Source organism: Nocardia sp. NPDC041819, assembly GCF_055590505.1.
The window spans coordinates 1-57,671 of the sequence record NZ_JBVJAP010000018.1; the positions used below are offsets into that span (position 1 = coordinate 1).

A 57,671-nucleotide genomic window follows, 5' to 3' on the forward strand; every position below is an offset into this window, starting at 1 on the left:
GAGCGGTAGCAAGCAGGCGCCGGAGCCTCGAATTCTCACCCAACCGGCCGTGTCCGGTGAGAGCTTCGAGACCATCACCGAGTTTGAATGTCGGTGAGTACCCGCCGGACAGTGATTCCGTGGGCGTGGAAGTAGTCGCGTGCGCGTCGCCAGAACGCGGCAGCGGTTTCCTTGCGCTCGTCGCTCAGAATCTCTGAGTAGGCCAGGCGGGAATGGTCATCGACAGCGTTGTGCAAATAGCTGTTGCCGACATGGCTGCTTCCGTTGCGAAGCAACACTTTTCCAGGTGTGCGGGCGCGGTTGCGTCCGCCGGCGCGGCGGCCCACGGCACGGTGTCCGCCACCGTTGGGAATGTTGCCCAGTTTCTTTGATGTCGACATGCACCAGGTCGCCGGGTTCAGGGTGTTCGTAGCGGCGGATCACCCGGCCGGTGGCGCGGTCGAGCCACCGCAGCCGTGCCAGCCGGTAGCGGGCCAGGACTCGATGCACCGTGGCCGGGTACAGGCCGAGCAGGTAGGCGATCCGGGCCGGTCCCCACCGGCGCAGGAGGCGGAGTTTGATGATGCGCCGCTCGGTGCGCAGCGGGGTTCGTCGCGGACTGCGGTGCGGGCGGCTGGACCGATCGGCCATACCGGCAGCGCCGCCGGTCCGGTAGCGGTCGGCCCACCGTTTCGCCGTGGTCGCTGAGACCTGGAACCGTTCGGCGGCTCGCCGCAAAGGCCAACCGTCTTCAACGACACAACGAGCAAGCCGCAGTCGTCCCAGTTCTGACAACGGGGCATTACGGTGGGACACGAAGACCTCCGATTGGTGAATGCGTTCCTAGACAGCTCGCACTTCACCCGGAGGTCTTCGCCATGTCAGCCCGACACGCCGCTACCAACGTCCGTGGTCAGTACACCTAGTGTTCCGCGCCTGAAATGCGTTGAATATATCGGGCGAGGGAGTCGAGGATCTCCTCTGCGGTCTTCTTCCAGACGAATGGCCGGGGGTTTTCGTTCCAGTGCTCGATCCAGGTTGTGACGTCTTTCTCCAGTGCCGTGACGCTTTTGTGGACACCGCGGCGGGTGAGCTGGTCGGTGAGGTATCCGAACCAGCGTTCGACCTGGTTCAGCCAAGAGGAGCCGGTCGGGGTGAAATGGACGTGGAAGCGAGGATGCCGGGCGAGCCACTCGTTGACGATCGGGGTCTTGTGGGTGGCGAGGTTGTCGCAGACCAGGTGGACATCCAGTTCGGCGGGCACGGTCTTGTCAATTGTGACCAGGAACTTCTTGAACTCGGACGCGCGGTGGCGGCGGTGCAGCTCGCCGATGACGGTGCCGTCGGCGATGTTGAACGCGGCGAACAGGCTCGTGGTGCCGTGGCGGGCGTAGTCGTGGGTGCGGCGCTCGGGCATCCCCGGCATCATCGGCAGCACCGGCTGTGAACGATCCAGAGCCTGCATCTGCGATTTCTCGTCCACACACAGGACGACAGCCCGTTCCGGCGGATTGTGGTACAGGCCCACGACATCCACCACTTTCTCCACGAACAACGGGTCTGTCGACAGTTTGAACCCGTCGACAAGATGTGGTTTCAGTTCGAACCGCCGCCAGATCCGCCCGATCGTCGATTTCGACAGCCCGGTCCGCTCGGCCATCGACGACCGCGACCAATGCGTGGCATCACGCGGTGTCTGCTCCAGGGTCAACGCCAGTACCTGTTCCACGCGGTCCAACAGTATCGAGGGCGGCCGTTCCGGCCGGGGTTCGTCGACAAGGCCGGCCAGGCCGTGTTCGATGAAGCGTTTTCGCCACTTCGCCACGGTCATCGGCGTGACGCCTACCGCTGCCGCCACATGCGCGTTTGCTACGCCCGGCTCCGCGCACGCCAGCACGATCCGGCACCGCAACGCATACGCCTGCGTCGATGTCGCCGCCCGAGCACCCCGCACCAACTCCTGCCGCTGCGCCTCGGTCACCACCAACTCTGGACCCGATCTCGGCCTCCCCGTCCTCGCCACCGCCGAATCCTACAATTAACCAACGCATTTCAGGCGCGGAACACTAGTCATAGACCGTCGGCACGAACTACAGATCTGTGCGCCGCCCGTGCTGGACTAGGAGCTCCACTACAACGATTATCCGCGCACTTCCCGCCGGGAAGCCTCCCTCCAGCCAGCGGCCCTCCACCCACTAAATTCAGCTTTTCCACCGGTGATTCGTCTCTTGGACGCCTCGGGCAAATGCACCAGATGGTCCCAGCCTCACCGGCCGCAACGATCAGGGCTTCGAAGGCGCACTCTCGCACAATGCCTGGGAGACGGCGGAGCGGACGTCCGCCTTCTGCGCGTCAGTTCCGGGACCGAGGTTGGCCATAACCGTGGCGCTGCGGCCATCCGTCGTGGCGCCTCCCATCGTCTGGAAGCCAAAGATCTCTCCGCCGTGTCCCCAGTACATCCCACCGCATGGCAGTGGCGTGCTCCACAGACCCAGCCCGTATTCGTCGCCGTATCGATTGCCCGTCGGCCGCGTTGTCATCATCGCCTGCAGTTCGGCCGGAGGTAGCAGCCGTCCATGCACAAGGGCGCCGAGAAACTCGTTCAAGTCGGCTGCGCTGGAGATTATTCCGCCAGCAGCACCCGCAATTGTGGGATTAAATTCGGTGACGTCGATCGGTCCGGAGTTTCCCGGCGCGGCGTACCCTCGAGGATGGGTATCGTCGATAGTCGGTTCGTCCCCGGGAACAGCGGTGGCGCGCAGTCCAAGCGGCCGAATAATCCGCTGATGGATCTCCTCCCTGTATGGCCGGCCGGTGACCGTTTCGATGACCATTCCCGCCAGCACATAGTTGGTGTTCGAGTATTTCCAGTTGGTTCCGGGAGCGAATAGTTGCCGATGAGCGAGTGCGAGTCGCAGTAGTTCCTGCGGATCGTGGTGTGCGAGAGGCTCCTTCAGAAGGTGCTGTTTCGGATCGAGATATTGGATGTAATCGGGCAGGCCACTGGTGTGCTGGAGCAACTGTCGCACCGTGATGTCGTGCCCGTTATTGGCATTCCCCCAGATCACCTCGGGCAGGTACTGTTCGACCGGCGTGTCCAGCGCGACCCGATGCTCCTGAACGAGCTGCAGCATCACGGTGGCGACGAACATCTTGGTCATACTGCCGATGCGGAACCGGCTATCACCCGCCATTGGCGTGCGGGCTCCGAGGTCCGCAACGCCGCTCGTCAGCACGGTCTCCCCGCGCGCGTCGCTCACTTCGAGTAGAACGCCTGGCGCGCGGTTCTCATTTGTCAGGCGAAGCAATATATTTCGAGTATTATCGTAGCTCGACGGCATTGTCGTGTACACTGGACTTTCTGTCCCGCACGCGCCTACCGCGAGTGTCACGGTGGCGCACATCGCGCCGAATATGCGGGCGTAGCGTGACATTTCATTCTCCCTCGGCTCGGTGCAAACCCATGTTAGAAAGCGCTTGCCGGACGCGCCTCACCTGCGAGAGCCATCCGTTCTGCGGTGTCTGATACCCGAGGGCTAGTACTCCAGCATCACTTCGTGATGCTCCGCCAGCGAGACCCCCGTATCGCAACGTCTTTCTAGGAGCCAACCTCTAAGCCCGAGACCACAGCCCCTCATCCGAACCTGCATCCCCCCACTCCGCGCGGGTCTGGAACTGACTGGCCCCGTGAGGTCGGACGTCGGTGTGTGAATCTTGCGGCCCACACTTTTGGCGGGAAGGCTCGGTAGCGATGACCTCGGGAAAGAGGCATACCCCTGAGCAGGTCGGGCGCAAGTTGACCGAAGCCGATCGGCTGCTCGGCGAGGGCAAGGGGCGTCGCGGACCTGTGCCGGGCAGATCGCCGAAGCCACCTCCTACTGGTGGCGTAACCAGCGGACTGAAAGCGACGACGCGAAGCGGTTGAAGGACCTCGAAGGCGAAATACGAAGCTCAAGCGGCTTTGGGTCCCTCGGCGGTACGACACCATGCGTGGTCCAATACGATATGATCCGGTGTGGTGTCCGGAAGGTGTAGACGAAGCCTTCGACGTAGGTCGGCCTTGGTGATCTGCCCATTCATTGGCAGCTTGAAAGCACCGCCCTATTCGTCGAGGATGGGGGCAATCGATGGCCACCGATCGGGGTGAAGAATGTCCCGTGCGCGGCAAGCAAGTCGCCGAAACCTCCATAAGTCCACGATGGGTTCCGAGATCACCGGGCAACCGGGATGCCTGATCATGCGAACCTACTTGCCTCCGGTGGTCCCGGCGCGGTGGAACTATCGGAGGTCACCGTGGCGGCCGACGGTGCGACTCGCACGCCGCCGACCTGCCCGCAGCCCGCGCGGATGCCTGCGCTGGACGCCGCTATGCGCGCGGTCGCCGCGGCGGGCCTGCCGCGGCCGGGCCCCGACAGCACGGGATTCGCGCGCGTCGACACCAGCGGCCCGGTCTCGGCGTTCCCGAACCTCGACAACACCTATCTGCGCTGCGCGCTCACCCCGCCGGGCGACGACCGCGTGCTCGTCGTCCGCGGCAAGGCGCCGCGCACCGCGCGCGGCGAGCACCCGGCGCCGTGGCGAGCCCGGCGCAGCGGTCCGCTATTTCTCGATGCGCGTCTACCCCTCGCTTCTGCCGGGCCCGGTGGGCCGCAACCCATTGCCCGATGGCAGCGTCGATGAAGGATGCCGCACGGGCGACCAGACCGTGGTGGACGCCGAGGGCTATTACACCTACGTCGTCGGCACGGAGCAGCAGCGAGGACGGATCGAGCAGATCCCCGGCGCGATCTTCGTGCCTTTCGCCGCCGCCTACGCCGTGGACTTCGCCGCTGCATTGTCGCTCTCCTCCTGATCTCCGCGTCCTGCAGGGTTCCAGGGGATGGGGAGGGCGGCGTTGTCGAGACTGCGGCGGTGCCGGATAGTAGGCGTCAAGTCGATTAGGTATAGGTCGGACAGGAATTGACACATCGTGAATCAACGAGCGGGCACGGCTATCGGGATTGCCGCAGTGGGGATCGTGGCAGTCGGGCTGCTGGCGCCGCAGGCCGTCGCCGACATGGATCAGCAGCGACATACGCTCGCGCCCGGTGTCTGGTGCGTGGGGACGCTTTGCCGTAATGACACCGATCAGACCCACCGTATTGATTGGGAGGCAATCTGCTGGAATCTCGGAGCGCAGCAGGAGTGGGTCACGGTTCCGGGACAGCATACGTGGGTAGGACCACATACCTGGGTGAGCATGCGCACGGAATGCCCCACCGAGCGGGAACCGGACAGATGGGTGCAGCCCGATCCTCTCTACCACTCCCACAAGGACTGGCACTACCTCGAATACCAGCCGCCGTACTGGGAGAAGGGAAGAACCCACAAGGGTATTGTCTGGGATGCACAGCCCGCTGGTGCGGCTCAGGATGACTCGCAGCCTCCCGCCCCGGCGGTCCCCTCTCTCATGGATCTGCCCAGCGGGTCGGCCGGTTGAGCGAGTCGCCTCGGCGAATCCGCAGACCTTCCTCTCCGCGAGCGGGTCGAGTCGTATCGTCGCGGAGAAATACCCGGTCGAGTTGCGTGTGCGAGCCGTGTGGATTTCGCCGATGAGTTTATCGCTGGAGTTCGCCTATGCGCACCTGGGATCCTGGCGCCTATCGTGACATTCCTCGCTCGGGCCATCCTCAGGCATCGGTCCCGGTTTGGGCCTGCCCTGGCCCCGCGATGGGCCGCGAACTGGAACTGATCGCCGGGACGCATCCCAATGAGACCGTCGTAGTGGTCTGCCATCAAACCAGCATCCTCGCCGCAGCCGATCATCCTGGAAGCGACCTACTCCCGGGCGCATGCCCGATCGAGGTCGACGACACCGCGAGTCACCGAATGGCAGCTTCGCCACCTCGACCGCGGGGCGAGCGGGGCGGTGGGTGTTGCGGCGGGCGAACGACGCGGAACGCCTGAGGCCACCACTGCGCCGCATCACGCGGCGCGGACGACATTTATGAACATCTAATCGCCGCACCAGTCGGTAAGGGCATCCGGTCAGAGACCGCGATGGCCTGTCCGGTCAATCCTGACCGGTCAGTTCCGCGGCGCCGTTGACATTGGCGTCGTAGAGATCGGTGCGCTGGATCTCGCACAGCGACTTGAGAGGGTTGGGGGGCGGGGCTCGCGAGCGTGCTCAGGCGTCGGAGTCGAGCTCGTCGGCGTCGTCGGCTGTGGCGTAGGCGAGGTGGTCGATCTGCTGGATGGGTTCTTCGACGGCGTCGAGCTGGTCGCTGGTGAGCGCGGGGATCGCCACGATCGCGGTGGTGCTGATCGACACCCCGCACGCCATCTCGGAAAGACGAGGTCACCCGCCCTTTCGGTACACTTGCCTGGGTGCCGCGTCACCACCGCGGTCACCAATCGCTTCTCGAGGCCACAACGCGTCGACCGACGTCGACCACCGAGGAGCTTCTCCGATGCCCACACCTCGCCCCCCGGCCGCGCAAGGACGGCACGGTCAACTGGCAGGTTCCCTTCCACTACTACGAGCCCGACGGCACACGCCGTCAGTCCTCGCAATCCTTCGATGACTACGCCAAGGCCCAGTGGTGGGCCGGCCTGATCGACCGCGTCGGGATCGACGAGGCAGTGAAGGTTCTCGACACCGAACACGACGTCGAGTCCGGCACCGTGCTGCTGGTCGAGTGGCTGACCAAGTACGTCAACCGGCTGACCGGTGTCCAGGACGACGGCCGCCGCAAGTACACCTGGCTTACATCCGCAACGACATCACCCGTTCTTCGGCGAACGCGCCCCACTGGACGCCGTCACTCAGGACACTGACGCGGCCTGGATCATCTATCTCCAGCAGGACAAGGGCAACTCACCCAAGACCATCTCCAACAAGCACGCCTTCCTCAGCGCCGCGCTGCGCGCCGCGGTCGAACAACGGCCGGTGCTGCTGCCCTACAACCCGTGCGTGGGGATGCGTCTGCCGCGCCACGATCGTGCGGAGATCGACATCTTCGACAACGACGAATGGGAGCTGTTCGAGCAGTAGCTGGGCCGGCAGTGGCGCCCCAAACCGAATTCGGCCTGGTGTCCATGGCACGCCCCAGCGAAGTGGGTGCCCTGCTGGTCCGCGACGTCGATCCGCGGACGGGCGCGGTGCGGATCAGCAAGGCGTGGAGGGCGCGTGGCAGCAGGCTCGTGCTCGGCAAACCCAAGTCCAAGCGCGGCATCTGGACGGTCAACGTGCCGCTCGAAACGCTACGGCGGCTGGATCTCGGGCGGCCGGGGGACAGCCTGCTGTTCCACACCGACAACGACACCCCCGTCACGGCCTATCACTTCTACAAGAACGCCTGGCAACCCGCACTGCGCCGACTCGACGTGCTCGACTGCAGAGATCGCAGGCTCCTGCGTAACAAGGCACTATGGCGTGACGCCGACCCGGAAGATCTGCTGGCTCGGTTCGGCCCCGCCATTCGTACGCTCAGCGGCAAGGTCCTGACCCCCGTACACGCTGCGCCACACCGGCATCTCGTGGAAACTGCAGGACGGTGTCCCGATCTTCGTCGTCTCCCGCGACGCCGGACACGAATCGGTCAACACCACCGACCGCTACTACGGGCACAACGACCGGAAAGCCAGCGAATCCGCCGCGCAGGTCGTCGCGGGCCGATTGCCCAGAGTGCGCGCCAGCATGCTCCGTATCGCTGCCTGAGGACGTCAACCCCATCGGTCGTCACAACAGAAAGATTTCGTAAAACCGACTAGCACGGGATACATTCGAGCTGTCAACTGTTTGAGCGATCGGATGGTAGGCGCGAATACCCCTGAACGAGCCCTGAGCCGCCGCAAACCGGCTCGGGGCTCATTCGGTTCCGGCCCATAGCTTCCTAATGCGGTTGCGCACGAGTCACTTGGGCTGCTGATCCAGCACAACGGCACCTTGGGGACGTCAGCCGATACGTTCATGCTTTCCGTGGGGAAGCGGGTGGGTCCAAGATTTGCCGACAGGACCGGCTGACCTGCCGCCGGGGACTGTGTTCTGCTCTGACGCAGATAGTTCGGCGTGAAGCTGTTGTTAGGTCACCGATGCTTGGATTGTGATTGTGCCGGAATCACACGTCGCCGGCGGGTGGCGCGTCGTCGTGTGGGCCGCGGCCGACTGTCAGCCTCTGGTGGTGTGGTGGGTGTGGAGGTTGGTTTGGCGGGGCTGGCCACCCTGGCGCCGGTGGGGAGGGCAGCGTCGAGCTGCCGATCGCCATAGCGACTGAGCCGGTGCACCCGTCGATCAGCACTGGCGATCTCAACCGGGGCGGTGCCGTTGTAGGTGGCATACCTGGACCACCGGGCCGATGAGCGGCAAGGGGAGCACCCTCCATACGAACGAGTCCGAATCGGGAGCAAACTACGCCGGACAGCGCGTGCTCGTGGTCGGCGTAGGAACGAGCGGACACGACACTGCCCGCGGACTGCATCTCAGTGGCGAAGGATGCCACCCGCCGGTGCCGTCTCACCGGCTTCCAGCGCCCGCCAGCTTGAGTCCATAGGCGCAGGAACAGCCCTATTTAGAGCTCCTAACAGAATAATCTTGGTGTGGTTTTGATCTCGTCGGTTGTTGATCATCTGGCGTGAGGTTGGTGTTGGCCCAGCGCAGGCCGTGGGAAGTCGAGGACGGGCTGTGGGAGCGTGTCGAGCCACTGCTACCGATGGTCGAGCGGCGCTTCCGACATCCTGGGCGCAAACGGCTTGACGACCCAAAGCCCTTGTGCGGCAACTTGTTCGTGTTGTACACCGGCATTTCATGGGAGTTCCTGCCCCAAGAGCTGGGGTACGGTTTCGGCATGACCTGCTGGCGTCGGTGGCGGGACTGGCGCGAGGCGCGGGTGTGGCAGCGGTTGCACGAACTGTTACTGGCCGGGCTGAACGCTGCCGGACTAATCGACTGTCTTGCGCCGCAGTCGGCGGTTCGCACGTCCGAGCGTTAAAAGGGGGCCGAAAACCGGTCCGAGTCCGGTCGACCGTGCCAGGACCGGTTCTAAGCATTATGCGATCTGCGAGGACGGCGGTATCCCGCTGGCGGTGACGCTGACCGGCGGGAATCGCCACGACTCACCCAACTCGCCCCGCTGATCGAGGCGGTTCCCCCGGTGCGGGGACGACGTGGCCGCCCGCGTCGCCGCCCCAGCGAGCTCTACGCCGACCGAGCCTACGACTACGACATACACCGTGCCCGTGTACGCGCCAAAGGAATCAAGCCCCGGCTCGCTCGCCGCGGCACCGACCACGGCTCCGGGCTGGGCGTCTATCGGTGGGTCGTCGAGCAGACCATCGCACTGCTGCACTGGTTCCGCCGCCTACGCGTCCGCTGGGAGATCCGCGACGACCTCGATGAAGCCTTCCTCAGCAATCGCTTGCAGCATCATCCGCTGGCGTCGGCTCAAGAACACCTCATTCTCTTAGGAGCTCTAAGTAGGCAATTCTGGTCGTTTTCGTGCTGCAGCGTGGACCTCAGGCATGTGATGTGCGGGGACCTTCGCGATGATGTCTTTTCGCGCTGAGATACTCAGCTTCGAGAAAATCGCCTGCACCTGCGCATCGATCGTCCGTCGGGATACTCCTCGAAGCTCGGCTATTGCCCGGTTGGTCCACCCTGCCGCGACCAAGATAGCGATCTCGAGCTGGGGCTTCGATAGGGTGTGCCAGGGGCTTGCTAGTACCGGGGGCGGCGCGGAGTCTATCGTCAACTCGCCGAGAGCTAGACGGTGGACCTCGTTGTGCGCGGGGCTGAGTCGCGCACCGCGGTTCTCGGCGGCGGTGTATGCGACGTTGCCGAGTGTCTTGCGTGAGACGGCGGCGGCTCGGCGTGACTCGTCAGCGAAGCTGCCCATCGCTTCGATGTCGATGCCGAGGCGGATTCGTACGGCACTCACACCGCCAACGAGGTAAGCGATTTCCGTGGCCAGCGCCCGACTCTGAGGGTGGTTGCTGCCCCGGATTGCGATGAGAGCCGCCAGCGCCCAAGTCCGCAACTCCACTGCCCACGCCGCGCCCCACTGATCGCGCACCGATAGCTGGTGACGCAATGCGTGATCCAGGATCGCCAATGCTTCTTCGGGGTCGCCGTGCTTGAGCAGCGCGACTGCCCGGCTGAGCTCAGCCCAGGAGGCCGCCCATTCTGCGCCGGACGTTCTGGCTTGTTCGAGGCAACGCTCGGAATCTCTGTGGGCCTGCACAGCTGACCCACGCAGGCCCGCCGCAAAGCCTGCAAACATGCCGGCCAACATCTCGCCACCGGGATTGCCGAGATCCCGGAACTTGTCACGGGCCCGCTCGAGCACGGCGATCGCGCTCGGATCTCGGTCGCGCATGAACATTTCAGTGCCCCAGGCCAATTCCAGTCGCGGAGGGAGGCCGAAGTCCGTTTCCGGGCTGTTGCGCCAGCTGGTGCGGTCGGCATCGGGAATACAGGCGGCGACGCAGGCCTCGATCAGGTGGTGAGCGTCTTGCCCTTGGCGCACGGCGAGCCAGGCGATCGCCGACCTGGCATCGATCTGCAGCGCGGTCGGTGGGGGGTTGATCGCCTCGGATGCATCCAAGCATCGCTCGGTCAGGCGCCGGATATCTTGTAATCGCCCTCGTACGAAAGGGGCACGGAGAGCTATCAGTCCAAGACAGATCTCCAGACCGGCTTCCGCCGTGCTGGGTGAGGTGAGGGAAGTCTCGACGGCAGTGAGGATGTTGTCCCATGACGCCCTGGCCCAGTCCAACACGACGCGCTCGCCCGGACTGAACCAGCGGTCGGCGGCATCGGTGACTCGGTCTCGGTAGTAGCGCAGATGCCGCTGAGTTAGGTGGACCCTTTGATCTTCCCCATTACTGCCAGTGCGCCGGCCCAGTTGCTTCCACGCGAACATCCGCAAACTTTCCAGCAGGCTGTAGCGCACCGTCGAGGTGGTGATGTGGACGGTGACCAGCGATTGATCGACGAGGCGCTCAATCAGATGTTGAATCTCAGAGCGCGGCAAAGCGGTCGGCGCATTGACGTTGTCGCAGTCGTCGACTCCATCCCCGCATACCGCTTGGATCGCGTCGAGGTCGGCCCCGACATCCGCGGCGGCGGTGCGCGCGTCGGCGTCGTCGGGATGGGTGTCATGCCCGGCGGCGAAGACCGACAGGCGATCAAACAGCAGCTGTTCTTGATCGGAGCACAATTCGTACGACCACCGGATGACGTCAGTCACTCTCCTGTGCCGGGCATCGACTCCCGCACGAGGCCCGGTCGACCAGTCCATCCGCTGATCATCTGCCCGGCCGGTCAGTTCATCTCTGATACCTGCCAGCGACTGGTATCGCCGCCGCGCGGCCGCCAATCGAATATAGAGGGGATGGTGATGTACGTGGCGGCAGATCTCTGTGGCGATCTCGACCTCGTCCGCTCCCGTGACCCGGTGGCCGGTGAGCTCGACGCGTTGCCGGAAAAGCTCGAGCGCTTGATCCTTGGTCAGTGGGGGAACGTTCCTCACGTTCTCATCGGCCCAGCCAAGGGAGATCCGACTTGTTGTCAGGACGGTCAGGCCCGGGAACGTATCGAGGAGATCGGTGACGAACTGCAAGAGGGGGTCCAGCACGTGTTCGCAGTTGTCGAAGACGATGACGGTCCGCCGGGCCTGGCCCTCCTCATCGGTGCTGGCGCTGGTCAAGCGGTCGACCAGGGCTTCCCATCCAGATCGCTCGGAGAACTCGGCATCGACGACAATCCGGGTGGTCTCTCGTTCGACTGCCGCATGATCTGACTCAGTCGGCAGCCGGGCGAGTGGTACCCAGTAGACCTGAGCTTCGCGGTCTTTGGCTCTGAGACGCCGGATCGCCTCAGCAGCCAAGGCGGTTTTTCCGATACCGCCCGACCCGGCCAGCGTGATGAGCCGCTTGCTCAGTAGAAGGTCGTGAACCTCCTCCAGCTCTCGATCGCGGCCGACGAAGTTCTGAGTTGGCGCCGGTACTCCACCTCCCACACGCCCCGCCCCTGGTTCATGCATATGCCGAACTATACAACCGAAAAAGGATGGTTGGTCTCCAAAGCGCTGCTGATTACCTGAACCTCGTGGTCACCAAGCTATATGGCCAGCGCAGAATGCTCATCGCGACGCTGCCGGGCTGATGCACATGACGTCGAATGCTGGGCGACGCTAGCGGAGCTAGTGCGGGAATTGTCCGGGGGCAGAAGGAGGGGGCCTGGCGCTCCAGATCGTCCACGGGCGATGGTAGGTAAGCATGTTCGTAGGTAGCTACCTATGCTGCCTACGCGTCGACCTGTGATCTCATACTTTCCCGCAATCCGCCCACGTGCCTTGCCTGCAGAAACTACAGCTGACCGTCGTTTACACGAAGCCGTTCAAGCGATAGGTAGGCATAAACGTCGGTAATTCCCTATTCCAGCGAAGATGACGGTTCTGGCAATGTGTCGCTGGTCCGCAACGATGAGTTCCTCAACGCCAATTTACAAGCCCGAGAGAGTTCATAGATCGCGCAGCGGTGGCCTTACCTTCTGGCAGGTGCTGACGCGCTACTGGTTGTGCTCGGGCACTGATCGGTCAATGGGGCCATATGGGTCGCGCTGCGCGGATATCGAGCTGTGGGAGGGTGAGGATGCAGACTGGACGTCCGAGTAGAACAGCCATGGCGGTAGCGCACGCGCGGGCATACCATCAGATTGCCGACGAGCCACGGGTGTTCTGCGATCCGTTCGCTGTGCGGATCCTCGGTGAACCTGTTCTCAGTGAGATGGAATTCGACCTCGGATCGGATCCGGACCTGGTCCGCGACCGGCGACTATTCATCGCAGGCCGTAGTAGATTCGCCGACGATACCGTGGCCGCCGCGATCGCCAGAGGCATCGATCAGATGGTGATCCTTGGCGCGGGGCTCGACACCACCGCCTGCCGTCACGCCGACGCGGCTGTGCGATTCTTCGAGGTCGATCATCCGACTACCCAGCAGTGGAAGCGGCGTCGATTGTCCGAGGCCGGGATCGACGTCCCGGCCTCGCTGGCCTTCGTTGCGACCGACTTCGAAAATTCCTCGCTCGCAGCGAGCTTGGCAGGGGCAGGGCTCGACCGCAATCGTGGCGCCGTGTACATCTGGCTTGGTGTCGCCGTGTACCTGACCAGATCATCGGTCGACAGCACACTCCGGTACATCGCCGGCCACACCAATTCTGAGCTGGTCTTCGACTACTTCTACCCGGTCGCCAGCACGCCGAATGAAGCCACGGCTACGCAACTGCGGGCACGTGCTGACCGAGTCGCCGCCGCCGGTGAGCCGTGGATCACCTTCTTCACCGCAAACGAAATCCGCGACAACCTGCTGTCCCACAGTTACCGCCACGTCGAAGATCGCTCCGCGACCGAGTTACTCCTGCTCTACGGTGTCCAGACCGGTAATCGCGCGATGGATTCGGGACCGCACCTGGTCTATGCCCGCACGGCGTGACCTTCACCAGCCCATCTCTCTGCCGGACCGGCGTGGCGTCGCGGCAGACAGCAGTCGACGGCAACCCGGCCTCCGGGATGCGGCCGCCGGCGAGAAGTGGTGTTCGGATTCCCGCATCAGACGAGATGCAAGGGTGAGTGTTTCGTCGTAGCGAATCAAGCTGCTGGCCGTTTGCGAACATCGCAAGGTGAGTGCACCGACCGCATTGCCGACCTGATTGCCGCTGTCAGGCATTGACTGGCGTCCGAGCGAAGCGCAACTAGGTTTCGTTGTCGCATGCAGGGCAGGTGCGTGCGCCTTGTTTGGTCCACACCTGTTTGCGGTCCTCCGGCTTCGAGCAAGCTTTGTCGTGTTCGGCGCCACTTCGTGTATATCCCGGTGCTCGATTGAAAATGTGCCCAGCGTGGGCGAAATTCCCGTGTAATAGTCGGTGGCGGCGACAGTCTGGGTGTTTCGGGGGAAAATGTGTACAAAGTGGGTACCTAAACAGCGTTGACACGCGCATGTTGCTGCCGAAGACTGCTTGTAGCTCAAATATTCAGTAACTGATCGACCGCCCCAGCGGCCTCGGCCGCGGGGGATTCCGATCCGTGAATGGATGTGTAGGGCTGCTGATTCGCCGGGGCGGTGGAAAGTCGCGTACTTCGTTGCAGTGCTGTGCGCTGAGCGAGTATGAGCCTATCCAGTCAGTTCGCTGTCGGTGACCATTGAAATCCGCGTATGAAAATAGTCTATTTCATATGTGGGAGTCGCGGTTCTGGGGCACGAGCGACGTGCGTCAGTGATGAAAGGAATACCGAACCTCATGGACATTCTAAGCCTGGCCTACGCGGTTTCGAACCTCGTCTCCGGCGGCCTGTCGCTACTCGCGAACGGGATCTCGATTCTGCACTCGTTCGGAGTGATCTAGCGGCGCAGCGGGATCCGGCCCTCCCGCTGCGGGCGGGGTCCTGGGAGCTTTCACGGATTCCCGGGCTCATCGGAGAGCCCGGGAATCCGCGAGGACTTCACTGCCGGTGCGGCGCTGCCGCCCCCTGATGCTTCCTGATCGTTGAAAGAGGAATCCCATTGCGAAATCTGAAGACCCGCTTCGTTACCGAAGTCGGGGTGGTGCTCGGCAGCGTCCATGTCTTTGCCCCCGCGGCTGGGGAGGCAGGCGCATGAGCAGGCATCGCCGTTGCCGTAAGAGCGCACGGGCCGGGGCATGGGGTGCGGTCGCGGTGACCACTGCCGCTGTGATGGCCACCGGCGCGGGCACTGCGGCCGCAGACGAAGGCCCCGTGCCGCTGCCGGGTTGCCCTGCATTGTTGGTGCTGGGCGTGCAAGGCACCTCAGAGTCGTCGCCGACAGCGTCTCCCAATGTGGATTCGGGGATGCTCGGCCGGATGCTCGCACCGCTGCTCGCTGAAGGAGCGAGCGTGGACCGCGTCTACGTTCCCTATCCGGCGTCCTTCGGTGGTGTGGTGGGGACGGGCCCGGGCACAGACCCGTTCGCGTCCTCGACCGCCCAGGCGCGTGCTCGACTCGATGCGACGGCGGCCGAAGTCGTGGCTCGCTGCCCGAATACCCAGATCGGGGCCGCTGGATATTCCGGCGGGGCCGCAGTGGTCTCGGAGTTCGCGCAGGATGTCGGCGCCGGCGTCGGTCCGGTGCCTGCAGATCGAGTGGCTGCGGTAGCTCTGCTGAGTGACCCCACTCGACCGGTTGGCGCAGGGCCGATACCGGGTCGGCCGGGCCAGGTGTCACCGAGCGCCCCATCAGGTACCGAGGGCACGCACACCGCTGCGGTGCAGTTGCCGCCGGTTCCGCCCAGCGGCGGCATCGCCGACGGCGGTACTGATTTCGGGACCCTCTCCGGAAGAGTGGGCGAATTCTGCGCTTCTGGTGATCTGGCATGCGATGCCCCCGGTCATGCGGCGGCGCTGCGCACGGCAGCGGGGCTGGCGGCGCAGGCCGACCTGCGTGACCCCATCACGGCGGCGGGCAGCTTGGCAGGGGCTTGGGCCCAGACGGTGACCGAGGCCAGCAACACGGTGGTGCTGTCGGATGTCGCGGTTGACCCGGCTGGTCAGGTGAATTACGTCCCCGCAGAGACCGTCTCGCAGCGTCTAGCGGAGGCGGCCGATCCCCGCACGCCTGCAGCGACTCCCGAACAGGCCCAGGCTGCTGCGGCGAAAGTCGGTCAGATCATCGGTGCGATCGCCGCCGACCCGCTGGGGCAGGTCCCGCGGCTGGTCAACCAGATCGCTGCGGCGGCCGCCACGGAGGTCGCGGCGAACGCCGACCTGTTCGATCCTGTGACGCTCGCGCACTACGCGACCGTCACGGTCGCGCACACCGGGTACGGCGCCAATGGGCAGACCGACCAAGCAGCCGACTGGTTCGCCGCCGTCTCGCATGACTTGGCAGGACACGGACAATGAGCACCCGACCACCGGACCACGCGCGACATGTCATCGCCCCCACCGTCGATGCCATACCAGCGAGCGCAAGTGATGCCTACGCGTCGCTTCCGGTGGCAGTTGGTGTACGTCACCAGTTGGTCGTAGCCCATACCTCGCCTGGAACGTTCCTCGACGGCTTCCACACCGTCTTCATGCTGGTAGTTGCCGTTTCAGTGAGGGCAGCGGTCGCGGCCGGGTTCCTGCGGGCCCCGGCGTGCGGGATCTTCCCTCCGTCGACCTCCGCAGCCGCGACAGGGTGTGTGCCACGATGACCGACGGCGATCAGTCGCGCCACGCCCACGAGGGTCCATGCAGGCAGAGGTGGCCGTGGCTCTACGGGATGCAGCCCCGAGATGATGTGCCAGGATCCGATCACAACGCCGCCGAGCAAGAACTCGCGCAGATCGAACACCGCGACGCCGAGCTGTCGACCGAATGCGACTTGCTGCGCCGCATCGTGCGCGCTGCGGCGATCGTCAGCGTAAGCGAAGGGGAGTTCGTTCGTCGGCTGCGGACGCCGAGGCTGATGCTGCAGCCACGATTCAGCGTGAGCGACTCGACTGTCGTGGGCTTCTCTCTGCGCGACCCCCGCACCACGCTCCTGCGACCGGAGGTGTCGGACGCGGAACTCGGCGGTGATTGCCGGCTGCAGGTGCTGCGCCAGGAATGGGATTCCGGCGATCAGGCGCGGCTGGAGGCCGTGGCGGAGTGGCGGCATGTGCGAATTCTCGGCCGATGGGAACGTGAATCGATTCAGCTGACCTCGCCTGCGATGTGGCAGCGAGCATTGGTGGACGCCGCACAGTTCAACCACCGGATCCGGCTCACCGATCCTGCCGATCGCCGCAGCTGGCAGTGGGCGGCCAGACGGGCGGCCGGACTTCTCGCCATCTGGTCGCTGCGCGCCGAGCCCGCCTCTCGGGGCCCGTTGGCCACCGCATCTGAGCAGCTGGCGCGGTCCGGGATGGCTGCAGGCAGCCACCGCGGGCAGCAGCCGGACGGCGCTCCCACAGCGAGTCTCGCACGGGCGGCGTACGTACTGGCCCACCAGTCGGCCCGGGATCCGGCGAAAGAAGCGCTGCTCCTGGGGCAGCTGTCGGCATCGGTGATGCTCATCGCGAAGGCCCATCGTCGCCGTGGCGAGCTACCTGCCGCAATCCGCCTGGCCGAACGGGTGTTATCGCCGCTGGCTGAGCTCGAACGCGTGATGTGCGAGCGGATCGAGCCGCTCGATGACGACGATGCGGCGGGCAGGTAGATGTCCGCGTCCGATACCAGCACGATCGCGACCGCTCTGCATTGTGCGCGCGGTCATCGAAGAGAACGACGCACAGATGGGCGGTCTGGTGATCGTCCTGTTGCGTGCGGGTCGACCGGTCACGGTGCAGTGGCTGCCGCACGGCGACATGGATCCGGCGGCAATTGCGGCGGCGGCGCGGCTGACGAGTGCGGCGGTGGTGATTGTGGTCGGCACGCTGAGGGCACAGGTGATGGGGCCGGTCCTGATGCGTCTGGATGAGCTGTTGGCGCAGCTGTCGACCGCCGGAATCAGCGATACGGCCGCCGTGCGAATCTCCCGTCTCGACGAGGGCCAACACACCACGGTCATCGACCTGGCCCGCGCCCGTGACCGGGTCGTGCCCGCCGTGACCTCACGCCGCCGCGCCCGCCGATGGGAGCGCTTGGCAGCGCTACTCGGGACGCGCCGCCGCGCCAGTCGCGAGAGCAGGAGACTCTAGTGCGTCGAGAAGCAACATATCTGAACTTTCAGCGAGCACAACGGGCGCGGCGGCTGACGGTGGGCGGCGTGATCACCATTGTCGCCGCGCTGGTGGCCGCGGTCGCGGTCGCGTGGGCGGCGATGTGGTCGCCGCAGCCATATCCAGAGCCTTTACCTCGCCACACTGCGACGGTGATGATCCTGCCTGCTGACCTGGGCGTCGGTGTGAACTGTGTGGGCGCAGCCGATCGCGGAGTCCGCCTGGCCGTTCGAGTCACGGCCACGGGGATGCCGCAGTGACGCCTGATGTATTGCGACTGCTCGCCTTCCCGGCCACCGCAGTTTGCGCCAATGCCGCGATCGGTCTCACGCCACCGCCGCCGCGAGGCGCGATCCAGCCGATCAACACCACTACGCCGGCGAATGAGAGCGGGAGCGGGTCGTGATGGACGTGCTCGAATCTCTGTATCCGGTGGCGCTGGCAGCGGGCACCGTGGTAGCGAATGTCGCGCTCGCGGTCAGCGGACACAGGCCGCGTTGCGCGCGCGGGGGCTGCCACACCTGCGCGCGCACCGACAGATGGAGTCGGCGATGAGTCCCAACCATCAGGATGCGCCGCCCGAGCATGAAACGCTCACAAAGTCGGCCCCAGCAGGCGACGTTGGTCGCCCGCCGAAGCAATCAGCGTGGGTGCTGGTGGAGACGCTGCACCCCGGGCCGCCGCGACGGGTGGTGGCCGAGGGCGCCTACCCCCGGCGATTCTCGCGAGTCGCCCGCACCCGCGTCGCAGGCAGTTCTACAGCAGCGCAGCATATTCCAGCGATTATCGAACAGACCGTTGACAGCCGTGAGCCGCAGGTGCGTGCGATTTTTCCGCCTTCAGGAAGAGGAATGAGGGTGTTCGCTGTCCCAGTGATCGGCCCGGACGAGCAGGTATGGGCGGTGCAGCTGTGGGCGGGGCCGCGTGAGGCCGCGGTGCCGCGCCGGCCCGAAGTCGGGGCCATGTTGTGGACGGCGGCAGGTGGCGGTTTCGTACTTACCACCAGTGCACTTGAGCGTCTGCTCGACAGCGATGCGGTGCACTCGGCCACCCGCACATTGCCCGATCTCATGCGCCACTTCGAGCGAATCGAAGATCGCCCAGGATTCCTGGCATTGTTCGGCGATACTGCCACGCCGACGCTTTGGTCGGGGACCGCAATCACCGCAGGGGTGATGAGCCAGGCACGGCTGCATGTGGCTATTGCCGCATACGGCAGCGGCGCCGGTCATGACCGCACCATCCGCGCGCTGATGCACGACATCAGCGCCGCCTATCCGGTGCCAGCCCCAGGAATGACAACACGACTGATCCGGGCCGTGCCGATCCCCGTCCAGCATGCCGTCGGCGTGGTAGACCTCCGCACCGGCCTGCTACACGAATGGATTTCCCAAGGCCCTCCGCCCCTTGACCGGTGGCTACACGAGATGCCCACCATCCACCCGGAGGACATCGCGGGACTGGCCGCCCTGCGCGCCGAGTTGCTCGGAGGGGCCGAGCACGCACGCACCCATTGGCGGATGCGCTGGGACAGTTCCGAGGATTGGGTCGTCGTCATGGCCCGCTGGACTGTGCTGACTCGAGGGGACGCACCTCAGGCGATGGTCGATGTGCGCCTTTCCGCGCCTCGGCGCACCCGCACCGTGCGGCGAGCTCACCCCGAGCATCCCGCACCGACGTCGACCGGACTGCAGCCTCACCAGGCAGGACAGGCCGAATGAGCATTCTTCACACCGTGCTGCTCACTCGGCCGCCAACGGCCGGTTCCAAATGGATCGGCCGCACACCCACTGCGCAGACTCACGCCGTGATCACCGCAACCAAAGGTGTTCACCACCCTCGACATCCTCCGTGACTGGGGCCGCTCCACTTCGCAATGAACTCGGACCAGGGCAACGCAATTGGGGGGTCGGAAGTCGGCAGGAAAATCCTGTCACACAACACATTCATGTCACGGCTGGAGCGGGTATCGACAGCTAGTGCAGTGAGGCAACAGCAATGGATACACCAGAAATTCATGTGAAGGTCGCGATCGTCGGCGGCGGGTTCGGCGGGCTGGCAGCGGGTATCGCGCTCCGCAAGGAAGGCTTCACCGACTTCGCGATCTTCGAGGAGGCCGACGACGTCGGTGGCGTCTGGCGGGAGAATACCTACCCTGGATGCAACTGCGACGTACCGTCGCATCTGTATTCGCTGACCGCGCAACCCTATCGCGGCGAGGTCCGCTACCCGGGACAGCGGGATATCCTGGACTATCTGCGCCAGGTCGTCCGCGACCACGGACTGCGCCCGCATCTGCGTCTGCGCACCGCCATCGCCCAAGCGGCCTTCGACGAGGACATAGGCCGCTGGCGGCTCACCACCGCCCAAGGACATATCGTCCACGCCGAGACCGTGATCTTCGCCGTGGGGATGCTTCACCGCCGCCATCTGCCCGACATCCCCGGCCGCGACACCTTCGGCGGGGACTGGTTTCACTCCGCACAGTGGGACCACACCCGAGATCTACGGGGCCGATGTGTCGCGGTCGTTGGCACGGGTGCCAGCGCCGTGCAGTTGGTCCCCGAACTAGCGGCTATCGCCGAGCACGTGCGCGTGTTCCAACGAACACCGACCTGGGTGCTGCCCAAACCCCGCCCCGAGTTCGGGGGGCTCACCCGCGCCCTACTGCGGAGGATCCCGATCACCCACGAGCTGTATCGCGCACTGGTGTACTACGCGGCCGATCTGGTGCTGGCACCGGTGATGACCGGCGGATGGTCGGCGCGCCCTGCCGAATGGGCCGCTCGCACTTACCTGCGCTGGCAAGTCCGCGACCGGCGGCTTCGTGACGCGCTGACCCCACGGCACCGTATAGGCGCCAAACGCATACTGCTGTCGCGCAGCTACTATCGTGCGCTCGGCCGCGACAACGTCGAGCTCAGCACCACCCCAATTCACAGCGTCACCCCGACCGGCATCCGCACCGAAGACGGTGTCGTGCACGAGGTCGACACGATCGTCTACGCCACCGGGTTCCGCGCCACCGAGTTCCTGGAACCGATCCGAGTCGTAGGCCGCGGCGGCATGCTGCTGCACGAATACTGGAAGAACGGGGGCGGAACATTCCTCGGCGTGGCCGCGCCGAAGTTTCCCAACACCTATTTCGTCGCCGGACCGAATACCTTCAACGCTGCCGGCTCCAACATCGGCATGAAGGAATCCCAGCTGCGCTACATCATGGCCGCGCTCCGGCTGCGCGAGACTTCCGGCGCGGCAGCGCTCGAGGTCAGCGCCCGCGCCATGGCCAGCTACGACCAGTGGCTGCAGGCGGCGATCGCTCGCACCGTCTGGCCCACCGGCGGTCCCAGTTGGTACAAGACCGCCTCCGGCCGGGTCGTCACGCCGTGGCCGTCGACCGCCCGGGCGTACGCGCGGATGACCGCGCGTGATCCCGCTCTGGACCTCGTCCCAGTACCGCTGCGCGGACGCGCACCCACGGAACACCCTACCGGCCCAGCGATCGCTTCCCGCCGGGCGCACACCCTCTCAGGCGCATCACACACCGCCACGTCGTAACCGGCATCAGCCAGCAGCGACGCACACCCACCCACTCTTTCACCGAGGACCTGTCATGACCACTTCCGCTGCGGCTGATGGCCGCGCCTACTGGCATTCCGTCCACTCCACCCGCACCCACAGCCCGGCCCCCGCCGCCTTGCGCCACACCCTCGCCGGTACCGGCACCCTCGAGCAGCGCCGCGTCCGCGACATCATCGCCGCACTCGACGACGACCCCGTGCCGGGCCGCAGATACACCGAAACCGCCCACCACGGCTACGAACTGATGGCACAGGTCGTGGCCGCGCTCGGCGGCTCAGCCGCCGATATCGCCCGCAATTTCCCACTCCTGTGCGCCATCTACGACTCCGCCGCGATCCACGCCCCGCGACTGCTGACCGTGCTGCATTCGTTCAACCTCGGCATCGCACCCATCCTGCGCCTGGGCAGCGGAGCCGACTACCAGCAATCCCTACTGCAAGCGCTCGACGACGGCACCGCCAGCGGCGCGTTCGCAGGCACCGAACTCGGCCACGGCACAAACCTGCTCGGGTTACAGACCCAAGCGATCTGGCAACCGCAGCAGCGTCGATTCCTGCTGCACACACCGAGCGCGGCGGCGATCAAATGGATGCCGAACATCGCCGATCCCACTGTCTCCAAGATCGGGGTCGTCCTGGCCCGCTTGCTCGTCGCCGGAAACGATGAAGGGGTGTGGCCGTTTCTGGTCGTGCTGCGCGACGTCGACGGCCAGCTCACCGAGGGCATCGAATTGTGCCCGCTCCCGCCGTCGGTAGGTGGACCAGAAATGGACCACGCCGGGTTTCGGTTCAACGCGAAGCCGCTGCCCTCGGAGGCGCTGCTGTGCGGGCAGATGGCCCATTTCGACGACGAGGGCCGGTTTCACTGCGGTTTAAGCCGAAACCAGCGCTTCCACGCGGCCATCGGCACCATCGATTCCGGACGCGCGCTCTACGCCGGCGCGGCGCTGGCCAGCGCCCGGGCGGGATGGAGCATCACCACCCGCTACGCCCGCCAGCGGCTCACCGCTGGCGGTGTCCTGCTCGGTGACCGCGACGGCATCCAGCGCGACCTGGTCTCCGCGGCCGCGCGCATCACCGCCGCCACCGCGTTGAGCAACTTCACCCGCGGCCGGTTCACCACTGGAGAAGGCGGCGAACCGGATCCGACTGCCGCGCCGATGGCGATGCTGGCCAAACCCCTGGCCACCTACACCGCACGCGACGTGCTGACAACGTGCCGTGAAATTGTTGGTGCGCAGGGTTTATCGAGCATGAATTACTTCGGTGACTACATTGCCCGGGTGGCCGGGACGGTCACCGCCGAGGGCGCTAACAGCGCGTTGTTGGTGGCGGCCGGTCGCAGTATCGAACTCGTCGCCACCGGTCGCGCACCCCGATACACCGACATCTCCCAACTGCGGGTCGTCGACGAGCGCGCACCGCTGCCGTGGTGGAACGCGATGCTGCGCGAGCGGGAGGAGGCGATCGTCACTGCTGCGAGAGAAGGCGCACTCACTGGCGGCGGCGTCGTCGGAGCCGACACCGCCGCCACTGAGGTGGCGATCGCCGTGACCGACCGACTGGCCTCCGACGCTGTGATCGCGGCAGCCACCGACACCGACGACCCTGAAGCCGAGGCCATCCTGCGGGATCTGGGTGCGGTGTTCGCGCTCGAGCGCATCAACGCCCACGCCGCCTGGTATGCCGCCCACCGGCAGCTGCCGGCCAAACGTGCCAGTGAGGTTCAGCGGCAGCTGACCGACCGCTACGCCGCGCTCGCAGCACGCCTGCACACCACCGTGCTCGATGCCTTCGGTGTCCCGCCCCTGCCCGCGCTCATCGACCAGCCCGACTACATCGCCGCCTGGAGCGAGCAGTTGGGCTGGCGCACGGAGGATTTCAGCGAGGTCACCGCCGAGCGGACCAGCAGCGCGTCCGGTCCTCGCAACGCCTGACCGTTTCGGGTTTCGACACGCCGAATAGGAGAGGTGGGCAGTGTGGAGCTGGAGCCGCGCTGTCGTCGAGCGCGCCGAAGCGGCGTCGTTCACCGCTTGGAGATATCCACCCCATCTGTACGGAACACACGACTGCTTGCCGGACTGCAACTCGGCGCGGTTATCGACACCTCGCCGTGGGCGGCGGGTGCGGATGCGGAATGGGTGGAGGCGGCTTCTCCGGCACGGACGGTGCGAGGTCCGGAACGACGTGCGTGTTGACGTCGATGAGTTCGGTCCTGCTGCATGAGGAGACGGCCAGTTTGGGATGTCCCCGTCGCTGGGATCGCGCCGGGACTGGCCAGAACAAGTCGATGGGGCGATCGAAGGGCGCTCGACGCGCGTGCGTGCGAGCCGTTCCGGCCCGCGAGGCCGGGGCGGCTGGACCCGTCAATGCGAGCGAACCCGACTTCGGCGGCGAGATCACCTCTGTTGCCGACTATGGTTCACAGGCGCGCCTACACGGCGGCGGTCTTAGAGGTGTGGTGGCCTAAGCCTGTGACACAGTGCGCAACACCTCGCAGTCTGGCCGTTCGGGCGGAGAGGAGAACGCAGAAGCTGAAAACCTCAGTGTGTCGAGCCGCCGAAGCCGAAGTTCGCACGACATGGCCCGCTTGGAACCAATTCTGAAAGATCGAGGAGTGAAGACCGAAGTCGAGCACTGGCTATCTCGCTCCGCTTCGAGGGGAGTCGGTGGTGTCTCTGGATACGCCGGATGCGCGATGCAGGGCTAGCCAGTATCTCAGACCTCGGTGGCCTCGCCCTGATGACTGATCTGATGCTGCTGGAGGATGAGACTCAGCGCGAGAATTGAATCACGCACGTCCACATCATGTCTCGCGATAGGTGATGTGGTGCACTGACCTCCCGGCCCGAACCGGAGTCCGAAGGGTCCAGCGGTTGCCGCTTTCTGGAAAGGCCAGGGAAGTCAGCCCACGCGGATCCGGTGCTGCCTCCTCGGGGCAGGAGACAGCACCGGCAGGAACTCGTCGGTGGGGTATCGGCCGGGTGGGCCCGGCGCAAGTGAGTTCCCGTCTTCTTCCGCGCAGCAGAATTGTTTCTGCCGAATTCCACGATACTCGCTTCCGATCGTGATTTGTCAATGACGTTAACACGCCCACTGTGGGTGACTTTTCACGCTGCGCTATAAGCAGATAGCGAAATGTACCCAGCCGGGGTGCATTTCCTGGAAGCGGCACGCGGGTAGGCCGCCGAAGGTCTGGAGATGCTGCCCAAAGCTATGGTTAGCAGCGCAACCCGTCGTTCAGCGGTTCAGTGGTCGATGCTGTTGGTGCGCACGTTGTCCCACCGGTTGTGATCCAGAATCTTTTGTCGTTGCGGTTATCGCCTCGGCGACTTACAGTACGAATGCGCCCCTTTGGATGGGGGTTTCCCGGTATCTCGCTGGTGGCGGAACCGGATGTGGCGTCGTTTTCCGTGTGTCGGCAGTGGCCGACACGTGAGCGGCTTTCGGAATCGCGTGTATTCCAGCGTGCATGTATTGGTCGCATCCGATCATCGGCTGTGTCTTCGTTGCGGGTGATCTTGCCCGCCCATCCGGGGGCAGCACGCTCGCTGTGGTGCTCGCGCGCACTCATCGAACGAGGGGTATCGAAGAATGGACACACCCAGGCGACGGCATCTCGCCCGAGCGATGTCGCTGAGCGCACTGCCGGTGGCCATGGCGGTCGCAGTCGCCGGAATTGGTGCTGCTGATCCGGGGCAGGGCCTGGCGCCGGTGAATCAGGAGAGCCTGCTCACTGTCGACGCGGGCGTCACTGCGCCGCCTGCGGCGGCAAGGTTTTCCACCGGAGTCGAGGCAGTGCCTATCCCGGCGCCGATGCCTGATCCGGTGCCCGACATCACCCACCAGGTCCTCGACGCGATCACCTCGCTGACGGAGGAACTGGTGGGCGCCCTCGCCGAGGCGCTGCCGCGGCCTCTGTGGCTGGGATCCGGACGATGAGGCTTCCCGTCCGGGCTGCAAACAGGCGATGCCCTCTGGCATCAGCGAGAAAGTCGCGGCGAGAGATCGCTGCGGACGTGGCGTTCACCGCCGTCTCGCGGCAGACAGCGGGATCCGATCACGGGTTCATGCCAGCGCGTTGGGTGCCTTTCGAGTCGGGTTTGGGGATCTGAGGACGATATGACTGTTCGACGTCAGCCGATGCTGGCTTTCGCGGCGACAGCAGTGGCCGCCGCGCTGGCTGCGGGGCCCGCGTATGCCGCGCAGCCAGGGCTGGAATCACCGGGCCAAGGACAGCCCGGGTTGAGCACGACACCTCCGGCACCTGCGCCTGCGCCGCCGGAGGACACACCCACTGTTGTGGATATCCTGCCCAAGCCTGCGCGACCGCGCCCGAGCCAGCAGACGCAACCGGCGGTCACGACCCGTCCGCCGGCTGCAGCACCGGCACCCGAGCCCGAAGCGGACTCTGGTGAGGTAGAGACTCAGCAGGCGCAGCAAGCACCCGCGCCTGAGCCGGTCGCGCCTGGTATGCAGCCGCGGACGCTGCGGTTCGGCACGGAGACGGTGGCGGTGCCGGAGTGGGTTCCGTCGGAAGCTCAAGCGGTCGCACAGGATCTCGCTGATACCGCCGAGTGGTGGATCGCGGCGGGTTTCGACGCGGCGGGACTGCCCATCGATCAGTCCGATCGGCGCGCGGCCGCGACCATGGTCGGTGGTGTCGCCGGCTGGAGCGTCGGGGCCAACGCGGGCGGGTTCGTCGGCGGCTTAACCGGCTGCGCCGCGGGCATGGCGATCGGTGGCGTCGCAGGCGGAGTGATCGGCGGCGCTGTATCCGGTGGCCCCTTGGCGCCGTTCGGAGCGTTCGCTGGCGGCTTGGCCGGGTGCATGGTCGGCGCGGCGATCGTGGGCATCCCCGCCACGGTCGCCGGAGGAGTCGTCGGCGCCAGCGTCGGCGCAGCAGCGGCTGCGGCCCTCGGGTCCGACACCCACCTCGAACCCACCGAGCCACCCTCGGACCAGACCGCCGATACCATTGCCGCACAGCAGGATCCGGACACGCCGACCGTCGACGAAGACGTCGATGCTTCCGCCGGGACTGACGAGGACTGCTCGTGATTACGCCGCTGCGGCGGTTGCTGGCGGCAGCCGCGATCACCGCGACAACGACGGCGGCCGCCGTGGCGGCGGCGCCGGGCACGTGGGCGCAGCCAGTCACCGGCCAGAACTGCCCGGCGCTGTTGGTGATCGGCATTCAGGGGGAGGGCCAGGCCGCGGCCGACGCTGCCCCCGACACCGACTCCGGAGTGCTGGGTCAGGTGTTTCGTCCGATGCTGTCGGCTGCCGCGCCGGGGTCGGTGCAGCGGGTCTATGTGCCATGGCACGACGCCACCGTCCCAGCTGTCGCGGGCACTACAGGCGGTGGCGGGTTCGCAGCCAGTGTGGACGCCGGGGTCGCGGCGGTGTCGCAGGCTGCCTCTGAGTTCACGTCGCGATGCCCGAGCGGGCAGGTTGCGGTAGCGGGCGCGGCGCAGGGCGCGCAAGTCGCCTCGCAGTTCGCGCAATCCGTAGCGCGCGGAGCGGGCGCTGTCGCCGCCGAGCGTGTGGCAGGGGTGGCGCTGTTCGGTGATCCGAGCCGCAACCCCTCCGCCGCAGTATTTCCCGGTCAGCCTGGCAAGACGGTGCCCGATCCGGCGCCGGGCACCAGCGGCGACGCGGTGGCCCGGCTTCAGGCGTTGCCACAACAGCCATTGACCGGCGGCGGCATCGGGCCGCAACGCGGCGCGGTCGCCGACTTCGGGTCACTGGCCGGGCGGGTGGCAAGTTTCTGCGTCGCTGGCGATTTGGTGTGTGACACCCCGGCGCAGGCTCCGATCTTGCGGGTGGTGTCCAACATCGTCGCTGCGGCAGATCAGTCCGGCGGTGACCCGCTGCGCGCGTTGGCGTCGGTCACTCAAGCGTTGGCATTCACCCCCATCAAGACCGCGACCAGCGTGGTGAACAACGACGTGCAGGGCACGTCGTTGGCGTCGCTGTCGCTGTCCTCGCGCACGTCGCTGTCGGCGCGTATGGCCGAGGCGTCGGATCCGCGCACCCCCTTGGAGATCAACGACGTGTTCAAGGCGGTGCTGAAAGTGGGCACGATCGCGTTGAATTCGGTGATCACGGTGGCCAAGGCGGTCATCACACCGGGCAACATCGTCGAGATCGCCGCCGCCGGGCTGGCGAACCCTGTCGCGGGGTTGGCTGTTCTGGGGCAGAAGCTGTTGGGAGCTCTGCCGCAGCTGGTGCCGCCGACGACGGTGTCGCGGCTGGTCAACCGGGCGTTCGAGGCGGTGGTCGCCAACGTCACCGACAACACCGGCCTGGTGGACACCACGACCGGGGTGAAATACAGCGACGCGATCAGCAGCCGCGGCGCTTACACCGCCCACCCAATCGCCGCCGACGGCGCGGCACCTGTGCCGTTCACCGCCGACTGGTTCGGTGCCCTCGCCCGTGATCTCACCGCCCGCCCGACACCCACTACCGCGACCTCGACAACTACCGCAACGCCGAGCAGCGGCTGGTCGATCGGCGGCGCACCCTCGACGACCGCGCCGACGACCAGCAGCCGACCGGGCGGTAGCGGGCTGTTCAATTCCTGGCCGTCTTCGACCAGCCCCACACCGTGATGTCTGGTCGGGCCGGTGGCGTGCGGGCGCACAGGAGAGGAGGACCGTTGTCCGATCCGCGTGGTGAATTCATCGTCCCTGGCATGTCCTCACCGCTGCCACCGAGCTGGCCGGAGTCCGACGAGCTGGACATGCCCCCACCCGAGGCACTGCTCTCACCGGACGTCACCGAGGTCGACTACACCACCTGGCTGCCCCAGCCCGCGCCCATCACCTCGACAACGGAGGCCTCCAAGCCGCCTGAGCCGACTGCGCGGACGACTACTGACCGCACCCGGCCGCGGTCGCGGAGCCGGTTGCTGGTCGCGCTGCTGTCGATCTGCGGTCCGGCCGTGATCATCGGCCTCGGGATCTGGGGGTGGCCCGCCGCCACCGCACCGCAATCCCAGTCACCGCTCACCAGTGCGGCATCCGCGCCCACGGCTGCGCCACCGGCTTCCTCAGTCGCGCCGGGGGCGTGGTGCATGCAGCGTGCCGGCGCCGATCGGGTCAGCGGCAATGGTGCCGGATCGACCGCGTCGGGACCGGAAGTGATTCTGGCGCTGGAGCACTCGTACTACACCCGACGTGACGCCACGGTCGTGCGGACACTGCTGGCGCCTGAGGGCCGGTTCGGCAGCGATGCGGAGATCCAAGCCGGCATCGAAGCCGTGCCGACTGGCACCACCCACTGCGTGGACATCACCTCGGCCGGGCCGGACCGGTGGGCGGTCACCGTGACCGAACGCTGGCCCAACGACTCCCGTACCGTGCACCGGCAAACGATCTCGACCACCACCCGCGATACCCGCACGCTGGTGGTGGCGGTGGAACCGGCATGAGGTCGGTCGCGATGGACATCACCACCCCCACCACTGACCGCGTACGCACCGCCCTCAACCGGGCTCGTGCGAAAGCGTCTGCTCGCGCGGTGGTGGCGCCGCCGCCCGCCCAACGGGCTGCGGTGTGGGATCGCCCGGTGCCGGTGGGCTGCGGTGCGATACCTGGCGGCAGACCGCCGCTGGTGTGGCTGCTGGGAGCCCACGGCGGCGCGGGAGTCACCACGCTGGAGCGGTTGTTGGCTCCCGCGGCGGACTGTCATCGCCGTTGGCCTGCCCCTCTCGGCCGTGAGTCGCCGTATGTGCTGGTCGTTGCCCGCGCCACCGTCGTCGGGTTGGCGGCTGCGGACGCGCTGCTGCGCCAGCACCACGCCGGGCTGGCCGGAGACAGCACCGTCGTAGGGCTGCTCACTGTCGCCGCGCGACCCGGTCGCCTTCCGGCGGCGGTCCGCCGTGACCGCGACCTCTACAGCGGCCTGGTCGATCACCTCTGGCATGTCGACTGGCACGACGAATGGACCCTTACTGCGCACGATGCGCTCCCGGTATGGAATCCCGAACAGCCGACGCCGCAGGGCAAAAACCGCCACCAACAGTCGATGCCACCAACGGATGTCCGCGATCTCGGGGTCGCGGTGACCGAGGTCATCACCACCCTGCATCACACGACCATCACCGATCTCGGAGAGTGACCATGAGCTGGATCCTGGCCGCCGCCGAACACACCACCGTGTTGGCGCAACTGAACAATCCCACCCCTGAAGCGCCGCCAGGCACGGAACGGCTGATCACGTTGGTGCGGTGGTTGACGTGGTTCGTTCTGCTGTCGGGGATGTGCGCGATCATCTTCGCCGGTGGCCGCTTCGCGTGGGAGAAGTGGCACGGCGGGATGCTCGAGTCCCCGAAGATGGTCGTCGGCTCCCTGATCGGCGGCATTGTCGCCACCAGCGCCGGGTCGATCATGAACGCCATCGTCGGCGTGTAGCCGTGTCTGGGGCGTTTTCATGATCGACACGGTGCTGGCCTACAAGGAGATGCCGCCGGAGATCACCGATCAGCTGCAGCAGATGTTCCAGTGGCTGCTGTGGGGTGTAGAGCTGGGGTTGATCGCACGCCTGTCTTGGGTCAGCGGCCGCGCCGGATGGGAGTACTTCCGCCCGCCCCCGGGCCCTCCGGCCGCACCAGCGGATGTGATGCGCGTGCTGCTGTCGTGGGTGTTCGCCACCGTCGCCTGGCCCATCGCCGGATCCCTGCTGATGGACATCGCCTTCTAAGTGGGACACCCGAAAAGGACTGCACATGAATCGACTTCGACACCGTTGGGCGAGGCGTGGCGCTGTCACGGCCGCAGCTGTGGCGATGCTGGCTGCTGTGTCCGGCTGCGGCCGCGACGGCGGCAGCCACGAACCACCCTCGCCGGCTACCGGCCCGGACCTGACAGCAGCCCCCGAGAATGTGCGGTGGGTGGACTATCAGGGTGTGCGGGTGCCGGTCGGCGCCGAGGGGCCGCGGCAGGTCAGCGCGGAGGCGGCCACGGGATTCGCGCACAGTCCGCAGGGCGCGGCGCTGGCGGCGATCGTGCATACGGTGCGGATGTCGCTGGCTCCTGATGAGCATTGGGCCTCGGTCGCCGCCCACGAGATCGCCGCGGGCCCAGGTAAAGATGCTTGGGCCAGCTCCCGGGTACTGCTTTCGATCCAAGGCCGCGCCGATCCTGCTACCGCGCCGCGCGTGCGCGGCTACACCGTCACCGACTACAACCCCGCCGTCGCGCGCGTGCAGATCTACACCTCCTTCCCCGATGGCTCCGGTGCGGTGAACACCACGATGGTGGTGTGGGTTGCCGAGGACTGGCGGCTGCAGCTGCCCGATCCCGCCGCCACCGACCCCGTGGTGGCCGAGGCCGACGCCGGGCAGGCATGGGTGAGATTGGAAGCGCCGCAATGACGTCGCGCCAACAGAAGCCCGCCGCGGATGAGTCCTCGGTCAGCATGTGGACTGTAGCGGCGGTGTCGCTACTGGCGCTGATCATGATCGGCGCCTCGATCGCGTACGCCATACATCGCCGCACGGAACCGGCCGGCAGGTCACCGCTCATTGCAACGACCAGTGCCCCGGCTGCGCCGACGGGGGAGGGCTTCGATGTTCCGGAGGTCGATGTGTTCGGCCGTCGGGTGGACATCCCCCGCAATCCGGCAGGGCAGCCGCGCGCGCAAACCAGCCCAGCGCGGTTGCCCGGCGATCCGGAGTGGCTGACCGCGCCGCCAGCGGGTTTGGCCGAACCCGGCGGGTGGCAGCGTGTGCACGGCGCGGTCATCCCGTTCTCCACCTCCGACGGCCCGGCCCACCTCCGTGACGGCATCGCCGGCGGCTACGCCCACACCCCCCAAGGCGCGGCGTTGGCCGCCGCGGCGAGCATCAATCAGGTCGCCGCGCGTCCGGGCGACCGGACGGTCCTCGTCGCTCGCATGGTGTTGACCGCTGCGGATCAAGCGGCGTTCGACGCCGGTATCGCCTCCGGGAAACTGCCGCTGCAGCAGCCAGAACCGGTAACCCGCACCCTGGTAGCACCTGATGCGTTCCGGCTCGACAGTTACGCCGCCGATCTGGCGGTGCTGCGGCTGTCCGTCCGCACCGCGGGTGAACCCTCCGCCGCGCGGTCGTGGGTGACGGTGACCGTGCCGATGGTCTGGTCCGACGGGGATTGGCGCATCCGCGGCAACGGCCACCAACTGCCCACCGCCACCGTCACCGATCTGACCGGATGGACACGATGGGCCTGACCTTCTCCCGACGCCTCCTGCTCACCGTCCTCGCACTCGCCGCGGTCATGATCAGTACCGCCGGTGCGGGCGCCGCCCAACCCGCCACACCGTCACCGGTCCCGGCCGAATCCGGCACCTCGACCACCTACGGGTTCGACCAGACCTGTAACGACATCCACGACGCGCTGTCGTCGATCCCTGGATTGGGCAACTTCGGTGGGGATCTGGCCTCGGCAGTGTGTAAGGCGGGCAACGCGGCCTCCCATCCCGGCAGTGCGATCGAAGCGACGAAATCCAAGCTGTGGGATTCCACGTTCGGTCAGGTCACCGAGATCCTGCTCGAGGGTCTCGGTGACGCATTGACCTTGAGCATGGTGTGGGCGCGGATACCGAACGACCGCATCCTCGCAGACCCCGCCGCGGGCGGGGAAACGTTGTGGCAGCGGGTGGACTCCTATACCCGCCAGCTGCAGACGTGGCTGTTGGCGTTCTCGATCCTGGTCTCCGCGTTGCGGATCGGGATCGGCCGCCAGCACATGGCCTCTGAGCACGCCGAAGAGGCGTTCCGGACCTTGGCGCGCTCGACGGCCACGACTTGGATCGCCGGGTTCGCGATCCTGGCCGGTGCCCGGCTGACCGATGCGTTCTCGTTGTGGATCATCGATGACGCCACCGGCGGCAACAGTCAGGGTGCTGCGGAGTTGTTGGTGCGCACCGACCGCTTCGGTGTGTACGGGCCGGGGCTGGTGTTCATCGTCGCCCTGGTCGGGATCCTCGGCGCGGTGGCGATGGTGGCTTTGACCATCATCCGCCAGGCCCTGCTCGTCGTCGCGGTCGGCATCTACCCGCTGACAGCAGCGGCGTCGGGCATGAGCGGCGGGCGACAGTCCTTTCAGCGTCTCGGCGCGTGGATCATCGCGTTTCTGCTGTTCAAACCGGTAGCGGCGCTGGTGTACATGATCGCGTTCATCACCGCCGACACCACCAACACCACCCTCGAGCAGCAGGGGCCGGATTCGATGGACTCCGCGCACCGCGCCCTGGTCGGGATGGTGCTGCTGTGCAGCGTGGCGTTCGTGCTCCCCGCTCTGGTGCGGTTGGTGGCCCCCGCCCTGAGCGTGATCGGCTCCGGAGGTGGCGGCGCGGCCGCAGCCGGAACCGCTCTCGGGGCGGGCATCGTCGCGGCCACCGGCGGCAAAGCACTGCTGGCACGCGGCGCGGTCTCCGGTGGCGCCGGAACAGCCGGATTCGTCTCCACCGGTGGTGGCGGCCCCGCCCCTGGTGGACATGCCGGGCCTGCCGCCCCCACCGGCGGCGGGGGTGGGTCACCGAAACCGCTGCCGGGACCCCGCGGGTCGGGGGGCGGCGCATCGAAACCGGCCGTGGCCGCGGCGAACCCGTCAGGGGCGCAGCGCGCGGGGCGGGGCGTGATGGGAGTTTCGGCTGCCGCGACCGGCGCGGGCCGCGCGGTCGAGCGCATCGGCGGCGACGTCGGCGGGGGCGAACCGTCGACAGGGGTGGTGCCCTACCGCGGACCGGATCTGGGACCTCATGACATTGCGCGCTGAACACACGGTGGGCCAACGGGTTTCGGCCGGGAAGGAGAGGTTGCGGTGAGCGCAGAGTATGTCGAACGCACCTACAGCGCTGGCTCACGCCCGCGCACCGAGGGCCTGTTCGGGCTGTCGTGGGTGGCGATGATCACCGCCGGTGTAGTGATCATCGCGGTCGTGCTCACCCAGGCGATCCTCGGCCTGCTGGCAGCGGCGATCGTCGCCGCCACCGGGACGGTGGTGACCGCCCCGCTGGTGATCCAGATCGGCGGCCGCACCGGGTATGCGCGGGCGCTGCTGCTGTGGCAATGGTGGCGTGGCGGGCGCCGCGGCGAACACGTCTACCGGTCCGGGTCGTTCTCCGCGATGCCCGGCGGCGCGACACGGCTACCGGGGCTGCTGGCCCCCTCGCGGATGTATGAAGGTCAGGCCGTCGACGGACACCGCTTCGGCATGATCCACTTGCCGCGGTTTCACGAGTACACCGTGGTGTTGCGGGCCTGGCCGCAAGGCGGCGAAGCCGTCGATCAGGACCTGGTGGATCAATGGGTCGCCGCGTGGGGAGCGTTCCTGGCGTCGGTGGGATCGGCACCAGATGTGAAAGCGATCGTGCCGGTGATCGACACGGTCCCCGAAACCGGCAACCGGCTGATGGGGGAGGTGTCGGCGCTCACCCATCGCGACGCACCGGTGCTGGCGTCGAAAGTGATGTGGGAGTTGGCCTCTCAGCTGGCGAGCCAACGCGTCCAGTTGGAACCGCGCATCGCCATCACCTTCGAAGCCACCACCCCCGAGCGGCGCAAGATCCCCGCCGAACAAGCCCTCGAGATCGGGCGGCGACTACCCGGCATCCTCGTCGCGCTCGCCGAAGCCGGAGTGCGGGCCGAGCCGATGACCGCCGAACAGATCACCGCGTTCGTGCGCCGCGCCTACGACCCCGCCTCCCAAGCCGACCTCGAAGCCGCCGCGACCGAACCCGACGGCCACGGCGTCACCTGGGATATGGCCGGACCACAAGACGAGCAGCAACGCTACGACCGCCTCCAGCACGCCGGCGCGGTGAGCATCACTTGGGAGATGACCGAAGCCCCTCGCGGGGTGGTGACCGAACGGGTGCTGCAACGGCTGCTGGAACCCAACCCCGACCTGCCACGCAAACGTGTCGCCATCGTCTACCGGCCGCATTCGGCGGCCGAAGCCACCCGCCTGGTCGACGACGACTACCGCAACGCCCGCGTCGCCGAGCAAAACAACCGCGGCGGGCTGGTGTCGGCGTCGGCGAGTATCCGCGTCGCCGGCGCCGAACAAGCCCGCCAAGAGCAAGCCCGCGGGCACGGGTTGACCCGCTACGGCATCCTCATCACCCTCACAGCGCCGCGCGGGGAAGACATCCCCCGCATCGAAGCGCTCGTGCGGGACCTGTCCACCCAGGCCAGATTGACCATCCGCCGCTGCAACACCTACCACTCCGCGGCCTTCGCCGCCTGCCTCGGCGTCGGAGTCATCCTGCCCGAACACGCCACCGTCCCCGAAGCACTCGACAGCTGAACCATGACCAGCACACCAGCACACCAACCACACGACAGACAGCGCAAGCCCGCATCCGCGCGTCGTGGCCCCCGGGTCCTGACCGAAGACAAACGCGCCGCGCTCATAGCGCGGCAGCGGCGTGGGGGAGTACGCGGAGCCTGGGCGAAAGTGTTGCTGTCACGCGATGACCACCGCCGCCGCAACATCGGCGCGCTCGAACGCGCCACAGCCGCTGAGGACTTCGATCGTCCCGCGCTGCGGTTGACCGACACCGGCTACGCCCGGGCGACCGGTGGGCGCGTGTCGGCGGTCGGGCGTCCGGCGGAATGGCGCGGCACCACCGCCCAGATCGTCGGACTGTGGCCGTGGTCGGTCGGCGCGGGCGCCCCACTGGTCGGCACCCCATTGGGCTCACACCTGCGCACTGGCGCGCCGGTGTGCTTCGACCCGATGAACTGGTTCCTACGCGGCGGATTCATCACCGCACCAAGCCTTTTCGTGCTCGGACTGAACGGGTTCGGGAAATCGTCGCTGGTGCGACGCATCGTGCTCGGCGGCATCGCCCAAGGCATCACCCCGCTGATCTTGGCCGATGTGAAACCCGACTACCGGGCGCTGGTGGAACTGGTCGGCGGCCAAGTCATCGACCTCGGCTACGGATACGGCCAACTCAACCCCCTCGACACCGGCGTCATGGGCATAGTCCTCGCACGCCTCGAAACCGCCGACATGTTCGAACGCGCCCAAACCCTCGCCCAAGAGCTACGGGCACGACAGATCGCATTGATCTGCGCGCTCGTGGAACTGGTACGCGGCCGCCGCGTCGCGGACTTCGAGGAAACCGTGATCGCCACCGCCCTGGCCTGCCTCTACCGGCCTGCCGCTGAAGGCGGGCGCGGATTCAGCTCCCAGCATCAACCCATCCTCGATGACCTGCTCGAGGTGATCGTCGCCGGAGGCCCGGACCTGCAACTGGACGCCGCCGCCGACAGCGAGGCTCGGTATCAGGCCGCGGTGGTGCCGCTGCGGCAATCACTGCGGTCGCTGACACGCGGCCCGTTCGGGCAGGTGTTCAACGGCCCCACCACCGTCGGCATCGACCTGGACTCGACCGCGGTATGCATCGACGTCTCCCACATCCCCACCGGCGACCGCAAACTCAAAGCCGCGGTGATGCTGGCCTGCTGGGGCGCGGGATTCAGCGCCGTCGAGGCATTGAACATGCTCGCCGACGCCGGCCTCGCCCCACAACGCTACTTCCAAGTCGTGATGGACGAACTGTGGCAGGTGCTCAGCCTCGGCGATTTCATGGTCGAACGCGTCGACGAACTGACCCGGCTGCAACGCCAGATCGCTACCGCGCTGATCATGATCAGCCACACCATCAAAGACCTCCAGTCCCTCGGCAGCGACGCTGCCATCTCGAGGGCACTCGGATTCCTCGAGCGAGCGCGCGCGAAGATCTTCGGCGCACTCCCGGGAGAGGAAGTCAACCGGCTCGCGGCGTTCATCCCCTTCACCGCCGCCGAACGCGCCATGGTCACCAACTGGTCAGCCCCCCAAGCGTTGACCGGCGAAGCCATCCGGCCCGGCGCGCCACGCCCCACCCCACCCGGGACAGGGAAGTTCCTGTTGAAAGTCGGTGAAGGCCGCCAGCCCGCCATCCCGTTCATCGTTGAACTGACCGACACAGAACGCGCTACCGGCATCCACGACACCAACACCCGCTTTGCCGGATTCGACGCTAGCGGTGACGCCGCACGAGCAGCGTCGCGATGACTTTGTGCACAGGACAATTCGGCTCGATCCTGTGCCGCGCCAAGACCTGGGCTGCGGCAAATCGAACCAGCGGGCCGGCTCGGCCAGGAAGCCGGCGGCCAGCTGGGCACCGGCTGGCACCGCACCTAGCAGCGGGCCACGGGCGCACGAATGCGATACCGGGGAGAGCTCGTCCGCGCCGAACCAGGCATAACCGTTGCCTGGTGCCGCTCACCCCATCGAAGGCACAGAGGGCGAAGAGAACCTACTACACGGCGACCACGGTGGAGTGGGCGCTGCCTGGGCCGCACACCTTCACCGCGATGAACCCGCGGAGCGGGTCATGAAACCGATCAGCATTTTCGCGGTGCTCGGGCTGGTGTACGTGTCGGCGATCTTGATGGTGCTGTTGCTGATGCTGGATGCCGACCGCGATAACGACCGGTGCACTGCGATGCGTCCCGGTGCTGGCGGACCGCTGCCGCCCGGGACGCGGGTTGCGCCGATGAAGTCGGGCACCTACCGGATCACCTCCGGTTTCGGTTACCGCGAAGGCGGGGAATTCCATCGGGGCATCGACTTCGCCGCCGCAGCGGGCACTCCCATCTATGCCGCCGCCGACGGCGTGGTCTCCCGAGCGGGGGCGGCCAGTGGCTTCGGGACCTGGATCGTCATCGACCACAACATCGACGGCCAGGTGGTCTCCACCGTCTACGGGCACATGTTCGACTCCGACCTCCAAGTACAGGCGGGCCAGCCGGTCGTCGCCGGCCAGCAGATCGCTCTCGTCGGCTACAACGGGCAAGTAGTCCCCCGCGGCCCCGGTGGGGCGCACCTGCATTTCGAGACCTGGCCTGGTGGCCGTTTCACCGGTGGCCAGGCCACCGACCCGCAAACGTGGCTGGACGGCGCCGCCGAACCCGACCCGGACCGTCGCGCCGCACCGCCACCGAACCGCGACACCAGCACTTCACCGAGCCAGGACCGCGCCGCCTCCGCGGCGGCTGGGCCTGGGGCGGAGTTGCCGCCGTTACCGGCGAGTGTGGAAGCTCACTTGCAGGTCGACGCTGTTCGTCTCGCTCGCGCGATCGCGGTGAGCTTCCCGCAGATCAACACGATCGGCGGGTGGCGGGAATCCGATCCTTTCCCCGATCACCCGTCCGGGCGGGCGATCGACGTGATGATCGACGACTACAGCAGCGGTGAGGGAAAAGCGTTGGGCGACAGCATCGTCGACTACGTCGTGACCCACGCCGCCGACTTCCATGTGAAGTATGTGATCTGGCGCCAGGAGTACCGCTCACCCGACGGCGCGTCGTATGTGATGGACGACCGCGGCGGGGACACGGCCAACCACTACGACCACGTCCACATCAGCGTGCTCGGAGGCGGTTACCCCAACGGCTCCGCCCTGACCGGCCCTACCGAACCCTCCGGCCGCGCCAGCAGCGATGAGTGCGAAGCCGCGGCCGCCGACAGTGACGGTGTCGCGCCCGGATCGGTGCCGCCGGAGTTCGAGCCCTGGTACCGCCGCGCCGGCGGCCTGTGCCCGCAGATCAGCGCCGCCCTGCTGGCCGCCCAAGGCAAAGCCGAAAGCGGCTTCAAAACTCACGCCGTCTCCCCGGATGGTGCCCAAGGACCGGCGCAGTTCATGCCCGGAACCTGGCCCTCCTACGGTGCCGACGACGACGGCAACGGACAGGCATCCCCCTTCGATGTGGGTGACGCGATCATGGGCCAAGGCCGCTACATGTGCGCCATCGCCCGCAGAGTCGACACCTGGATCGACGAAGGGCGCGTCCGCGCTCCCAACGGGCGGGCCGAGCTCTATCTGGCCGCGTACAACGCCGGTGAGGGCGCGGTCCTGGCTTCGGGCGGATTCCCCACCGGCGCACCGGAATACCTCACTCAGACTCGCCCGTATGTCGACAAGATCCTCGCCACCACCCACGAGTTCAGCACCACGCTGAGCTGACGAACAGACAGGGGAGCCCACACATGACGAGCTCGATGATCACCGACCTGCGACTACCGCGTCTGCTCGCAGCGCGACCCGCCCCAGGCACGACGCTGAGGCAGGCACGGTTCGCGGTGAACCTGCTGCGCTGGCGCGCCACCCTCTCGGCACTGTTTCGCGACTACGACCGTGTCAAAGCCGATCAACACCTCCCGGAAAAAACTCGGGAGCTGGCCTTGGCGCGACTGCTCGACAGCATCAACACCGTCGTCGTTCGGGAACCATTGCGCACCGATGTGCTCGAGCTGCCCAGCCGCGAACCACCGCAGTTCATCGAGACCGCCCAGTACTACCTCGAAGCGCTGATCCTGGCGGCCAACCGCGTCCGCGGCCGCGGGCTACTCGTAGAAGATTTGGTGCGGCGCTGGCTATCGGAGCCGACGTGCATCGAGGCGATCGCCGCCCTCGACGGCGACCGCCACGCCCAGATGCTGCACGCCCTCGACACCGGGCCTGCGTGGGTCCGCGACGCCGTCACAGCACTGGCGTCGGCATGGCTGTTGGACCGCGTCAACCCGACCTCCACCCCATGACCCGGCCCCGCACGATCGTCGTCGCGGCCGCTGGTGTCGCGGTCGCGGTCATCACCGTATGGGCGCTGGCCGACCCGGACCTCGGCGATGGCAGCGCACCCTCGACTACTGCGGCAGGGGACGCCGAGCACGCTATCCACGGCCCCGAACCGGACACCGCGGGCCCCGCCGAGGCGACCGAACAGGCTTTCGCGGCGATGTTCACCTGGCAGCCGGTCACCGACCCCACCCCTGGGGCGGCCCTGTCTCGGGCGCGGCCCTGGCTGACCGGTGAACTCGCCCGCGCCTCCCAGCGTCCACCAGCCACCGGCATGCGCGAACAACCGCACTGGGATTCATGGCGGCGATCCGGCGACATCGTCACCGCGCACGCCGTCGCACAGGCCTCCAGCGACTGCGACCGGTCCCACTGCTCCGTGACCGCGACCATCACCCAAACCGTGCTGCACCGCGACGGCGCTACCACGCCCTACCAGGTCATGCACGTCAACGCAGCTACCCAACACACCCCCGAAGGATGGAAAGTCAGCGACTACCGCCTCCGACAGTAGCCGTCGCGTCCACCCTCTGGCCTCGATCACGAGCAGGAACGCGAGCAAAGACAGTGAACGACAATATTATTCAGCCAACGTCATCACCGCCGGGTACCGGCAGCCGATCGCCACAACACAGCACGACACCAGGCGCGGGAATCCGGCGCACGATAATGGGCACACACCGTGTCGACCTCGAACCTCCAGCGTTAGGGCCTTACCTGCGTCAGATCCGCGAATCCATCCGCCCGCCCGGCAGCAGCAAACACCTGTCGCGGGAGAAGGCCGCCATCCGGATCGGTCTGAGCGCTGCCTACCTTCAGCAGGTCGAAAACGGCACTCGCGTCCCCACGCTGCAAGCGCTGCAACTGCTCGCGGCCGGATACTCGCTTTCGGCGGCGCAGATCCGCCACATCCGCGAACTGCGGGAGCCCCCGGCGCCGCTGATCGGCCTGGACACCCTGCGTGCCCGTGTCACGCACACACCAGCGCTGCTCGAACGCCTCGACGACCTCGATGGAGCCGACATGCTGGCCGGCTATTTCTCCCCGCTGTGGCATGTGCTCGCCGCCAACCGCAATCTCGAACAAGCGCTCCCCGGGCTACACGAAACCGGGAACCTGGCGCTGTGGTATTTCACGCCCGCCGCACACGAGGTGCTGGCCGACTGGGATGAGGAAGCCACCCACATGGTGCAGTGGCTCAAAGCCATTCTCGGTCAACACCGCAGCACACCCACTGCGCGGCACTTGCTGGCCCGCTTGCAAACCGACGAGCAGTTCTACACCCGCTGGTGCGACAGCACCGTCATCGCCTACCGCCGCGACGCCCAGCGGCCGATGATCCTGCGCACCGCGCACGGCGAGCACATCGCCGTGAACGTCGAAACCAGCACCGTCACCGACACCCACGGATACATCCGCCTGTTCCTCGGTGTCCGCAAGCCACCCCGCAGTGACGCTGCGGGCACCCGGTGACGGGTTTCGTCTCTCGATAAGGCGGGCTCGGCCTGCCTCGACCCCCGTCGCCCGAGCGCGGCGGTCGCCCGTGTCACCGCCGCTACACGGCGCAGGGAGCGCTGGGCGTTCCGTCGGGCCAACCTGCGCTGGCTCTTGCAGGCCACTTCTCGAACCCGCGCTGCTACAGGATCTGCTCGCACGCCTGCTCGGAGTAACCGAAACCCCTCGCAGAGGCAGGATTGGAGGCCGCACCGGCCGAGCGGAGACCAGTAGCCAGGAGATCACTGACACGGTAGGAACTGTGAGATCGCCTCGACCGGCAAGACGGGCAGAGATGAGCGTGTTGTGCCTGCGGATCTGTCAGGCCGCTCTCGTCTCTGTGAACGTGCCGATGATCCAGGACATCCTCGCCGGCCGCGACTGCCGGTCGAACCGACCGTCGAGGACGAACGCGGCCCGACCCCGCTGTTCTGGTCGCACATGGCCCCGTAGGGAGAGGTCGAACCGAACATGAACAGCCGCCTGTCACTCTGCCGATAAGGCTTGCGGTGTGCCGATCCCCTGAACCCCTGACGAATGAGGGGGATCGGCATCTTGCGGAAGCTCCAACCGCGATCTAGAGGCCTTGAAAGGTCTGGTCGGCGATCATCGAGGAGCCGTTCAGCGTGAATGATGTCTCGAACGGGCGAGCATCCGGAGCTCCGTCCAGCAGGAGATTGCCAGTCACCCGTAGAAGCGTAGAGGCCTCGGTGTCTGACTGGACATCGATCGCGTCGACGTTGTACCCAGCCTGCGGGAGACGGACGAGCTGCTCGAAGATCGCCGTCGGGCCGACATACAAAGTGCTCCCGACTGTGAGCTGCGCATCCTCGGCATACCAAAGCTCCAGTGCGCTCTGCCGGGCCGTGAGCTGCGCGAAGTAGAGGGTGGTGAAAGCCTCGGCATTCTCTTGGGTGAAGTATCTCTTGACGGTGTCGTCGACCATGACAGTCCTCCTGATCAATTCCAGGAAGTGATTCGCGGAAATGTCGGGCCGGTTCTCCGCCGTTGTCACCAGCGTCGCCACCAGGGCGTGCAGGTCCTGCATCGCAACAACCTGAGCAGCCAGACAATCGCGATGCGCGGCCAACACCCGCGCCACTGTCACGGTGCCCGCGAGCACGTTCGCGATCTGGTCCAATCCCAGACCCAGCTGACGCAATGCCAAAACCTGATACAGGCGCGCGACATCGGCTTCGGTGTAGAGCCGGTGACCGGTATTGGTGCGCCCGGCCGGGCGCACCAACCCGATCCGGTCGTAGTGATGCAACGTCCGAACCGTCAATCCGGCCTCGGTCGCGAGCTCACCGACCTTCCACACCTGCTCGATTCCCGGCTCGTCCATCCGCTTCCATCTCACTCCCACCGACGCACCTTGCGCTGGTACCGCCGACGCTAGGACCTGACGTTACGTCAGGAGCAAGCCAACACTTCCTGCTGAATCCCGCGACAGCAGCACTAGTAGCCACGTCCTCCACCCAGTACTTCCGGCATATGGAAGGGCGCTCGAGGGCCCTGGGTGGCGGCGTGGCGACCATCGCCCGCCGATGCGGATTCGGCTCAGAGGAACACAGGTCGAAGCGGCGTTGCGATAGTTCCCGAGCGCCTTCGATCCAGGACGCTCCGCCCGCGACCGACAGCAGACTGACCAGAACCGGAAAAACAAACCTCGCGCTTTCGAGCGCGGCCCCGTCCGCGCACCGGGCCCTTCCCGTGCGGCCCGCGCGCCACAGGGGGTGGCCGACTCATCCCTGGGGTGGCTACTTCCGGGCGCGCCGGGCCGGAATCATCAAGTCCCACAGGCACAACACCTCTCGAACAGGAACCACATCATGGGGATCACCCGCAACCGCTTCCGCACCTTCGCCGTCGCGACCGCCGTCACCGCCACCGCGCTCGGCGCAACCGTGCTGGGCGGAACCACCGCCACCGCCGACCCGAGTGCCGAGGGTTCCTTCCTCGAGGAGATCAGCATCAACAACGCCACCCTGCCCGGTAAGAAGGCCGAGGAGATGGTCGCCGCCGGGTACGCGACCTGCGATCACCTGCGCGGCGGCACCACGGTACTCGACGAGATCTCCGCGGTCGAGACCACCTACCAGTTCCACCAGGGCGTGCTCTTCGTCAGCGCCGCCACCACCAACCTGTGCCCCGGGTTCGCCGGCTAGCGGGGCTGCACAGCCCAAACCTTTGGGCCGCTACGGATAGTTCTCAGGATCGGGCGCGATAGCGCGTCTTCGATCACAATCGGGCAATGTTCGGGTGGGCGAGAGGTTGCCGTTTAGTGACGGCGGCGCCGCCCGTCGGTCGCTTCGATCTCGTCGCTCGGTGGCGACACGGCGTCGGCGCGGTGAGCCGCCCCCAGCTCGATGAACCCTGTTCGGCTGGTCGTGACCCGTCCCTGGGATGAAGCTGCATTGTGTTGATAGCGGTAGGCTCGCCAAAGTGATTTTCAGGGCGGGGATTCTGCTGGCGACACTGCTACTGCCGATGACGTTGCTGAGCGGATGCGGGCGTGAGGTCGCCGGTGCCGCGCTCCCGCGAATCGCCGACAATGGCCCATCGAGTTACCGGCGGGTGTTGAGCGCCGAAGAGCAAGCGCGTTTGGCGGTGTCGGACCGGGTCCGGGAACTGGATGCCTGTGGTTTCGTCAATCAGGCCGCGATCACGACGCTCGGTGCGCCGGTCTACTTCGGGCAGGGCCAGGATTTCGACAGCTGCATTCTGCGGTTCAGACCCAGTATCGGCCCCAACGGAATCTACCAAGTCGAGATCAACACCGGTCAGCACGACAATCAGACCGCAGCGACCATGATCGACGGGGTGGGCGTGCGTCTTCGCCCGGCTGACGGCTGCATGGCCACGGTCCCTTACCACGTACGGGACTTCATGTTCTGGGTCAAAGGACGAGAGAACTCTGATACGTGCACGGAGGCAATGGCATTCGTGCGTGCCGCGCTGCCGATGCTGAACAGCACACCGCTTCGCGCGCATTCCCAGCGTGTGCTCGATACACCCCTGGCTCGGCTGGACCCGTGCGCGGCCCTGTCGGTCATCGGCAAGAACCGGCCGCGGCTGCGTGTCGAGACCAATATGCGTCCGTATTACTGCAGTTTCACCCTCGACGGTGACGACGAGACGACCACCCAGAAGATCGCCTACACACAGAAGACGCTCGAGATGCTCGAGTGGGCCCGCAAAGACGGCAAGGTCCACGACGTGGGTGGCGGGCAACTGCAGATCAACCGTGGATACAAAGACAGCCCCACCGGGCACTGCTCAGCGGATCTTTACCCGAACACGGTTTCTTCGCACACCCGCAACTTCACCGACGACATCAGCAGCAGCGGCCCCGAGCGATGGGTGGACGTCGTGGACATATCCACGATGGCAGGATGCGCTGCACTGCAGCGAACCGCAGCAGCGATCCTCGAGTTCTACGGCAAGTAGACCGGCGAACCCGCACCGAGCCCCCAGCAAAGGCGCCCACTGCTGCGCGGCCTCCCACGCTGCGTGCAGCACACCGCCACGACGCCAATCACCGTCTTCGCCGGTGGCGGTGATCGGGGTCCCGGATTGCCGAAAAATCAACGGATATGGCGTAGTCCCTGGTCGGTGACGGTGATCGGTTCCGGACCCAAGCAGCGAGGTCAGATCGCGATGGATGCCGCGTACGAGGTCTTCAGCCCAGAGCTGGATCCCCGACCCGGCATGAGGTCAGCGATCCAGCCTGCGCCGGAGCAGGACCCGATCTTCGCCCGGTCCGTTGTGTTCGGCGCGGGCGGTGACCGCAACGGGCCGGGCGCCGGGTGGAAGGCGATCGAGCCCTCGTTCACCGGCGAGGTGATCGCATCCAGGGTGCTCCGCCCTGCCGCTCCGGCCTGTTCGGAGAAGCACTGGTAGAGCGTGCGTGCCAGTCCGGTGCCGCAGCACTCCGGCGCCCACCCCGACGGCGTGGATGTAGGCGGCGTCCGGGGGCACGGGCGAGAAGAAGCCGACCAGGAACCCGGCCGGCCCGCCCCGCTCGGCTCCATCTCATCCGTCGGTGTCGAGGTCACGTCGCATTGTGCGCGAACCGTCTGGGCGACGGTTCGGGCAGCGAAGTCCAGTCGACCGGGGGAAGGTTGCGATGGCGTTCGTCACCTGACCTCGATCACCATCGCACCACGCCACTATTGACGTCCCTACTCGGCGGGGGTGTCCGCTACGGCTTCGGGCCGAGAGTCGTTGCGCGGCAGCCGAGTCCGAGTTTCGTCGGATCCGGGATCAGCGCGCGGAGGTCGCGACGAAGTGGTCGCGGTTCTCGTGGAGGTACTCGGCGAAGCTCTGCGGCTTGCGGCCGATGGCCTCGGTGAGCGCGGTGGTATCGATGGGCGGGAGGGCGGGGAACCGGGAGAATCCGGCCCCGATGGTCGAGATGTGCTGTGCCATGCCGATATTGATCGCGGGGTCGTGATGCGCGAGCTCTTCGAGTTCGCGCTGCCACCGCTCGGCGGGGATGTGGCCGAACCGGACCGGTGTGCCGGTCTCGGCACTGATGAGCGTGGCGATATCGGCATGGCTGTGCACGGCGACCCCCTGCGGGTAGTGCGTGCTGCCGCGGGGGTAGCGGTCGAGGTCGGTCAGCGCGGTCACCGCCAGGTCGGCGGCGTCTCGGCCGCTGATCCACGGCACCACGCCCGCACCGAAGCTGTTGGCGAAAGCGCCAGTGCGGCGGATGGCTTCGGCGTGCAGCAGTGTGATGTTCTCGTAGAACAGTGCCGCGAAGCGCAGGACCGTCGGCTCGAGTCCCGCCCAGCTCAGCACCTCCTCGGCAGCCCACTGCGCGCGGCCGAGCCCGCTGGGGTTGTCGGCGGCGGCGACCGCCATGGACATCACCACCAGCCGTGGCGCGGTTCCGGCCCGGCGGAGGGCGGCCGCGAGATTCGTGGCGGCCTGCACGATGCCGGGGGCGACGGGGTAGGTGAAGTACACCGTGTCCGCGTCCCGCACCGCCGCGTCGAGGGTCCGCAGGTCGTGCAGATCACCCACGGCGATCTCGGCACCGAGATCGCGAAAATGTTGTGCGCGTTCGTCATCGGTGCGCACCAGCACCCGGACGCTGTGCTGCTGCTCGCGCAGGCGTCGCACGACGTGCGAGCCGGTGCCGCCGTGGCGCCCGCCCGCGCCGATCACGAGTGTGGTCCGGGGGCTGCCGGGGGAGGAGGGGGTCACGGGTGCGCCTTTCGATGGTTCACGGGAGCGGCCGGGATCCGGCCGTGGCGCTCACCGTAGCTCGAGTGACTACTATGATGAAAGTTACTCGGGGGTGTGTGAAAGGATCTGCGGGTGCGACGGACGAGTTTCGAGGCGCTGGGATGCCCGATCGCGGGCGCGCTGGAGTACGTGGGCGACTGGTGGACGCTGCTGATCGTGCGTGACGCGCTCGACGGCTTCACCCGGTTCGACGAGTTCGAGCGCAATCTCGGCATCGCCCCGGCCATGCTCACCAAGCGGCTGCGCACCCTGGTCGAGTCCGGGCTGCTCGAGCGGCGCCGCTACCGCCAGTCCCCGCCTCGCTACGAGTACATCATCACCGACAAGGGCCGCGACCTGTCTCCGGTGCTGGTCGCGCTGTACGCCTGGGGCCGCAAGCACGCGGGAACCGGCGAGCCCAGTGTGGTGCTGACCGATCAGGAGACGGGTGCCGAGATCGTGCCCGGCCTCGTCGACCGGGACAGCGGGCGCCCCCTCTCCGAGGTGAAGCTGGCCTTCCTCGCCGGCCCCGGGGCCGACCCGCCGATGCGGGAACGGCTCGACCCCGAACTGCGGGCGGCGCGCCGCCACCGCTAGCTGAGTTTCCGGCAACCAGTCATACCAGGAAATCTCACAGCGATCCGGGACGACCTCCTGATCGCTCACGGCTTCGTGGGCCACTCGGGATCTGAGCAGGCACTACGGGAACCTCGTTGCATTTTCGGCGATTACGAGACCCTGCCAGTCCGGAACCCCTGATCGGGTCAGCGTGTCGTAGCCGACCAGGCGGCGCGACAGCCGGACCGTCCAGTGGAGGCTTGCAGCAGCGATGGTGGGAAGCGTCGGCCTGCGCACGGCTGCATGCGGATGCTGGGTCAGTTCTGGTATGCCTTGACTGCAGCGAGGGCGAGGTTGCGGGTTTGGGTGCAGCCAGGCCCACTGACCTTCACCGCCTCGATGCGGTCTTCGGGTGTACCGTCCCAGCCTCGGGTCGGGAACGGCTGACCGACCCCGACGTAGGCGCGGATGCTGCAATGGTCACCGGTGCCGCTTTCCTCGACCGAGTCCACGCCGGCCAGCAGCAGTTTGCGTGCCTGCGCAGGCACATAGGTCGCTTGCGATTTCGCGACAGTAAACACCGAGATGGAGAACCTGTTGCTGTCGCTGCTGGTGTAGTCGCCCAGCCATGCATCGCAGTCGTAGGGGGAGAACGCGCGCAGGTAGAACTTCTGCGTCGCGTCGAAGCCCGTGTCCAAGGCGGCGCAGGGATCTTTCGTGGCGCCTTTGGTTTTCGGCATCCTGGTCGAGTTCACGCGTAAGGGGTTGTGTTCGAGCAGCGGAGCTGACGCGGTCACGATCGCCCGCAGTGGGGTGCACGGGTCGACGCCGGCCCGTGCGGTGGCCGAATAGTGGAACGCGCGGCGCTGGTTGTATTGCAGTGCGATGAAGCAGGTGTCGTCCATGCGCAGCGCCGACGCACGCCGGTTGCCGACGCGGAACTGGTCACCGCTGAAATCCGGCAGTACCGACAGGGACACGCCGACGGTGGTGACGCCCTGGGTGAGGGCGGCGCGATCCAGCCGGACCACACATTCGTCGAGTTCTTGCCCGATTCCGAAGTACAACGAGGGACCCAGTGCGTTGACGGAAGATTCGTCGAGCATGCCGCACGGGTCGAGCAGGCGAGCTTCATCGCGTTCGACGAGGTCGTCGACCGAGGTGCCGCCCGTGAGCTTGTCGCGGTAATGCATCCCCAGCGGTGTGGCAGCGCCGTCGCCGCTCGCCGTACAGCCAGACAATGCGAGCACGGCCAACGCGAGACACATCAAGGGCGTCGAGGGGATTCTCATCCGTTGGCTCCGAACAGTTTCAGTGCCGCGGGGGTCACCGCATCGGTGACTCGGCATGGTCCCAGCAACGTCACTATCGGCTGCCAGCGTGCGGCATTTTTCGTCGACGCTGTGGCCGGGGCTCCTGGGCGGTAGGTGTCGACCACCGGGCCCGCTGCAAACCACACCGAGCAACGCGGCTCGCCGACAGCGATGTTGCGGTCGATCAGCACCGGTTTGCCGTCGACCTGCACGGCCACGAACGTAGAGAACGGTTTCATCGCGGTGTCGGCGGAAACCATTTTGAACCCGGCGCTGACCATGTCGGTGAAGTACTGGCTTTCCCCGGGCTTTCGCAGCTGGAAGCGGCACTCATACGGTTCGGTCTCGGCCTCGAGCTTCTCCACGATAAGCCCCGCGGGCAGGTGTTGCATCAACTCGCACGGGCTGCGGCGGGTCAACGGCACATCGACTTGGGCATTGGTGCGGCGGGGGATCTTGTTGTCCCGGAACGCGGTCACGATGTTGGTGACAGTTTCCTCGACCAGTTGGCAGCCCAGCGTGTCGGGGGTGAATCCCGCCGAGCTGACTGTCACATACGCAACGGTCGGCACTTCGACGATGTCGGGCGCCGCCGCACCGCCGGTAGGCCGGACCGGGAAGCGCATCGGCACCTTGTAGGCGCAGTTGCCGTAGGAGTTGCGGACGCCGTCGACGGTGACCGTTTCGCCCGCGATCTGCTTGTTGACCTCATCATCGGTCGGCGGGTAGCTGGCCATGTCGATTGTCACGCGCGAGGGGACCTGTTTGCGATTGAACTGCAATACCCCGACCTCGCAGGTGCTGATCCTCGCGTCCGGTCCCAGCGTGGAGATCTGCCCGTAACCAGCGGATATCCTGTCCTGATCGAAGAATCCGCACGGATCCACCGACCGGATCTGCTCTGCGAGGTCGAGCTTCTGCCGATCCCCCGCCGGCACCCGCACTCCGAATGTCGGGGCAGCATCCGCCGGTTGTGGTCCCGGTGTTCCCGCAACCTGTTGCGAACACGCTGTCACGGCCAGAGCAAATACTATTGGCGCGCAACGCCACACGAACTTCATCCCGCCTCTTCCTCTACCCGGGCCACGACACAGCCGGGCATACATCCACAACACGTTCAGACCCCAAGGGCCAGAGAGTGGAACGCGCGACTGTGCCCCACCAGCGGTGAGTCACACCCTCCGGTGTAGCCCCGCCCCGGGTGAACACCCTCGCCGCTTCCCCGCACCCGACATCCTGTCACAACACACCCATGCGCCCCCGCAGCGACGCGACACCTCGCATCGGAGGACGTCGACGAACACGAGCCACGAGTACGGGGGATAGCGGCGGGTCTGCGACGCTTGCCCTTCGCCGCAGGTCAGCGCCGATAGGACGCCGGTTTCCACCGCGAACCGCGGCCACGTGGTCGCGTTGAATTCATCTGATGCAACTGAGCATTAATGCAGAGCGCATCGTGTGAGCCGCTGGTTTCGCAGGTGCCGGTCGGTGTGTCATAGAAGCGAGCCCCTCGTAATTGCACTCTCGGGTGTGGGGTTCGCATCGGGAACACATTCGCCACCCCAGTCCCCTGCGGGTGTGTTCCCCGGATAGCCGCGCATCGAATTCCTAAGGAGACGATGTGGTGACCGCCGATCTGTCACCGAACGCGAATGGACAACTGATTCGCGCGCCGCGCCACGGCCGAACCTGGCGGTCGCGTTGAGTGAACCTGTCGACGAGATCAGCCGGTCATTCGGCGGGATCATCAACGGAGTCAACTTCGCCCAGAGGGTCGCCGAGCTCGTGCGGGGGTTGAACGCCGACGCCCGCTCCGCGCTGGAAAGCCAGTTACGGATTATGCGAGATTCCGAACTCCACGCATCCAGGATGGGCAGCATCGCTGCCGAAGACGGTCGCAGTCAGGATCGTCACGATATCGCGATGCGCCAGCGGCAACGTGAGATCGACATCGCGAATGAGGATGTTGCACGCCGCAACCTCGACAGCGCCCAGCGAAATGCGCGCGAGGAACGCGAAACCGCGGCCAGGGGAGGTAGCACAGACCTGCAGAACCAAGTGCGAGTCGCCGAGTTCGGCCTGAAGTACAGCGACAGCGCCGCAGAGAACACTCGCCGCGACACAGCGACGAAAGCCCAAATCGGTGCCTCCAAGGCGCGAAAAGCAGCCGCGGACACCGAAACGCAGATCAAGCGGGAAGACCAGACCAGACGTAAGCAGCGAGAAAGCAACGCGGAGGAACGAGAAGGCCAGTTACACGACAAGAAGATCGAAGCCTACGACAAGCGCGAAACCCGGGCAGACGAACTTCATACTCTGCAAAAGGCGTCCATCCAGCAGCAAATGTACCTCCGTGAGCGCGCCGCAGAACTCACTCAGAAACTGACCGGCAACCAGCAGCGTTCCGATCATGCGATGGCCGCCGCGGGTCGGTTCGCTGCCGCGATGAGCACAGCCGATCCCGCCGCTGCCGACGCCTTCAGCGAGCGTTTCCGCGGCGACACCGGTCGCGATCCCAGCGAATTCGACTCCGCACTGCGCGATCTGAGTGACTTCGGCCCGGATTCTGTCGAGGCGCTGGTGAACATCCTCAAGGACGCGCAGGCCCCGGACGCGGACCCGGCCACCGTTGCCGCGGCCCGATACCTGACGAACCTGCTCGCCGCGGACGCAAGCCCCGAATCCGACACCGGAGGACCGATCGGCGACGCCGTCGCCGCAGCGAACGCCGTCGCAGACCCCGTCGCGCAGGCGGATGTCGATGCCGGTCACGGTCCGCAGGCCAGCGCACCAGACAAGGTCGCCGCCAGCGAGGTCGGGCCATGACTGACCGCATCTCTGTGAGCGCAATGCACGCACCTGTCGCACTGCCGGGGGAGACCACGCCACCGCCGCGGACGACCTGCTGGTGGTTCCCGCGTCCCGGCAGGTGCTGGGCGAGCGGCGTCGGCGCAATCAGACGATACGAGGATGCTCGATGACCGAGAACGGCGATGAGCGCAGGCGCCCCACATTGATCGGTCCGCCAGCGGCGGGGCGACACCAACGGTTGGGATATTTGCTGGCGGTCGTAGCGCTGCACCGCGCCCGAGCTGTGTCTGCCCGCCAGCGCGAGTCCCAGGGCACCAAGACCCACCGCGACCGCTTGGGTGACAGCGTCGAGCACCGGCTGGGTGCCGTCGACCTCGCTGGGTCACCAGAGACTCTCACTGCCGCGTTGACCGAGGCAGTGGTGTCGAGCGAGCACTCCACGCTCGCTCGACAGCGGCTGGCACGGCTGGTGGCGCACTACCGCCACACCTACGGGGTGCTGATCGACGCCGAGGCAGCCACAGTCGCCGTCGACCCCGGCTTCGACGCCCTCGGCGCTCAACAGCGCCGCGAAGCCATCCTGCGCGCGCGACAAGCTCGGATGGCCAGACACGCCGCGGCCACGCTCATCTCCGCGGCGGGCTTACCCGCCCGAGACGAGGCACGAGCCTTGCGGGCGGTGTCCGACCCTCGCGGCGGCGAGGGCAACGTCCGGCTGGATGCCGCGCTTACCGCGGCGGGGATCGGCGAATCCGATCGCCGCAGAGTGGTGTTCGTGCTCGCCTACCTGCTCGGCGACACCGCGGAGCTGGATCTGCTGACCGACGCACCGGTGATGGTCGATGCCCGCGCGGAATTGACCGGGATGCTGCGGCGGGAGATGGAAGAAGCCCGCGCACCGCGCCGTAGCGACTTCCTCGGCCCCGAAGAATATGTGACCGGTCCCTGGTTCGAGGCAGCAGCGCTGTCTTTGTCGGAGCCGGACAGGCGATTCGCCCGCCAGCTGCACATGGCGGTGGCCTACGGGTCCCGGATGCCGCAGCTTGCCTGGCCGCGCCAAGCCCACCGCGCGGAACTCGAGCGACTGGTGTGGAACTACACCGCAGCAACGCGCGATGTCCACCAGGCCGCCGAGCGCCTGGCGCTCGACCCCGAAGCGTTCACCGACCGCGTCCTCGACCAGGTCCATCACCTTCTTCGGGACGTGCACGCCACTCGCACCGCGATCGTCGAGCAGATCGATCACGGCGAAGGATTGCTGGGCATCGAACGCGCCCGGGTGCGTCAGGTCCTCGATCAGTTCGCTACCGGCGCGGCGGAAATGCCGGCGTTGCTGTTTGTCAGTGAACGGCACAAGCAGGCCCGAGATATGGCCCGGTATTCCCGCCAAGTGCACGACTTGGCTGACCGCGCCGCAAGGGTGATCGAACAGGCCCTCGACCAGGCGGGGGTCGCAGTGGTGCAGAGGGATACCGCCGACGAGGTGGTGGGCGCGATCAGCGACATCGTCTGCTCGTCGGTGCAGGACCACATCTACGAGCTCGCGCAAGGACGAGAGGCCTATGACGATGACACACGCGGACGGATCAGTTTCACCACCGCAGTGCACACACTTGACCGAGCGTTGTCCGGCGCCGGGATCGATGAGCAGCAACGCAGCCAGCTGCGCGCCAGCCTTGATGAACTCGCCTGTTCCGCCGAAGCGTTGAGCGCGCCGTTTCTGCAGCGGCGCGAGGCCTGGCACGACCGCGTCGCCGACCTGACCTCGGCTGCCGAAACCGAATCGCTCCCGCACACCGCCGCCCCGCTCATGCGCGCACTGTTCATCGAGACAACCCCACCGCAACAAACGGCGCCGAGCACCGGGACCGCTATCGACGCCGTTCTCCCGCCTGGAGTTCAGCGCACCTCCGCAGCGAACCCCGCCGATAGCCAATTCCCCGCACCGGCCGCGGCCGAGAGGGGAGCCTCGGCCGACCTCTAGACACCAGCACCCCCCAGGCGGCCGAGGCAAGCAGCGCGCAGGCCCGCGCAGCTGTCGACAGCGCCCGCGTACAAGCACGCCTCTGGAAGGAGACAGCCCCGAATGGACATGCCGCCCCCGCGCAACGTCGATGTTCCGTGCGCGAACCACCAGCGCGGCTGCCACCGCCTGCGGGCGACCCCGGTCGCTGCCTCGGCGCCACCCCAGACCGCGCGGCGGCGGCCCTGCCCGGCCCGCATGACCTGTCTTGCCGACGGGCAGGCCGGGGCGCAGGCCACCTGGATCGCGGCGGTGTGATCGTGGGTGGCGGGCAGCGGCGGAGCAGGCGATGAGTCGACCACCCTCGACGGTGCGTGCCGGGGACATCCCTGCCGAGCAGGCAGCGCTGCTGCGCACGATCCAGCAACTGGCCGCCCGCACCGCCCGCCTGCGCCAACGCATGCTCAGCGCGGACGCGGACGTAACGACGGTCAGCGAAATGCTCACGCACATCGAGGGATTCACCCAACAGCGCAAACGCGCCGAAACCAGTGCCGACAGCATCGGTGTACCCGCCCAATGGATCAAACGAGCCCACGAATGGGGCCGAGCCGGCCAGGAATGGAGCGACGAGCAACGATTCCCCAAGCCGGCCCGACCGCGCGGCCGCCGGGTAAGGAGCCGCCTCACCGACGACACCCGCCAGTTGAACGACATGGCCGTCATCGCCGCCGTGCGCACGCATCGCCTCACCATCGCCGGCATCGAGCGGGAGCCAACCCCCACGGCAGCACGCCAGTTCCGCGCCAACATGCAGGCCCTGTGGGCTTGCGCTGCCCGCGCGGCGGATGCACTCCGACTGACGCGGCAGGAACCCGGCAGTCCGTGGGAACTCACCGACGCCGACTTGCGGCAGCTCGTCAGCCGTTATGCCGACGTCCCGCTCTCGAGCCTCGATGAGGCATGGCGCCGTTACGCCGCACCACATATCGCTGAGAAAGCACACAATTCGCTCACCGAGTTGCGCCGAACCTTGCACACCACCGCGGTGCCTTCCTCCGCGGTCGACTGGGAGGAGCCGCCGCGGCCGGATGCGCTGATCGCTCGGGCGCAAGACGCATTGCACACCCTGCTGCGTGACCGGCTGTTCGACGATCCCCCTCGCACGCGCCGAGCGCGCGGCGTCGTCGCGCCGGTCGGGTCCGCGATCACCGACATCATGCCGGCCAAAGGCAACCGGGCCTGGTACGCCGCACCCCACCTCGACAGCCGACCTGCCTCGGCAGCCGAACCCCCGCGCGACGTCGGAGTCGACCGATGAACCGCCGACCCCATGAATGCCCCCGCCAGCCAGAACGAGTCGAGGAATATCAGTGAGCGTCCGACCAGCGAGCCGAGCACGAACCCACCCACCACGACCTGACGGCGATCTCGCCCACAGCCAGTCGATAGCACCCACGCCACCAACGAGCACCGCGAACCCGCCTTCTTCCCGAACCGCTCGGAGTCTCGCCTTCGAGATCAGCTGCGCCACAACAGCTACCTGTCATCCAGGCGGCACCGCAGCCGACGGCTCCGCAGCGCATCGATGGTCCTCGACATTGCCGCCAGCAGGCGCGATAACCACGACCTTCGACACCCCCGACGTACCGAGCTGGATACGCGAGACCGAGAAATGACCGACCCCTCTACATCCGCGACCCCCGGCGTCGATCGCTTCGCCCAGTATCGGCTCGTGCCGACAGATGTGCAGGAAGCGCCGATCGAGCACGACTACTCAGCAGACTTCGCGCGAGACGAACTGCACGCCAAACATCTGCGGGGACTGCAGAATTTGGCCGCCCAAGCCCGCGAAGCACGTACCTATTCCGACACCGTGCGAGCACAGCATGCCGGCCCGCCGTCCACACCGCTGGCGGCGGCGCTGGAAAGGGCACTGCGCGCGGCCACCCGTGATGCGAGCGCTGACGGTGTGGCGGCGGAGGGGATCGAACGCGCTATCGCGCTGGGCCGCACTGGAGTGCATTGGCATCAGCAGCCCGCGGATCCCACGTTAGGGCGCTTCGAGAAGATGCGCGCCGCACTCTCCGCCGCCGAAACCGAGACCCAAGCGATGCGAGCACAACTCGAGCGCGTGCCGGCATTCGTCGCCGATGCCTGGAGGCGCACAGTAGCCGAAGACCTGGCGCACCGGTTTGCGACCAGCATGCCCGAACTCCAGGCATCCCGTGCGAAAGGCATCGACGCCACCCAGTCAGCCGAGCACGGTTCCTCCCACCCGCAGAACCCGATCGGCAGCGCGGTCACCGACGCGATGCTCGCAGGCCGCGGCCCCGCGGCCTGGGCGAATGAGTCCTCACCCGCCGACCGGGGCACCGGTAGCGGCATCAGCAGCCAAGGAGCAGAAATATGAGCCACACACTGCCGCACGCGGCCGCGCATCGATCAGCGCAAAGCCGTCGCCTGTGGGGAAGGAGGCGGCGATGAGCCCGACGCGGGAATCGCGGCGACGCACCACCGCGGGCATAGGAGAAGAACTCAGCGCGCTGCTGCTATTGCTGGCAGTCGTCGCGGCCGGTGTGCTGCTGTGGGGCGCGTTGAGTTTGGGCAGCGCCGCGGCGGGGTTGCCGATCCGGTGGAACCCGACAGCGGCGCTGCTCGAGGTAGCCGTGGGTGACCGCGCGTGGCCGTGGCAGTCCACAGTGATCGCTGTCGTGTTCGTGTTCGTGCTCGCGGTCGCGGGCGCGGCAGCCCTGTGGATGCTGCGGCGCCGGGATGACCGGTTGGAGATCGACTCCGCCGCGCGCACGATGCAGCGACCCAGGCAGTTGAGCCTGGCCACGCTGCGCGCGAACGCCGAAGCCGCGCAACGTCTGCTCAAAGACGCACCGCAACAGGTGCGGGCATGTCCGGGTCCGCCGCTGGGGTTCACCGTCGCCGGTGATCTCGCACTGCATGTCCCGGCGGAGATGTGTGTGTTCATCGAGGCCGGTGCTCGCACCGGCAAAACCATGGCCTGGGCGATTCCGGCCATGATGTCGGCGTGGGGGCCGGTGCTGGCCACGTCCAACCGGCCAGACCTCTACCGCCACACCGTCGGGGGCCGCCGCCAGCACGGGCGAGAATGGCTGCTGGATCCTCAAGGGGTCACCGGCAGTGTGCAGGTCGGGTTCTGGGTGAACCTGCTGCGGCAGGTGACGACGTTGGCGGCCGCCCGCAAGCTTGCCTCGTTCTTCGTCTCGGCATCCAAAGAAAAGGACGCTCGCGTCGACAGCTATTTCGATGGCGGCGCGCAAGACCTGCTGGCGTGCTATCTGCTGGCCGCGGCCTGCGCCGGTGGCGATCTCCTGCATGTCGCCGAATGGCTCGGCCACGACCAGGACACCACCCCGGCGCTGATCCTGAAAAAGACGCGCAAACTGCGCCCCGCGCAACGGATCTTGGAGTATCAAGCGCTGTACTCGCGGCAGCGTGACGGCCTGTTCGACATGGCGCGCCGATTCTTGAACGTCCTGTCCGATGAGGTGTACGCGCAGATGGTGTGCCCACCGATCCGGCGCAGGATCACCGTCCACGAACGCGGCGACAACGACATCGACATCGAACTCGGGCTCGACGTCAACAGTCCCCGGCATGATCTGCCCGAGTTCGACCCCCGCGAGTTCGTCACCAGCAACGACACCCTCTACGCGTTGAGCATCGAAGGCCCCGACTCGGCGGCGCCGTTGACCGCCGCTCTGGTCGGGCAACTGCTCGAATCGGCGTTCACCGCCGCGCGGGCCCGCGCCGACGGGCGGTTGGCGGTGCCGCTGCTGGCGGTGCTCGATGAGGCCGCCAACTGTTGCCCCATCTCGCTGCTACCCAGCTACTACACGTATGCGGGCGGTCACGGCGTCATCCTCATGACGTTTTTGCAGGTCCTCGAACAAGGCAAAGACCTGTGGGGAGAAAACGGGTTGAAAACCATGCGAGCCCAGGCGATCGAGGTCTACGGCGGCGGTATCAGCGACACGGAGTTCCTCCAGCAACTGTCCACCGTCACCGACGAGCACGATGTCGCCGACCGCTCCCACAGCGTCGGCCCCGGCGGCTCCAACCGCACGCTGACCTGGCGGGCCGAACCGATCCTCAACGTCGCCGCGCTCGCGGCACTGCCCAAGCAGCGGGCGCTGGTGCGGCTGCCCGGCCACCGACCGATCCTGGTCCGCAAACCCTGGTGGCAACAAGGTGAACACGCTGCGCTGATCACCGCCTCCCTGGCCATGTTCGACGAAACACCGAAACACCCAGTCACCCTCGACCCCGACGACGAGGACGAGGACGAGGACGAACTGTGACCGGCAAGAAACGCAGCACCACAGCCCCACCACCCCCGCCGCAGCGGTTTCCGGACTTCGTCACCTTCGCCGAATCCTGGCTGCTGCCACTGCAAACCGTGCGGCTGGCCGAAGCCAACCGCGAAGGCACCTACACCTGGTGCACCAAATGGTGGGCACACCGCGCCGTCGCCGTCCGCATCGCCCACCTGCATACGGCGTTCGAAACCTTCCGCGCACGCGAAGACGCCGCCGCGGTCAGCACCTATCTGCTGGGGCATGTCGACCGGCACTTCCACATCATCTTCGATGCCGCCAACGGACCCCTGCATCGCTGCACCCGCGCCAAACACGTCGCCGTGCCGTCCCTGCCGTTCGACCCCGTCCCCCCGGGATGGTTCGGTCCCGCCGTCGCCGCCCCGCCGACCGGCGACGGCGGAGAAGACGAGCCGCCGCCGCTGCGGTTTCCCACCTTCGTGGAGTTCACCGAGCAATGGCTGTTGCCGGTGACCTCGGTGCGGCTGATCGGGCAGGGCCGCGAAGGCATGTACACCTGGTGCCGACAGTGGTGGCGCCACCGCACCGTCGCAGTACGGTTCGCTGCATTGCACGCGATCTTCGAAGCCGCGCGCCGCAGCGAAGACCGCAGCCAGATGAGCAGCCTTTTCGTCGGCCACATCGACCCCCACATGCGGCTGATACTCGACGCCGCCAACGGGCCCTTGCACCGCTGCACACCCGAGCATCACACCGACAGCCCCGGACTACCGTCCGCCGACGTCCCGCACGACTGGTTCGCTCCGGTTGGCTCCATCGCCGCCGTCGAGGACGCAGGATTCGGACCAGACTTCCGTTTCCTCAACGACTTCCGAATCTCGTGACCGGGCCTGCCGTCACCGATGGCCTGCCCTGCAAGCGTGGGCCAACGGTGATCGCTCAGACCGGACCGCGCCTGCCCAAGGCACGTGCCACGAACTCAGCTTTACCTTCTGAATACGCTTCACGATCGTGACTACTGCGCGCCGCCAGTCGATATTTCAGGTCCGCGTATCTCTGCGCGAGACCGTCGTCGGCCCGCAGCGCGTCGCGAAACCGGAGCTGCTCGCCCCAGCGGGG

At 66.7% G+C, this 57,671-nt stretch carries 49 protein-coding genes and 3 pseudogenes (1 of these 52 running past the window's edge); 41 read left to right on the plus strand and 11 right to left on the minus strand.

The window, feature by feature from the left end; genetic code table 11:
- Positions 1-89 precede the first annotated feature (89 nt).
- The 3 genes and pseudogenes from ACZ6DL_RS32655 to ACZ6DL_RS32665 all read right to left on the minus strand — a co-directional run.
- A pseudogene (locus ACZ6DL_RS32655) lies at positions 90-795 on the minus strand (leucine zipper domain-containing protein); the annotation flags it as partial.
- A 106-nt stretch (positions 796-901) separates the two neighbouring features.
- Positions 902-2,002: an IS630 family transposase gene (locus ACZ6DL_RS32660; protein WP_466056893.1), complete on the minus strand. Its 1,101-nt coding sequence runs from the start codon at positions 2,000-2,002 to the stop codon at positions 902-904.
- A gap of 259 nt (positions 2,003-2,261) precedes the next feature.
- Complete coding sequence (locus tag ACZ6DL_RS32665; RefSeq protein ID WP_466056895.1) at positions 2,262-3,413, minus strand: serine hydrolase domain-containing protein; 1,152 nt, start codon at positions 3,411-3,413, stop codon at positions 2,262-2,264.
- Positions 3,414-4,206: 793 nt separating this feature from the next.
- Between ACZ6DL_RS32665 and ACZ6DL_RS32670 the strand changes: the two genes are divergently transcribed.
- The 3 genes from ACZ6DL_RS32670 to ACZ6DL_RS32680 all read left to right on the plus strand — a co-directional run bounded on the left by ACZ6DL_RS32670 (position 4,207) and on the right by ACZ6DL_RS32680 (position 5,458).
- Complete coding sequence (locus ACZ6DL_RS32670; protein WP_466056897.1) at positions 4,207-4,659, plus strand: hypothetical protein; 453 nt, start codon at positions 4,207-4,209, stop codon at positions 4,657-4,659.
- 25 nt (positions 4,660-4,684) lie between these two features.
- Positions 4,685-4,831: a hypothetical protein gene (locus ACZ6DL_RS32675; protein ID WP_466056899.1), complete on the plus strand. Its 147-nt coding sequence runs from the start codon at positions 4,685-4,687 to the stop codon at positions 4,829-4,831.
- A 117-nt stretch (positions 4,832-4,948) separates the two neighbouring features.
- Positions 4,949-5,458, plus strand: a complete 510-nt coding sequence (locus tag ACZ6DL_RS32680; RefSeq protein WP_466056901.1) for a hypothetical protein — start codon at positions 4,949-4,951, stop codon at positions 5,456-5,458.
- A 687-nt stretch (positions 5,459-6,145) separates the two neighbouring features.
- Here the strand turns inward: ACZ6DL_RS32680 and ACZ6DL_RS32685 are convergent.
- Entirely contained in the window at positions 6,146-6,289 is a 144-nt protein-coding gene (locus ACZ6DL_RS32685; protein ID WP_466056903.1) for a hypothetical protein, read from the minus strand.
- Between the two features lie 399 nt (positions 6,290-6,688).
- On the opposite strand from ACZ6DL_RS32685, the gene ACZ6DL_RS32690 reads away from it, so the two are divergent.
- Together ACZ6DL_RS32690 and ACZ6DL_RS32695 are read left to right on the plus strand one after the other, a co-directional pair.
- Entirely contained in the window at positions 6,689-7,012 is a 324-nt protein-coding gene (locus ACZ6DL_RS32690; protein WP_466056905.1) for a hypothetical protein, read from the plus strand.
- A gap of 11 nt (positions 7,013-7,023) precedes the next feature.
- Entirely contained in the window at positions 7,024-7,731 is a 708-nt protein-coding gene (locus ACZ6DL_RS32695; protein WP_466056907.1) for a hypothetical protein, read from the plus strand.
- A 315-nt stretch (positions 7,732-8,046) separates the two neighbouring features.
- Here ACZ6DL_RS32695 and ACZ6DL_RS32700 read toward each other — a convergent pair.
- Positions 8,047-8,298: pseudogene (locus ACZ6DL_RS32700) on the minus strand (transposase); the annotation flags it as partial.
- A gap of 371 nt (positions 8,299-8,669) precedes the next feature.
- Between ACZ6DL_RS32700 and ACZ6DL_RS32705 the strand changes: the two are divergent.
- A pseudogene (locus ACZ6DL_RS32705) lies at positions 8,670-9,423 on the plus strand (IS5 family transposase).
- A 5-nt stretch (positions 9,424-9,428) separates the two neighbouring features.
- On the opposite strand, the gene ACZ6DL_RS32710 reads toward ACZ6DL_RS32705, so the two are convergent.
- Complete coding sequence (locus ACZ6DL_RS32710) at positions 9,429-11,999, minus strand: ATP-binding protein (protein WP_466056909.1); 2,571 nt, start codon at positions 11,997-11,999, stop codon at positions 9,429-9,431.
- Between the two features lie 640 nt (positions 12,000-12,639).
- Between ACZ6DL_RS32710 and ACZ6DL_RS32715 the strand changes: the two genes are divergently transcribed.
- From ACZ6DL_RS32715 to ACZ6DL_RS32830, 24 genes are all read left to right on the plus strand, one after another.
- Positions 12,640-13,452 (plus strand): class I SAM-dependent methyltransferase, encoded by an 813-nt coding sequence (locus ACZ6DL_RS32715; RefSeq protein WP_466056911.1) that lies wholly within the window; start codon positions 12,640-12,642, stop codon positions 13,450-13,452.
- A gap of 1,160 nt (positions 13,453-14,612) precedes the next feature.
- A complete protein-coding gene (locus ACZ6DL_RS32720; protein ID WP_466056913.1) occupies positions 14,613-15,875 on the plus strand; it encodes a cutinase family protein in 1,263 nt (420 codons plus the stop codon).
- Between the two features lie 379 nt (positions 15,876-16,254).
- Positions 16,255-17,154 carry a hypothetical protein gene (locus tag ACZ6DL_RS32725; protein ID WP_466056915.1) on the plus strand — a complete coding sequence of 300 codons (900 nt, stop codon included), beginning with the start codon at positions 16,255-16,257 and terminating at the stop codon, positions 17,152-17,154.
- 43 nt (positions 17,155-17,197) lie between these two features.
- Entirely contained in the window at positions 17,198-17,635 is a 438-nt protein-coding gene (locus tag ACZ6DL_RS32730; protein ID WP_466056917.1) for a hypothetical protein, read from the plus strand.
- A complete protein-coding gene (locus tag ACZ6DL_RS32735; protein ID WP_466056919.1) occupies positions 17,635-17,916 on the plus strand; it encodes a hypothetical protein in 282 nt (93 codons plus the stop codon). The genes ACZ6DL_RS32730 and ACZ6DL_RS32735 overlap by 1 nt, the downstream gene beginning before the upstream one ends.
- A gap of 291 nt (positions 17,917-18,207) precedes the next feature.
- Positions 18,208-19,377 carry a GAF domain-containing protein gene (locus ACZ6DL_RS32740; protein ID WP_466056921.1) on the plus strand — a complete coding sequence of 390 codons (1,170 nt, stop codon included), beginning with the start codon at positions 18,208-18,210 and terminating at the stop codon, positions 19,375-19,377.
- Positions 19,378-19,654: 277 nt separating this feature from the next.
- A complete protein-coding gene (locus tag ACZ6DL_RS32745) occupies positions 19,655-21,214 on the plus strand; it encodes a flavin-containing monooxygenase (RefSeq protein WP_466056923.1) in 1,560 nt (519 codons plus the stop codon).
- Positions 21,215-21,269: 55 nt separating this feature from the next.
- A complete protein-coding gene (locus ACZ6DL_RS32750) occupies positions 21,270-23,174 on the plus strand; it encodes an acyl-CoA dehydrogenase family protein (protein WP_466056925.1) in 1,905 nt (634 codons plus the stop codon).
- 1,657 nt (positions 23,175-24,831) lie between these two features.
- Positions 24,832-25,179 (plus strand): hypothetical protein, encoded by a 348-nt coding sequence (locus ACZ6DL_RS32755; protein WP_466056927.1) that lies wholly within the window; start codon positions 24,832-24,834, stop codon positions 25,177-25,179.
- Positions 25,180-25,710: 531 nt separating this feature from the next.
- Entirely contained in the window at positions 25,711-26,298 is a 588-nt protein-coding gene (locus tag ACZ6DL_RS32760) for a hypothetical protein (RefSeq protein ID WP_466056928.1), read from the plus strand.
- Positions 26,295-27,854 carry a cutinase family protein gene (locus ACZ6DL_RS32765; RefSeq protein ID WP_466056930.1) on the plus strand — a complete coding sequence of 520 codons (1,560 nt, stop codon included), beginning with the start codon at positions 26,295-26,297 and terminating at the stop codon, positions 27,852-27,854. The genes ACZ6DL_RS32760 and ACZ6DL_RS32765 overlap by 4 nt, the downstream gene beginning before the upstream one ends.
- A 47-nt stretch (positions 27,855-27,901) precedes the next feature.
- Complete coding sequence (locus ACZ6DL_RS32770; RefSeq protein WP_466056932.1) at positions 27,902-28,675, plus strand: DUF8176 domain-containing protein; 774 nt, start codon at positions 27,902-27,904, stop codon at positions 28,673-28,675.
- On the plus strand, positions 28,672-29,364 hold the full coding sequence (locus ACZ6DL_RS32775; RefSeq protein WP_466056934.1) for a DUF6668 family protein: 693 nt from the start codon (positions 28,672-28,674) through the stop codon (positions 29,362-29,364). The genes ACZ6DL_RS32770 and ACZ6DL_RS32775 overlap by 4 nt, the downstream gene beginning before the upstream one ends.
- 2 nt (positions 29,365-29,366) lie before the next feature.
- Positions 29,367-29,657 (plus strand): hypothetical protein, encoded by a 291-nt coding sequence (locus ACZ6DL_RS32780; RefSeq protein ID WP_466056936.1) that lies wholly within the window; start codon positions 29,367-29,369, stop codon positions 29,655-29,657.
- A gap of 19 nt (positions 29,658-29,676) precedes the next feature.
- Positions 29,677-29,946 carry a hypothetical protein gene (locus ACZ6DL_RS32785; protein ID WP_466056938.1) on the plus strand — a complete coding sequence of 90 codons (270 nt, stop codon included), beginning with the start codon at positions 29,677-29,679 and terminating at the stop codon, positions 29,944-29,946.
- 85 nt (positions 29,947-30,031) lie between these two features.
- On the plus strand, positions 30,032-30,619 hold the full coding sequence (locus tag ACZ6DL_RS32790; protein ID WP_466056940.1) for a DUF8175 domain-containg protein: 588 nt from the start codon (positions 30,032-30,034) through the stop codon (positions 30,617-30,619).
- Positions 30,616-31,455, plus strand: coding sequence for a DUF8175 domain-containg protein (locus tag ACZ6DL_RS32795; protein ID WP_466056942.1), 840 nt, complete (start codon positions 30,616-30,618; stop codon positions 31,453-31,455). The genes ACZ6DL_RS32790 and ACZ6DL_RS32795 overlap by 4 nt, the downstream gene beginning before the upstream one ends.
- Entirely contained in the window at positions 31,437-33,005 is a 1,569-nt protein-coding gene (locus ACZ6DL_RS32800) for a hypothetical protein (protein WP_466056944.1), read from the plus strand. Before ACZ6DL_RS32795 ends, ACZ6DL_RS32800 begins: the two co-directional genes overlap by 19 nt.
- Positions 33,006-33,050: 45 nt before the next feature.
- Positions 33,051-34,538, plus strand: coding sequence for an SCO6880 family protein (locus ACZ6DL_RS32805; RefSeq protein WP_466056946.1), 1,488 nt, complete (start codon positions 33,051-33,053; stop codon positions 34,536-34,538).
- A gap of 3 nt (positions 34,539-34,541) precedes the next feature.
- Positions 34,542-36,299, plus strand: coding sequence for a hypothetical protein (locus ACZ6DL_RS32810; RefSeq protein WP_466056947.1), 1,758 nt, complete (start codon positions 34,542-34,544; stop codon positions 36,297-36,299).
- A 322-nt stretch (positions 36,300-36,621) separates the two neighbouring features.
- Positions 36,622-38,253 (plus strand): VldE C-terminal domain-containing protein, encoded by a 1,632-nt coding sequence (locus ACZ6DL_RS32815; protein WP_466056949.1) that lies wholly within the window; start codon positions 36,622-36,624, stop codon positions 38,251-38,253.
- A 23-nt stretch (positions 38,254-38,276) separates the two neighbouring features.
- On the plus strand, positions 38,277-38,828 hold the full coding sequence (locus tag ACZ6DL_RS32820) for a hypothetical protein (protein WP_466056951.1): 552 nt from the start codon (positions 38,277-38,279) through the stop codon (positions 38,826-38,828).
- Entirely contained in the window at positions 38,825-39,379 is a 555-nt protein-coding gene (locus ACZ6DL_RS32825) for a hypothetical protein (protein WP_466056953.1), read from the plus strand. The genes ACZ6DL_RS32820 and ACZ6DL_RS32825 overlap by 4 nt, the downstream gene beginning before the upstream one ends.
- A gap of 155 nt (positions 39,380-39,534) precedes the next feature.
- Positions 39,535-40,338 carry a helix-turn-helix domain-containing protein gene (locus ACZ6DL_RS32830; protein WP_466056955.1) on the plus strand — a complete coding sequence of 268 codons (804 nt, stop codon included), beginning with the start codon at positions 39,535-39,537 and terminating at the stop codon, positions 40,336-40,338.
- A gap of 598 nt (positions 40,339-40,936) precedes the next feature.
- On the opposite strand, the gene ACZ6DL_RS32835 is transcribed toward ACZ6DL_RS32830, so the two are convergent.
- Positions 40,937-41,704: a MerR family transcriptional regulator gene (locus ACZ6DL_RS32835; protein WP_466056957.1), complete on the minus strand. Its 768-nt coding sequence runs from the start codon at positions 41,702-41,704 to the stop codon at positions 40,937-40,939.
- Positions 41,705-42,191: 487 nt separating this feature from the next.
- Between ACZ6DL_RS32835 and ACZ6DL_RS32840 the strand changes: the two genes are divergently transcribed.
- The 3 genes from ACZ6DL_RS32840 (at position 42,192) to ACZ6DL_RS32850 (ending at position 44,262) form a co-directional block, all read left to right on the plus strand.
- Positions 42,192-42,527, plus strand: coding sequence for a DUF732 domain-containing protein (locus ACZ6DL_RS32840; protein ID WP_466056958.1), 336 nt, complete (start codon positions 42,192-42,194; stop codon positions 42,525-42,527).
- Positions 42,528-42,849: 322 nt separating this feature from the next.
- Positions 42,850-43,809, plus strand: coding sequence for a hypothetical protein (locus ACZ6DL_RS32845; RefSeq protein ID WP_466056960.1), 960 nt, complete (start codon positions 42,850-42,852; stop codon positions 43,807-43,809).
- 165 nt (positions 43,810-43,974) lie between these two features.
- Complete coding sequence (locus ACZ6DL_RS32850) at positions 43,975-44,262, plus strand: hypothetical protein (protein WP_466056962.1); 288 nt, start codon at positions 43,975-43,977, stop codon at positions 44,260-44,262.
- A gap of 363 nt (positions 44,263-44,625) precedes the next feature.
- On the opposite strand, the gene ACZ6DL_RS32855 is transcribed toward ACZ6DL_RS32850, so the two are convergent.
- On the minus strand, positions 44,626-45,573 hold the full coding sequence (locus ACZ6DL_RS32855) for an NmrA family NAD(P)-binding protein (protein ID WP_466056964.1): 948 nt from the start codon (positions 45,571-45,573) through the stop codon (positions 44,626-44,628).
- A gap of 114 nt (positions 45,574-45,687) precedes the next feature.
- On the opposite strand from ACZ6DL_RS32855, the gene ACZ6DL_RS32860 reads away from it, so the two are divergent.
- Positions 45,688-46,191: a winged helix-turn-helix transcriptional regulator gene (locus ACZ6DL_RS32860; protein WP_357809295.1), complete on the plus strand. Its 504-nt coding sequence runs from the start codon at positions 45,688-45,690 to the stop codon at positions 46,189-46,191.
- 278 nt (positions 46,192-46,469) lie between these two features.
- Here the strand turns inward: ACZ6DL_RS32860 and ACZ6DL_RS32865 are convergent, their stop codons facing one another.
- Positions 46,470-47,444: a hypothetical protein gene (locus ACZ6DL_RS32865; RefSeq protein ID WP_466056967.1), complete on the minus strand. Its 975-nt coding sequence runs from the start codon at positions 47,442-47,444 to the stop codon at positions 46,470-46,472.
- The gene (locus ACZ6DL_RS32870) at positions 47,441-48,526 is read right to left on the minus strand and encodes a hypothetical protein (protein WP_466056969.1); all 1,086 of its coding nucleotides are present in this window, start codon (positions 48,524-48,526) and stop codon (positions 47,441-47,443) included. Before ACZ6DL_RS32870 ends, ACZ6DL_RS32865 begins: the two co-directional genes overlap by 4 nt.
- A gap of 640 nt (positions 48,527-49,166) precedes the next feature.
- Between ACZ6DL_RS32870 and ACZ6DL_RS32875 the strand changes: the two genes are divergently transcribed.
- From ACZ6DL_RS32875 to ACZ6DL_RS32905, 7 genes are all read left to right on the plus strand, one after another.
- Entirely contained in the window at positions 49,167-50,291 is a 1,125-nt protein-coding gene (locus ACZ6DL_RS32875; protein WP_466056971.1) for a hypothetical protein, read from the plus strand.
- Positions 50,292-50,442: 151 nt separating this feature from the next.
- Positions 50,443-52,260 (plus strand): hypothetical protein, encoded by a 1,818-nt coding sequence (locus tag ACZ6DL_RS32880; RefSeq protein WP_466056973.1) that lies wholly within the window; start codon positions 50,443-50,445, stop codon positions 52,258-52,260.
- Between the two features lie 102 nt (positions 52,261-52,362).
- Entirely contained in the window at positions 52,363-52,557 is a 195-nt protein-coding gene (locus tag ACZ6DL_RS32885; protein ID WP_466056975.1) for a hypothetical protein, read from the plus strand.
- Between the two features lie 31 nt (positions 52,558-52,588).
- A complete protein-coding gene (locus tag ACZ6DL_RS32890; protein WP_466056977.1) occupies positions 52,589-53,560 on the plus strand; it encodes a hypothetical protein in 972 nt (323 codons plus the stop codon).
- 414 nt (positions 53,561-53,974) lie between these two features.
- The gene (locus ACZ6DL_RS32895; protein WP_466056979.1) at positions 53,975-54,652 is read left to right on the plus strand and encodes a hypothetical protein; all 678 of its coding nucleotides are present in this window, start codon (positions 53,975-53,977) and stop codon (positions 54,650-54,652) included.
- A gap of 70 nt (positions 54,653-54,722) precedes the next feature.
- Positions 54,723-56,576, plus strand: coding sequence for a type IV secretory system conjugative DNA transfer family protein (locus ACZ6DL_RS32900; protein WP_466056981.1), 1,854 nt, complete (start codon positions 54,723-54,725; stop codon positions 56,574-56,576).
- Positions 56,573-57,436, plus strand: coding sequence for a DUF4913 domain-containing protein (locus ACZ6DL_RS32905; RefSeq protein WP_466056982.1), 864 nt, complete (start codon positions 56,573-56,575; stop codon positions 57,434-57,436). The genes ACZ6DL_RS32900 and ACZ6DL_RS32905 overlap by 4 nt, the downstream gene beginning before the upstream one ends.
- A 55-nt stretch (positions 57,437-57,491) precedes the next feature.
- On the opposite strand, the gene ACZ6DL_RS32910 is transcribed toward ACZ6DL_RS32905, so the two are convergent.
- Positions 57,492-57,671, minus strand: partial view of a GrpB family protein gene (locus ACZ6DL_RS32910; RefSeq protein ID WP_466056984.1) — the 3' portion only. Its footprint extends 372 nt past the window's final position; 180 of the gene's 552 nt are visible here — the last part of the coding sequence; its start codon lies off the right edge, out of view; its stop codon occupies positions 57,492-57,494.

Excerpts from the sequence above, each read along its gene's own strand:
- ACZ6DL_RS32800 (WP_466056944.1), top strand. The coding sequence starts at position 31,437 with ATGGACACGATGGGCCTGACCTTCTCCCGACGCCTCCTGCTCACCGTC.
- ACZ6DL_RS32820 (WP_466056951.1), top strand. The coding sequence starts at position 38,277 with ATGACGAGCTCGATGATCACCGACCTGCGACTACCGCGTCTGCTCGCA.
- ACZ6DL_RS32890 (WP_466056977.1), top strand. The coding sequence starts at position 52,589 with ATGAGTCGACCACCCTCGACGGTGCGTGCCGGGGACATCCCTGCCGAG.
- ACZ6DL_RS32790 (WP_466056940.1), top strand. The coding sequence starts at position 30,032 with ATGCTGGCTGCTGTGTCCGGCTGCGGCCGCGACGGCGGCAGCCACGAA.
- ACZ6DL_RS32835 (WP_466056957.1), bottom strand. The coding sequence starts at position 41,704 with ATGGACGAGCCGGGAATCGAGCAGGTGTGGAAGGTCGGTGAGCTCGCG.
- ACZ6DL_RS32900 (WP_466056981.1), top strand. The coding sequence starts at position 54,723 with ATGAGCCCGACGCGGGAATCGCGGCGACGCACCACCGCGGGCATAGGA.
- ACZ6DL_RS32750 (WP_466056925.1), top strand. The coding sequence starts at position 21,270 with ATGACCACTTCCGCTGCGGCTGATGGCCGCGCCTACTGGCATTCCGTC.
- ACZ6DL_RS32810 (WP_466056947.1), top strand. The coding sequence starts at position 34,542 with ATGACCAGCACACCAGCACACCAACCACACGACAGACAGCGCAAGCCC.
- ACZ6DL_RS32865 (WP_466056967.1), bottom strand. The coding sequence starts at position 47,444 with ATGAGAATCCCCTCGACGCCCTTGATGTGTCTCGCGTTGGCCGTGCTC.
- ACZ6DL_RS32795 (WP_466056942.1), top strand. The coding sequence starts at position 30,616 with ATGACGTCGCGCCAACAGAAGCCCGCCGCGGATGAGTCCTCGGTCAGC.
- ACZ6DL_RS32760 (WP_466056928.1), top strand. The coding sequence starts at position 25,711 with ATGCAGCCGCGGACGCTGCGGTTCGGCACGGAGACGGTGGCGGTGCCG.
- ACZ6DL_RS32755 (WP_466056927.1), top strand. The coding sequence starts at position 24,832 with ATGGACACACCCAGGCGACGGCATCTCGCCCGAGCGATGTCGCTGAGC.
- ACZ6DL_RS32830 (WP_466056955.1), top strand. The coding sequence starts at position 39,535 with ATGGGCACACACCGTGTCGACCTCGAACCTCCAGCGTTAGGGCCTTAC.
- ACZ6DL_RS32775 (WP_466056934.1), top strand. The coding sequence starts at position 28,672 with ATGAGGTCGGTCGCGATGGACATCACCACCCCCACCACTGACCGCGTA.
- ACZ6DL_RS32720 (WP_466056913.1), top strand. The coding sequence starts at position 14,613 with ATGAGCAGGCATCGCCGTTGCCGTAAGAGCGCACGGGCCGGGGCATGG.
- ACZ6DL_RS32665 (WP_466056895.1), bottom strand. The coding sequence starts at position 3,413 with ATGTCACGCTACGCCCGCATATTCGGCGCGATGTGCGCCACCGTGACA.
- ACZ6DL_RS32845 (WP_466056960.1), top strand. The coding sequence starts at position 42,850 with ATGACGTTGCTGAGCGGATGCGGGCGTGAGGTCGCCGGTGCCGCGCTC.
- ACZ6DL_RS32785 (WP_466056938.1), top strand. The coding sequence starts at position 29,677 with ATGATCGACACGGTGCTGGCCTACAAGGAGATGCCGCCGGAGATCACC.
- ACZ6DL_RS32825 (WP_466056953.1), top strand. The coding sequence starts at position 38,825 with ATGACCCGGCCCCGCACGATCGTCGTCGCGGCCGCTGGTGTCGCGGTC.
- ACZ6DL_RS32740 (WP_466056921.1), top strand. The coding sequence starts at position 18,208 with ATGAGTCCCAACCATCAGGATGCGCCGCCCGAGCATGAAACGCTCACA.
- ACZ6DL_RS32670 (WP_466056897.1), top strand. The coding sequence starts at position 4,207 with ATGCCTGATCATGCGAACCTACTTGCCTCCGGTGGTCCCGGCGCGGTG.
- ACZ6DL_RS32780 (WP_466056936.1), top strand. The coding sequence starts at position 29,367 with ATGAGCTGGATCCTGGCCGCCGCCGAACACACCACCGTGTTGGCGCAA.
- ACZ6DL_RS32885 (WP_466056975.1), top strand. The coding sequence starts at position 52,363 with ATGGACATGCCGCCCCCGCGCAACGTCGATGTTCCGTGCGCGAACCAC.
- ACZ6DL_RS32815 (WP_466056949.1), top strand. The coding sequence starts at position 36,622 with ATGAAACCGATCAGCATTTTCGCGGTGCTCGGGCTGGTGTACGTGTCG.
- ACZ6DL_RS32745 (WP_466056923.1), top strand. The coding sequence starts at position 19,655 with ATGGATACACCAGAAATTCATGTGAAGGTCGCGATCGTCGGCGGCGGG.
- ACZ6DL_RS32870 (WP_466056969.1), bottom strand. The coding sequence starts at position 48,526 with ATGAAGTTCGTGTGGCGTTGCGCGCCAATAGTATTTGCTCTGGCCGTG.
- ACZ6DL_RS32715 (WP_466056911.1), top strand. The coding sequence starts at position 12,640 with ATGGCGGTAGCGCACGCGCGGGCATACCATCAGATTGCCGACGAGCCA.
- ACZ6DL_RS32880 (WP_466056973.1), top strand. The coding sequence starts at position 50,443 with ATGACCGAGAACGGCGATGAGCGCAGGCGCCCCACATTGATCGGTCCG.
- ACZ6DL_RS32840 (WP_466056958.1), top strand. The coding sequence starts at position 42,192 with ATGGGGATCACCCGCAACCGCTTCCGCACCTTCGCCGTCGCGACCGCC.
- ACZ6DL_RS32710 (WP_466056909.1), bottom strand. The coding sequence starts at position 11,999 with ATGCATGAACCAGGGGCGGGGCGTGTGGGAGGTGGAGTACCGGCGCCA.